This is a genomic window from Actinoplanes sp. NPDC051513 (assembly GCF_044454685.1).
Lineage (GTDB): Bacteria > Actinomycetota > Actinomycetes > Mycobacteriales > Micromonosporaceae > Actinoplanes.
This window is the reverse complement of record NZ_JBITDW010000002.1, coordinates 208,111-263,472: the sequence shown is the minus strand read 5'-3', so window position 1 is coordinate 263,472 and position 55,362 is coordinate 208,111. Positions and strand designations below refer to the sequence as shown.

Annotated in this window: 52 protein-coding genes (2 of these 52 cut by a window edge); 27 read left to right on the top strand and 25 right to left on the bottom strand. The window is 72.2% G+C overall.

What is annotated here, in order from left to right; translation table 11 throughout:
• The 4 genes from ACIA5D_RS06515 to ACIA5D_RS06500 form a co-directional block, all read right to left on the bottom strand.
• Positions 1-837, bottom strand: partial view of a hypothetical protein gene (locus ACIA5D_RS06515; protein WP_396028832.1) — the 5' portion only. Its footprint begins 177 nt before the window's first position; 837 of the gene's 1,014 nt are visible here — the first part of the coding sequence; the start codon lies at positions 835-837; its stop codon lies beyond the left edge, outside the window.
• A 7-nt stretch (positions 838-844) separates the two neighbouring features.
• Positions 845-1,573, bottom strand: a complete 729-nt coding sequence (locus ACIA5D_RS06510; RefSeq protein WP_396028831.1) for a hypothetical protein — start codon at positions 1,571-1,573, stop codon at positions 845-847.
• A 224-nt stretch (positions 1,574-1,797) separates the two neighbouring features.
• A complete protein-coding gene (locus ACIA5D_RS06505) occupies positions 1,798-2,364 on the bottom strand; it encodes an FHA domain-containing protein (protein ID WP_396028830.1) in 567 nt (188 codons plus the stop codon).
• Positions 2,365-3,053: 689 nt separating this feature from the next.
• Positions 3,054-5,732 carry an RICIN domain-containing protein gene (locus tag ACIA5D_RS06500; protein WP_396028829.1) on the bottom strand — a complete coding sequence of 893 codons (2,679 nt, stop codon included), beginning with the start codon at positions 5,730-5,732 and terminating at the stop codon, positions 3,054-3,056.
• 560 nt (positions 5,733-6,292) lie between these two features.
• On the opposite strand from ACIA5D_RS06500, the gene ACIA5D_RS06495 reads away from it, so the two are divergent.
• The 5 genes from ACIA5D_RS06495 to ACIA5D_RS06475 all read left to right on the top strand — a co-directional run bounded on the left by ACIA5D_RS06495 (position 6,293) and on the right by ACIA5D_RS06475 (position 13,014).
• On the top strand, positions 6,293-7,423 hold the full coding sequence (locus tag ACIA5D_RS06495) for a LacI family DNA-binding transcriptional regulator (protein WP_396028828.1): 1,131 nt from the start codon (positions 6,293-6,295) through the stop codon (positions 7,421-7,423).
• Positions 7,424-7,595: 172 nt separating this feature from the next.
• Entirely contained in the window at positions 7,596-8,972 is a 1,377-nt protein-coding gene (locus ACIA5D_RS06490) for an extracellular solute-binding protein (RefSeq protein WP_396028827.1), read from the top strand.
• Between the two features lie 66 nt (positions 8,973-9,038).
• The gene (locus ACIA5D_RS06485) at positions 9,039-9,926 is read left to right on the top strand and encodes a carbohydrate ABC transporter permease (RefSeq protein ID WP_396028826.1); all 888 of its coding nucleotides are present in this window, start codon (positions 9,039-9,041) and stop codon (positions 9,924-9,926) included.
• Positions 9,923-10,852 (top strand): carbohydrate ABC transporter permease, encoded by a 930-nt coding sequence (locus ACIA5D_RS06480; protein WP_396028825.1) that lies wholly within the window; start codon positions 9,923-9,925, stop codon positions 10,850-10,852. Before ACIA5D_RS06485 ends, ACIA5D_RS06480 begins: the two co-directional genes overlap by 4 nt.
• 29 nt (positions 10,853-10,881) lie before the next feature.
• On the top strand, positions 10,882-13,014 hold the full coding sequence (locus ACIA5D_RS06475; RefSeq protein ID WP_396028824.1) for a beta-galactosidase: 2,133 nt from the start codon (positions 10,882-10,884) through the stop codon (positions 13,012-13,014).
• A 64-nt stretch (positions 13,015-13,078) separates the two neighbouring features.
• On the opposite strand, the gene ACIA5D_RS06470 is transcribed toward ACIA5D_RS06475, so the two are convergent.
• Positions 13,079-14,251 (bottom strand): ISAs1 family transposase, encoded by a 1,173-nt coding sequence (locus ACIA5D_RS06470; RefSeq protein ID WP_396028823.1) that lies wholly within the window; start codon positions 14,249-14,251, stop codon positions 13,079-13,081.
• A gap of 294 nt (positions 14,252-14,545) precedes the next feature.
• Here ACIA5D_RS06470 and ACIA5D_RS06465 point away from each other — a divergent pair, with 294 nt between their 5' ends.
• On the top strand, positions 14,546-15,133 hold the full coding sequence (locus ACIA5D_RS06465) for a hypothetical protein (protein ID WP_396028822.1): 588 nt from the start codon (positions 14,546-14,548) through the stop codon (positions 15,131-15,133).
• Here ACIA5D_RS06465 and ACIA5D_RS06460 read toward each other — a convergent pair.
• Positions 15,107-15,586 (bottom strand): hypothetical protein, encoded by a 480-nt coding sequence (locus ACIA5D_RS06460; RefSeq protein WP_396028821.1) that lies wholly within the window; start codon positions 15,584-15,586, stop codon positions 15,107-15,109. The two genes, ACIA5D_RS06465 and ACIA5D_RS06460, sit on opposite strands and share 27 nt — an antisense overlap.
• A gap of 146 nt (positions 15,587-15,732) precedes the next feature.
• Between ACIA5D_RS06460 and ACIA5D_RS06455 the strand changes: the two genes are divergently transcribed.
• Positions 15,733-17,235, top strand: coding sequence for a SpoIIE family protein phosphatase (locus ACIA5D_RS06455; RefSeq protein WP_396028820.1), 1,503 nt, complete (start codon positions 15,733-15,735; stop codon positions 17,233-17,235).
• A 3-nt stretch (positions 17,236-17,238) separates the two neighbouring features.
• Here the strand turns inward: ACIA5D_RS06455 and ACIA5D_RS06450 are convergent, their stop codons facing one another.
• From ACIA5D_RS06450 to ACIA5D_RS06435, 4 genes are read right to left on the bottom strand one after another with little or no spacing between them, the layout of a single operon-like run.
• Positions 17,239-17,595, bottom strand: coding sequence for a response regulator (locus tag ACIA5D_RS06450; protein ID WP_396028819.1), 357 nt, complete (start codon positions 17,593-17,595; stop codon positions 17,239-17,241).
• Entirely contained in the window at positions 17,592-19,478 is a 1,887-nt protein-coding gene (locus tag ACIA5D_RS06445; protein ID WP_396028818.1) for an ATP-binding protein, read from the bottom strand. The genes ACIA5D_RS06450 and ACIA5D_RS06445 overlap by 4 nt, the downstream gene beginning before the upstream one ends.
• A 10-nt stretch (positions 19,479-19,488) precedes the next feature.
• Positions 19,489-19,965 (bottom strand): histidine kinase dimerization/phospho-acceptor domain-containing protein, encoded by a 477-nt coding sequence (locus tag ACIA5D_RS06440; RefSeq protein WP_396028817.1) that lies wholly within the window; start codon positions 19,963-19,965, stop codon positions 19,489-19,491.
• Positions 19,966-20,020: 55 nt separating this feature from the next.
• The gene (locus ACIA5D_RS06435) at positions 20,021-22,684 is read right to left on the bottom strand and encodes a LuxR C-terminal-related transcriptional regulator (RefSeq protein WP_396028816.1); all 2,664 of its coding nucleotides are present in this window, start codon (positions 22,682-22,684) and stop codon (positions 20,021-20,023) included.
• Between the two features lie 99 nt (positions 22,685-22,783).
• Here ACIA5D_RS06435 and ACIA5D_RS06430 point away from each other — a divergent pair, with 99 nt between their 5' ends.
• Complete coding sequence (locus tag ACIA5D_RS06430; protein WP_396028815.1) at positions 22,784-23,137, top strand: VOC family protein; 354 nt, start codon at positions 22,784-22,786, stop codon at positions 23,135-23,137.
• The gene (locus ACIA5D_RS06425) at positions 23,134-23,736 is read left to right on the top strand and encodes a glyoxalase (RefSeq protein ID WP_396028814.1); all 603 of its coding nucleotides are present in this window, start codon (positions 23,134-23,136) and stop codon (positions 23,734-23,736) included. The genes ACIA5D_RS06430 and ACIA5D_RS06425 overlap by 4 nt, the downstream gene beginning before the upstream one ends.
• Here ACIA5D_RS06425 and ACIA5D_RS06420 read toward each other — a convergent pair.
• From ACIA5D_RS06420 to ACIA5D_RS06405, 4 genes are all read right to left on the bottom strand, one after another.
• Positions 23,723-24,169 (bottom strand): DUF6069 family protein, encoded by a 447-nt coding sequence (locus ACIA5D_RS06420; protein ID WP_396028813.1) that lies wholly within the window; start codon positions 24,167-24,169, stop codon positions 23,723-23,725. The genes ACIA5D_RS06425 and ACIA5D_RS06420 overlap by 14 nt on opposite strands.
• Positions 24,166-25,185 (bottom strand): RNA polymerase subunit sigma-70, encoded by a 1,020-nt coding sequence (locus ACIA5D_RS06415; protein WP_396028812.1) that lies wholly within the window; start codon positions 25,183-25,185, stop codon positions 24,166-24,168. Before ACIA5D_RS06415 ends, ACIA5D_RS06420 begins: the two co-directional genes overlap by 4 nt.
• 83 nt (positions 25,186-25,268) lie before the next feature.
• Positions 25,269-25,928 carry a response regulator gene (locus ACIA5D_RS06410; RefSeq protein ID WP_396028811.1) on the bottom strand — a complete coding sequence of 220 codons (660 nt, stop codon included), beginning with the start codon at positions 25,926-25,928 and terminating at the stop codon, positions 25,269-25,271.
• A gap of 40 nt (positions 25,929-25,968) precedes the next feature.
• Entirely contained in the window at positions 25,969-27,405 is a 1,437-nt protein-coding gene (locus ACIA5D_RS06405; protein WP_396028810.1) for a sensor histidine kinase, read from the bottom strand.
• A gap of 128 nt (positions 27,406-27,533) precedes the next feature.
• Here ACIA5D_RS06405 and ACIA5D_RS06400 point away from each other — a divergent pair, with 128 nt between their 5' ends.
• The 4 genes from ACIA5D_RS06400 to ACIA5D_RS06385 are packed head-to-tail and all read left to right on the top strand — an operon-like array spanning position 27,534 to position 31,046.
• The gene (locus ACIA5D_RS06400) at positions 27,534-28,100 is read left to right on the top strand and encodes a hypothetical protein (RefSeq protein ID WP_396028809.1); all 567 of its coding nucleotides are present in this window, start codon (positions 27,534-27,536) and stop codon (positions 28,098-28,100) included.
• Entirely contained in the window at positions 28,097-29,191 is a 1,095-nt protein-coding gene (locus tag ACIA5D_RS06395; RefSeq protein WP_396028808.1) for a peptidoglycan-binding protein, read from the top strand. The genes ACIA5D_RS06400 and ACIA5D_RS06395 overlap by 4 nt, the downstream gene beginning before the upstream one ends.
• Entirely contained in the window at positions 29,188-29,865 is a 678-nt protein-coding gene (locus tag ACIA5D_RS06390) for an ABC transporter ATP-binding protein (protein WP_396028807.1), read from the top strand. Before ACIA5D_RS06395 ends, ACIA5D_RS06390 begins: the two co-directional genes overlap by 4 nt.
• The gene (locus tag ACIA5D_RS06385) at positions 29,862-31,046 is read left to right on the top strand and encodes an ABC transporter permease (protein WP_396028806.1); all 1,185 of its coding nucleotides are present in this window, start codon (positions 29,862-29,864) and stop codon (positions 31,044-31,046) included. Before ACIA5D_RS06390 ends, ACIA5D_RS06385 begins: the two co-directional genes overlap by 4 nt.
• Before the next feature lie 17 nt (positions 31,047-31,063).
• Here the strand turns inward: ACIA5D_RS06385 and ACIA5D_RS06380 are convergent, their stop codons facing one another.
• The 4 genes from ACIA5D_RS06380 to ACIA5D_RS06365 form a co-directional block, all read right to left on the bottom strand.
• Positions 31,064-32,659, bottom strand: a complete 1,596-nt coding sequence (locus ACIA5D_RS06380; RefSeq protein WP_396028805.1) for a GMC oxidoreductase — start codon at positions 32,657-32,659, stop codon at positions 31,064-31,066.
• 1 nt (position 32,660) lies between these two features.
• Positions 32,661-34,415 (bottom strand): 3-oxosteroid 1-dehydrogenase, encoded by a 1,755-nt coding sequence (gene kstD, locus ACIA5D_RS06375; protein ID WP_396028804.1) that lies wholly within the window; start codon positions 34,413-34,415, stop codon positions 32,661-32,663.
• A gap of 64 nt (positions 34,416-34,479) precedes the next feature.
• A complete protein-coding gene (locus ACIA5D_RS06370) occupies positions 34,480-35,523 on the bottom strand; it encodes an LLM class F420-dependent oxidoreductase (protein WP_396028803.1) in 1,044 nt (347 codons plus the stop codon).
• A 1-nt stretch (position 35,524) separates the two neighbouring features.
• A complete protein-coding gene (locus tag ACIA5D_RS06365; RefSeq protein ID WP_396028802.1) occupies positions 35,525-36,616 on the bottom strand; it encodes a Zn-dependent alcohol dehydrogenase in 1,092 nt (363 codons plus the stop codon).
• A gap of 89 nt (positions 36,617-36,705) precedes the next feature.
• On the opposite strand from ACIA5D_RS06365, the gene ACIA5D_RS06360 reads away from it, so the two are divergent.
• From ACIA5D_RS06360 to ACIA5D_RS06345, 4 genes are read left to right on the top strand one after another with little or no spacing between them, the layout of a single operon-like run.
• Positions 36,706-37,311 (top strand): TetR/AcrR family transcriptional regulator, encoded by a 606-nt coding sequence (locus tag ACIA5D_RS06360; protein ID WP_396028801.1) that lies wholly within the window; start codon positions 36,706-36,708, stop codon positions 37,309-37,311.
• A gap of 55 nt (positions 37,312-37,366) precedes the next feature.
• Entirely contained in the window at positions 37,367-38,128 is a 762-nt protein-coding gene (locus ACIA5D_RS06355; protein ID WP_396029487.1) for a glucose 1-dehydrogenase, read from the top strand.
• 1 nt (position 38,129) lies between these two features.
• A complete protein-coding gene (locus ACIA5D_RS06350; protein ID WP_396028800.1) occupies positions 38,130-39,029 on the top strand; it encodes an SDR family NAD(P)-dependent oxidoreductase in 900 nt (299 codons plus the stop codon).
• Positions 39,026-39,505, top strand: coding sequence for a pyridoxamine 5'-phosphate oxidase family protein (locus ACIA5D_RS06345; protein ID WP_396028799.1), 480 nt, complete (start codon positions 39,026-39,028; stop codon positions 39,503-39,505). The genes ACIA5D_RS06350 and ACIA5D_RS06345 overlap by 4 nt, the downstream gene beginning before the upstream one ends.
• On the opposite strand, the gene ACIA5D_RS06340 is transcribed toward ACIA5D_RS06345, so the two are convergent.
• Positions 39,502-40,224, bottom strand: a complete 723-nt coding sequence (locus tag ACIA5D_RS06340) for an SDR family oxidoreductase (RefSeq protein ID WP_396028798.1) — start codon at positions 40,222-40,224, stop codon at positions 39,502-39,504. The two genes, ACIA5D_RS06345 and ACIA5D_RS06340, sit on opposite strands and share 4 nt — an antisense overlap.
• Positions 40,225-40,270: 46 nt before the next feature.
• Here ACIA5D_RS06340 and ACIA5D_RS06335 point away from each other — a divergent pair, with 46 nt between their 5' ends.
• The 4 genes from ACIA5D_RS06335 to ACIA5D_RS06320 are packed head-to-tail and all read left to right on the top strand — an operon-like array spanning position 40,271 to position 43,569.
• A complete protein-coding gene (locus ACIA5D_RS06335) occupies positions 40,271-41,008 on the top strand; it encodes an enoyl-CoA hydratase family protein (RefSeq protein WP_396028797.1) in 738 nt (245 codons plus the stop codon).
• A 1-nt stretch (position 41,009) separates the two neighbouring features.
• Entirely contained in the window at positions 41,010-41,855 is an 846-nt protein-coding gene (locus ACIA5D_RS06330) for a CoA transferase subunit A (RefSeq protein ID WP_396028796.1), read from the top strand.
• Positions 41,852-42,541, top strand: a complete 690-nt coding sequence (locus ACIA5D_RS06325) for a CoA-transferase subunit beta (RefSeq protein ID WP_396028795.1) — start codon at positions 41,852-41,854, stop codon at positions 42,539-42,541. The genes ACIA5D_RS06330 and ACIA5D_RS06325 overlap by 4 nt, the downstream gene beginning before the upstream one ends.
• Before the next feature lie 53 nt (positions 42,542-42,594).
• Complete coding sequence (locus tag ACIA5D_RS06320) at positions 42,595-43,569, top strand: NAD(P)H-dependent flavin oxidoreductase (protein WP_396029486.1); 975 nt, start codon at positions 42,595-42,597, stop codon at positions 43,567-43,569.
• Here ACIA5D_RS06320 and ACIA5D_RS06315 read toward each other — a convergent pair.
• Positions 43,553-44,686 (bottom strand): acetyl-CoA C-acetyltransferase, encoded by a 1,134-nt coding sequence (locus ACIA5D_RS06315; protein ID WP_396028794.1) that lies wholly within the window; start codon positions 44,684-44,686, stop codon positions 43,553-43,555. The two genes, ACIA5D_RS06320 and ACIA5D_RS06315, sit on opposite strands and share 17 nt — an antisense overlap.
• 82 nt (positions 44,687-44,768) lie before the next feature.
• Here ACIA5D_RS06315 and ACIA5D_RS06310 point away from each other — a divergent pair, with 82 nt between their 5' ends.
• The 4 genes from ACIA5D_RS06310 (at position 44,769) to ACIA5D_RS06295 (ending at position 49,208) form a co-directional block, all read left to right on the top strand.
• Positions 44,769-45,929 carry an acyl-CoA dehydrogenase family protein gene (locus ACIA5D_RS06310; protein WP_396028793.1) on the top strand — a complete coding sequence of 387 codons (1,161 nt, stop codon included), beginning with the start codon at positions 44,769-44,771 and terminating at the stop codon, positions 45,927-45,929.
• A 10-nt stretch (positions 45,930-45,939) separates the two neighbouring features.
• Positions 45,940-46,944, top strand: coding sequence for an acyl-CoA dehydrogenase family protein (locus ACIA5D_RS06305; RefSeq protein WP_396028792.1), 1,005 nt, complete (start codon positions 45,940-45,942; stop codon positions 46,942-46,944).
• A complete protein-coding gene (locus tag ACIA5D_RS06300; RefSeq protein WP_396028791.1) occupies positions 46,941-47,819 on the top strand; it encodes a TIGR03619 family F420-dependent LLM class oxidoreductase in 879 nt (292 codons plus the stop codon). Before ACIA5D_RS06305 ends, ACIA5D_RS06300 begins: the two co-directional genes overlap by 4 nt.
• A gap of 102 nt (positions 47,820-47,921) precedes the next feature.
• Positions 47,922-49,208 (top strand): hypothetical protein, encoded by a 1,287-nt coding sequence (locus tag ACIA5D_RS06295; RefSeq protein WP_396028790.1) that lies wholly within the window; start codon positions 47,922-47,924, stop codon positions 49,206-49,208.
• On the opposite strand, the gene ACIA5D_RS06290 is transcribed toward ACIA5D_RS06295, so the two are convergent.
• On the bottom strand, positions 49,205-50,317 hold the full coding sequence (locus ACIA5D_RS06290) for a flavin-containing monooxygenase (RefSeq protein WP_396028789.1): 1,113 nt from the start codon (positions 50,315-50,317) through the stop codon (positions 49,205-49,207). The two genes, ACIA5D_RS06295 and ACIA5D_RS06290, sit on opposite strands and share 4 nt — an antisense overlap.
• Before the next feature lie 63 nt (positions 50,318-50,380).
• Here ACIA5D_RS06290 and ACIA5D_RS06285 point away from each other — a divergent pair, with 63 nt between their 5' ends.
• Positions 50,381-51,235 carry a M15 family metallopeptidase gene (locus tag ACIA5D_RS06285; RefSeq protein WP_396028788.1) on the top strand — a complete coding sequence of 285 codons (855 nt, stop codon included), beginning with the start codon at positions 50,381-50,383 and terminating at the stop codon, positions 51,233-51,235.
• Between the two features lie 10 nt (positions 51,236-51,245).
• Here ACIA5D_RS06285 and ACIA5D_RS06280 read toward each other — a convergent pair whose 3' ends face one another.
• Together ACIA5D_RS06280 and ACIA5D_RS06275 are read right to left on the bottom strand one after the other, a co-directional pair.
• A complete protein-coding gene (locus tag ACIA5D_RS06280) occupies positions 51,246-52,481 on the bottom strand; it encodes an alpha-hydroxy-acid oxidizing protein (protein WP_396028787.1) in 1,236 nt (411 codons plus the stop codon).
• Positions 52,482-52,556: 75 nt separating this feature from the next.
• The gene (locus ACIA5D_RS06275; protein WP_396028786.1) at positions 52,557-53,183 is read right to left on the bottom strand and encodes an LUD domain-containing protein; all 627 of its coding nucleotides are present in this window, start codon (positions 53,181-53,183) and stop codon (positions 52,557-52,559) included.
• Between the two features lie 85 nt (positions 53,184-53,268).
• Here ACIA5D_RS06275 and ACIA5D_RS06270 point away from each other — a divergent pair, with 85 nt between their 5' ends.
• A complete protein-coding gene (locus tag ACIA5D_RS06270; protein WP_396028785.1) occupies positions 53,269-53,883 on the top strand; it encodes a TetR/AcrR family transcriptional regulator in 615 nt (204 codons plus the stop codon).
• A 15-nt stretch (positions 53,884-53,898) separates the two neighbouring features.
• Here ACIA5D_RS06270 and ACIA5D_RS06265 read toward each other — a convergent pair whose 3' ends face one another.
• Positions 53,899-54,441, bottom strand: a complete 543-nt coding sequence (locus tag ACIA5D_RS06265) for a GNAT family N-acetyltransferase (RefSeq protein WP_396028784.1) — start codon at positions 54,439-54,441, stop codon at positions 53,899-53,901.
• A gap of 51 nt (positions 54,442-54,492) precedes the next feature.
• A protein-coding gene (locus tag ACIA5D_RS06260) for an alcohol dehydrogenase catalytic domain-containing protein (RefSeq protein ID WP_396028783.1) crosses the window boundary here: on the bottom strand, positions 54,493-55,362 show its 3' portion. Its footprint extends 156 nt past the window's final position; the window shows 870 of its 1,026 coding nt (coding positions 157-1,026); the start codon falls outside the window, past its right edge; it ends in the stop codon at positions 54,493-54,495.

Sequence of the window (55,362 nt, the reverse complement as noted above, 5' to 3'; positions counted from 1 at the left end):
GGCGCCGGTGTGCAACGCGTACGCGAGGCGGGCCACCCGGCCGGCCTCGCTCACCCGCCCGGTGAGCAGCAGCGCCTCGGCCAGCAGGACGTGCGAGCCGGGCAGCTGGTCGAACACCGCGGTCGTCCGTCCGTCGTCGTCCTCGCTGTCGTCGAGGCCGACCAGGTCTTCGGCGATGTCGCGGGCCCGCGCCGCGGCGGCCGGGGCGTCGCGACCCAGGGCGAGCAGCACCTCGGCCTGGATCCGGCGGCACGCGGTGGCCGACACCTGGTCGGGCGCCGCGGCCGATCGCAGGCGGCGCACCTCGCCGTCGATGAGCGCGGACGCCTCGGCGAGGTCGCGGGCCGCCTCGCCGCCGGCGGCCTCGCGGTGGTAGCCGGCGAACCAGGCCCGGTCGCGGAGCACCCAGGCCAGGTCGGCGCGGGCCTCGCCGAGCCGGCGCGGATCGGGGTCGCCGGCGCACCGCTCGATCTCCTCGCGGCACAGACCGACCAGCACGTCGAGGTCGCCGGGACGGCCGCAGCCGCGCAACTGGCGCAGGTGCCGCGATCGGATCGCGACGGCCGTGACCGAGCCCGGCGGCAGCGACTTCTCGGCCCGTTGACGCAGGCCCGCCCAGACCGGGAGCGAGTCGACGGCGCTGCGACCGGCGTCGCGGCGGGACTCCCACGCATACTCGATCTCGAGGGTGATCTCGTGGTCGGGGCCCAGCTGACGCCGGGCGTCGTCGCGCAGCGCGGCGAAGTCGGCCGCCTTGCGCGCCGCGCCGATCAGGGTCTGCAGCCGGGCGCTGAGCAGGCCGGCGACGTCGCGGTCCCGGTCGTCGCGCGGCTGCATGCTCCGATCACTCCGCGACTGGCTCGAGGACATCGATCGCGTCGCGCATCATGGCCACCGCTTGCCGGCGCTGTTCGTACGGGGCGCGGGAGTTGCGGGTCAGCAGATCGATGGCCTGGGCCAGCCGCCGGTTGCCCGCCGGGGGGACCGGCGCGGGGCGGAGCTCGGGGCGCAGCTGATGCAGCACGCCGTCGGTGCTGCTGCCCGGGGTGAGCCGCAGCCGGATCGCCCGGCGCAGCACCTGATCGGCCGCCTCGGCGCCGAGCCGGCCCTCCCGGATCACCAGGAGGTCCTCGATCGCGCAGACCGGCGCGCTTTGCTCGAGCGCCGACGCGAGCCGCGGCTCCCGGACCGCCCAGTCGAGCAGCACCCGGACGAGACACTCGGCGACCGCCGCGCGGGTGACCTCCCCGGCGCGATACAGCTCGTGCATCCAGCCCACCCGGTGCGGCCAGTAGCTCCACACCTTCGTCTCGTCGATCAGCCGCTGCGGGGCGGTCGCCCGGTCGAGCAGGCAGGCGACGTCTCGGACCGGTCCGGGCTCCGCCAGCCGGTACGCGTGCGGCAGCGGCTTCTTGGCATGCGGCCCGGCGACCTCGTAGAAGCCGGTCCGGGAGCCGCGCGGGCGCACCTCCGCGACCACGTCCGTCCAGGAAAGTGGATCACCATGGCCGTCCGCCAGCAGCGAATCGACGGCCCGGTAATAGCTGACCTTGGTGTTCCAATGCTTTTTCACGGACGGTTCCCGGCCGGCGAGCTCACGACGCCAACGCCCGGCGACAGTTTCACGCAGCTCCTGCAGGACGAACGGCAAGGATCACCTCGACATCAGTGGCATCCGAATACGGCTCTGCGAACAATGCCGTTACCTTGGCACGGTAGAGCATCGTCGATCTCATAAAAATATGGAAAGCGGAGGAGTTTCGCTTGGCCGTTGGTCGGGGATGACGGCCGATCGGCCTATCCCGTCCGCGTGCCCGCCCGGGGCGTGCCGGGAAGGCCGGCCGCGATGGTGACCAGCCGGACGACGCCGCCGACCGAACTGCCGAACCGCAGCCGGTCGCCGCCGTGGAGCGGGCGCTCGTCGCCGGGGACGATGCGCGCGCCGTTGCGGACCGTCCAGTTCGTCGAGTACTCGTCGCGGACGAAGGCGTGCCCCTCAGCGTCCACCCGGAGGGTCGCGTGCCGGCGCGAGACGTCATCGAAACGGCGGAGATACCCGGCATGGGGTGAGATATCGAGCGCCCGTCCCAGCACGACCTGCTCTCCACGGCGCACCTCTATCGTGTACGCCTCCGGCTCGAGCACAACGCGCAGGAGGTCGCCCGCCGAGCTCCCGCCGGACGCTCCCGCCGCGTCGTCGGCGCGGGGCCCGAGCAGGACGGGCGGCAGCGCGACGGTCTCGCCGCCCGAGGCGTCCGGGGCGTCCCGCCCGGCGACGGGTGGCACCAGACCACCGCAGATGCGGCAGGACTCTTCGTCGCCCCGGGGCGTCACGCCGCACTCGACACATGCTCGCGCAGTCATTTCACTCCTTCGTGGCCTCGCACGTCAGCCTAATGTCTGCGGGGACGCAAGTACCGGTTCGGGTGAACCATTCCGCGACATTGCCGAGATTCGCGGAACGCCGTGCTTCGCATTTCCGGGATTCGGCATTCCGGCCGGCGATCACGTTAACTCGGCGACGCAAAGATCAGCGTCTTCCACCCAGGGCCCCGGCAAAGTCGTGATGCTGTCTGGCTTGAGTGGTTCGGAGTAGAAGTGCCGGTATTGGTGGCAGCAAGACGGGCATGACCGGTTCAGAAGATCATCAAGGTTCTCTACGCCACGGTGATCTATCCGAAGTGAGCCATGCCCGCCCGCCATCATCGCTGATCTCCTCGTTGTCTTGTGCACCGGCTCGACCGTGCCTGAGACCGCTGGTGGGCTGCCCGCAGCACTCGCCGATCTGCCTGATCCACGGGCCCGGCGAGGTGTCCGGCATCGACTGCCGGTCGTGGCGCTGACAAGCGCCTACCGCTCGCGAGCGAGGCGGTTCGATGCGTTCACTGCGGTGGCCTGCCGGCCCGTACCGATGGGAGCGGAGACAAGGTGCTCGGTGGTGGTCGCTTGCCGACGTTCGGAGTTGACATCTCGCCGCTGCCCCTGGCCGCAGGGTCGAGCGGCCAGGGGCAGCGGTCGACGCGGCGGCGGCAGGCGAGAACCGGGTCGTCCGGTCAGGCGGGTACGAACTGCCACTGCTGGTTGGTCCCGCCGTTGGCGGTCCACTGCACGACCTGCGCCCCGTCGCTGGTCGACGCGCCGTAGACGTCGGCTGCGAGTCCGCTTTCGTGGCTGACGATGGTGTAGTAGCCGTCACCGGTGGGCCGCAGGTACCACATCTGGTTGGTGCCGCCATTGGCCGACCACTGCTGCAGTTGCAGGCCCGCCGTGCTGCTGCCGCCATTGACGTCGAGCATCTTTCCGGAGGCCGTGTAGCGCACGGTGTAGGCGTCCTGGGCGGTGCTGATCGTCCACGTGGGGGTGCCGCTCTGCTGGATTGTCTTTGCCCCGTCGGCGGTGGAGTTGCCGGAGATGGCCAAGGGCTTGCCGCTGTTGCGGTTGACGATGCGGTAGGTGCCCGGGGCGGGTCCGGTACCGCCGCCTCCGCCGCCGCTGAGGGTGATGTATTCGACCGCGTCGGTGAAGACGGTGCTGCCGGACTTCGCGGTCGACAGTTGCAGGTACACGCGGCTGCCGGTGGCGGGGGTGGTGAAGGTCACCGGCTGGGTGACCCGGGAGCCGAGCGGGATGGTCAGGGTGGTGTTTCCGGACGCGACGACCGTGCCGGTCGGGTTGTCGAGCCGGGCGGTCCAGGTGAGGCCGACCGAGGTGTCGGCGAGGTCGTCGTTGAAGACGGTGATGTTGCGGGTGACCGTGGCGTTGTGGGCGTAGCTGGGTACGGCCTGCGGCAGTGGGAAGGTGCCGTTGGAGTCTGAGGCGCCGGAGGCCGACCAGTATGGCAGGTCGACCGCGGCCACCGGGTTGAACGCCGCCTGCACGCGCTGGATCTGCGGGTTGCTCCAAGGGTCGGGCAGGTTGTCCGCGCCGTAGATGGGGTGACCGCCCTCCTCCGGGGTGAAGTCGGTGGTCCGCACTCCGGGCACGACGCTGGTCCAGGCGGACAGCAGCGTGTACGGGCGCAGGTCGGTGGCGTTCTTGCCGCGCTTGGCAAGGGTTGCCGTGGCGAACCACTCGAAGCCCTGCTTGTTGTTGCAGGCCGGCCAGATGAACTCGCCCTCGCCGTCGGGCCGCCCATTCGCGGTGACCACGCCCTCCCCGTACCTGCCGAAGCCGTCGATGTAATGCGAGATCACCGCGAAGTTGGCGTACGTCATCCCGGGATAACTGTTGACATTCGCGCCGACGCCCAGCTCGGCGATGATCGGCCGGGTGCCGTCGGCGCCGTTCATCGCCGCGTACAGGTCCTTCTCGAACTGTTCGGAATCCTGGCCGCTCTGGTTCGGCTCGTTGTTTTGACTCCAGCGGATGACTGCGGGGTGGTTGCGGTCGCGCAGGACCAGCGCACGGGCGTGGTTGACCATGTTGTCGTGCCCGGCGATCCAATCCTGCCCGGACTGGGAGCCGCGAATCGCGACCTCGTCGATGATCATCAGGCCCATCTCGTCGGCGACATCCAACATGTACGGGCTCGCGGGCTCCTGGTGGACGCGCACCGCGTTGTAGTTGAGGCGCTGGTAGTTGTCCACCGCCTGCGGCCAGCCGCCGTTGCCCGCCGACGGCGGCAGGAACCCGGGCAGCGTGTCGTACGCGTCGCCCTTGCCGCCGCTGTTGATCTGGTCGTAGTCGGCACCCTGGAGGTTGTCGCCGCGGAAGTTCACGCGCACGCCGTTGAGGAAGTAGTAGTCGCCGTTCTGGGTGGCCTCCCGGAACCCGAACCGGTACGTGGCGTCGCTGGTGTGCCCGTCATCGGTGACGGCATGCACCGTCAGCCCGTGCAGCTGCGCCCGGTACCCCGACCGGTACGGCACGTTGGGCCACCAGTACGAGGTGCTGTCGAGGTTCCACGCGGCCGGCCCGACGGTCACGGTCGCGGTCGAGTGGGCCGCCACGGTGACCGTACGGCTGGGCAGTTCCGGGTAGCTGAAAGCCGTTCCGTTGGTGGACGACAGCGACCCGGTCAACGTCACCGACCGGGAACTGCCCGACGTGTTCCGCACCGACACGTCGTAGCTCAACGTCTTGTTCGCCACCGACGTACGCACGAATGTGTCGCTGACGTACACCGCCGGGTACACCCGCAGGAACGCCGAACGGAAGATCCCCTGGGGGACCGCCGCGGACCACTCGGCGGCGTCGGGCACCAGGTAACGGCCGTTGGATGCCTTCAACGCACCACGGCCCTTCACGTCGACGCTGATCGTGTGGGTGCTACCGGGGGCCGCGTATGCGCTGATGTCGAAGTTCGACGGGGTGAAGGCCGTCGTCTGGGTGGCGACCACGCGGCCGTCGACCGAGAGTGTCGCCTGGTGATTGACCGCCCCGAACTCGATCCACGTCGACTGCGGCTGACCCGAGTCCGGCACGGTGATGCTGCGCGAGTACACCGCCTCGTTCACGTCGGTGAAGCCCTGCTTGTACCAGCCACCCCCGGGTACCGCGATCGAGGTCGCCCCGCGGCCCGCGGGTGTGAAGCTCCACGTGCCGCTGAGGTCGACCGAGGTGATCGCGGCGTTACCGGCCGCACCGGCGGCCGCTACGGTTTTGGTGGCGACCGGCGCGGCCAGGGCCGGCCCGTGGATCGCCAGCGTCAGGCCGCCGAGGACCACGGCTGCGGCCAGCCCTCCAGCCGCTGTCGGCAACCACCCGCGCCGGCGGACCTTCGAACGATGCATGCCAACCTCCCGTGACTCATCCGCCAGCTCCGCAACACCGGTTCAGGGCACAGCATCCAGGCCGATATTCGAACCGATTCGACATATCTGCCGGCGTCGCCGACCACCCGGAAGGGTGGCTACGGCCCGGATACATAGATATGAATTAATGGACGTATCGAGCGTGAAGTCAAGGTTTCAAGACGGTTACTTCCGGGTCCTGACGCTTCGCAGGCTTCGAGTGGCCGCCGATGAGTACGACCCGTCCGGCGTGCCAGGCATCGCGCTCGGGCATTCCGTGTCGCCGGCCCACCGACGTGGCGCCGATCGAGCAGCGAACCGATTCACCTCTGCGGCGCCCGGCCGCGTGACACGTCGAAGGCGTGGACAGCACTGCGATCTTCGACGAAGTCGGCGGGCGGCCCGGCCCGACCTGTTCGGTTCGAAACTGGGGTTGGGAGTTGGTGAGGAACGTGCTTCGCCAGCGTTACGGCGGGTTACGTGCTCTTGACAGCGAGCGTCTGATTGCGTAGACATGACAGCGCAGTCATACAGTACGGTGGCCGGCGATGGGAGGTGCCGTGACGCGACTGGCGAGGCCGGGTGGAAGCCCTCCGACGCCGCGCAGTGTGGACGTCGCGCGGCTGGCCGGCGTCTCCCAGAAGACGGTGTCCAGAGTCCTCAACGACGAGCCGTATGTCTCGGCCGACGTGCGCCGGCGGGTCCTGGACGCCGCCGAGGAGCTCGGCTACCGGCGCAACCAGGCGGCCCGGGCGCTGGCCTCCGGGCGGACCCGGTCGATCGGCGTGGTGACGCTCGGCAGCGCCTTGTACGGGCCGGCGTCGCTGCTCATGGCCATCGAGCGGGCGGTCCGGGAGGTGGGCTACACGCTGCGGGTGGCCGACACGATCGAGGGCGACCCGGGCGGCATCGCGGGCGCCCTGGCGTCGCTGCTGGACCAGGGCGTGGACGGCGTCGTCATCTCCGAGCCGATCGACGAGGGTGTCGGCCTCATCAGCGTCGACGTGCCGGTCCTGGTCCTCGGCGCGCCGCCCACCTTCGCCGCGCCGCAGGTGGTGACCGCCAGGGTCGGCGCGGGCCTGCTCGCGCGGGCCGCGACCGAGCACCTGCTGGAGTTGGGGCACGCGACCGTCCATCACCTGGCCGGCCCGCAGCGGTGGTATTCGGCACGGGACCGTGTCGCCGGCTGGCGCGAGGCGCTGCGAGCCCACGGCGCGGACGAGCCGCCGGTCATCGAGGGCGACTGGTCGGCCGCGTCCGGCTACGCGGCGGGCCGGGAACTGGCCGGCGACGGCACCGTGACCGCGGTGTTCGCCGCGAACGACGACATGGCGATCGGTTTCATCCGCGCGCAGCTCGAGGCCGGGCGCCGGGTGCCCGAGGACATCAGCGTCGTCGGGTTCGACGACATCCCGGTCGCCGCCTACGGCACTCCCCCGCTCACCACCGTGCGGCAGCCGTTCGACGAGGTCGCGCGGCAGGGCCTCGCGCGGCTGGTACACGTCATCGAGAAGCCGGACGTCGAGCTTCCACCGGCGGCCGATCAACCGGTCGAGCTCGTCGTCCGCGCCTCGACGGCGCCGCCACCGCCCCGGCCGATCCCGGGACGTGGCCGCCGAGCGATCCCCCATGCCCACGGTGGCCCGCACGGTCAGCCCGCCGGCAGCGAAGTCTCATCCACCCAGCCCTGATCAGCGTCGATCTGTCCACCTACGGCGGCACGTCACCCGAGGCCCGCACCGGCCGTCGCTGACGAGCGGCGATGGCACTGGCGCGGACGCGCACCTCTCTCGATACCCCCTGTCCTCAGCACGCCGTTGCCCGGCGCGCCGGTACCCCCTGCCCTTTTGATGGGAGTTCACCATGGCCACATCGTCCCCACAGTTCCCGATAAGCCGCCGAACCTTGCTCGCCTCGGCCGGAGCGGTGTCGTTAAGTGCCGCGCTGGCCGCGTGCGGCGACGACGGCAAGGGCGGCGGTACCTCCGCCGCCGCGGCGGTGAGCCAGGCCGACATCGACAAGGCGATGTCGACCGCGACCGAGCTGACGTTCTGGACCTGGGTTCCGGACATCGCGCAAGAGGTGGCGCTGTTCGAGAAGAAGTACCCGGCCGTCAAGGTCAAGGTGGTCAACGCCGGTCAGGGCGGCCCGGAGTACACCAAGCTGCGCACGGTGTTGCAGGCCGGCACCGGTGCTCCCGACGTGGCGCAGATCGAGTTCCAGTACATCCCGACCTTCACCATCACCGACAGCCTGCTGGACCTGCGCCCGTACGGCGCGGCGGCGCTGAAGGACAAGTTCGTCGACTGGACGTGGACGCAGGTCAGCGGGCCCAACGGCGAGGTCTGGGCGATCCCGCAGGACACCGGTCCGATGGGCATGCTGTACCGCAAGGACATCTTCGACCAGTACGGCATCCAGGTCCCGAAGACCTGGGACGAGTTCGCTGCCGCGGCCCGCAAGCTCCATGCCGCCAACCCGGAGGTCTACCTGACCAACTTCTCGTCGAGTCAGCCCGCCGCGTGGCACGGGCTGCTGTGGCAGGCGGGCGGCAAGCCCTACGTGCTGTCCGGCAAGAGCAACATTGCCATCCACGTCAACGACGCGCCGTCCAAGAAGCTCGCCGCGTACTGGGGCGGGCTGGCCAAGGAGGGCGTCGTCGGGATCGAGCCGGACTTCACCGATCCGTGGTTTGCCGCGCTCAACAGCGGCAAGTACGCCACCTGGCTCACCGCGGCCTGGGGACCGGTCTTCCTCTCCGGCTCGGCGAAGTCCACCTCGGGCAAGTGGCGCGCTGCCCCGCTGCCGCAGTGGGACGCGTCCAAGCCGCAGTCGGGCAACTGGGGCGGTTCGACGAGCGCGGTCATCAAGTCGACCAAGAACGCGATCGCGGCGGCGGTGTTCGCCCAGTTCCTCAATACCGACCCGGACAGCGCCAAGCTGTTCGCCACCAAGCAGTTCTTCTTCCCGGCGACGAAGGCGGTGCTCGCCGACCCCGCCTACGTCGGTGACACCCCCGCCTTCTACGGCGGCCAGAAGGTCAACGAGCTCTTCGCCGGGATCAGCAGCACCGTCAACACCACGTTCCAGTGGCCGCCGTTCCTCGACCGGGTGGAGGCGGACTTCAACGAGACCGTCGGCAAGTCCCTCACCGACAAGACCGACGCCGTCACCGCGCTCGACCAGTGGCAGACCCGGATCACCACCTTCGCCAAGGGCCAGGGCTTCACCGTCCAGTAGCAGCCGGCGGGTTCCGCGGCCGGCGCCGGCCGCGGGACCCGGCACCCTCGACCGAAAGGCCCGACGATGAGTGTCATCACCGCACGGTCTTCCCGGCGCACGGCCGGGCCGCTGTTCGTCGCCCCGTTCCTGCTGCTGTTCGTGCTGCTCTTCCTCGCCCCGCTCGGCTACGCCGCCTACCTGAGCCTCTTCGAGCACAAGCTCATCGGGGGCACGACGTTCGTCGGGCTGGACAACTACGTCACCGCCGTCAAGGACCCGCTGCTGATCCACAGCGTGCTGCGGGTCGCGACCTTCTTCCTGATCCAGGTGCCGGTGATGCTGGTCCTGGCGCTGCTCTTCGCGCTCGCGCTGGACAGCGGCCTAGTGCGGCTGGCGCGCGTGGTCCGGCTGGGCATCTTCGTGCCCTACGCCGTACCGAGTGTGGTCGCCTCGCTCATGTGGGGCTACCTCTACGGGCCGGACTACGGCCCGTTCGCCCAGCTGAGCAAGGCGTTGCACGTGCCGGTCCCGCACTTCCTCAGCAGCGGCTGGATGCTCGGCAGCCTGGCGAACATCGTGACGTGGGAGTTCGTCGGGTACAACATGATCATTCTCTACGCCGCACTGCGCGCCATACCGCACGAGCTCTACGAGGCGGCGGCGGTCGACGGCGCCGGCGCGTGGCGGATCGCCTGGTCCATCAAGCTTCCCGCGCTGCGGCCGGCGCTCATGCTCACCCTGGTGTTCTCGGTCATCGGCAGCTTCCAGCTGTTCAACGAGCCGAACCTGCTGCAGCGCCTCGCCCCCGCGGTCATCGACAGTGCCTACACCGCCAACCTCTACGCCTACTCCCTCGCCTTCATCAGCCAGCAGATCAACTATGCGGCCGCGGTGTCCTTCCTCCTCGGGCTGGTCATCGTGATCGTCTCCTACGCCGTCCTGCTCACCGCGAACCGCAGGAGGGCCTCATGACCACCACCGCTCCGGCCGCTCCGACCGCCGCGGCGACCGGCCGGGCACGCACCGCCACGCGGCGCCGGTCGCCGGCCAGGCGGCGCAGCACCCCGCTGACCATCGCCATGCTCGCCGCCCTGGCGTACTTCCTGCTGCCGCTGTTCTGGTTGGCGGTGGCCTCGACGAAGAGCACGCAGGACCTGTTCGGCACGTTCGGTCTGTGGTTCTCCCGGTCACCGCAACTGCTGTCGAACATCCGGGCGACGCTGACCCACGACCACGGGGTCTTCCTGCACTGGATGCTCAACACCGTGCTGTACGCGGTCGTCAGCGCGGTCGGGGCGGCGCTGCTGGCGGCCGCCGCCGGGTACGGGTTCGCCAAGTTCCGGTTCCGCGGCGACCGCGCCGGATTCAACCTGGTGCTCGGCGCCATCATGGTGCCGACCACCGCCCTGGCGATACCGACGTACCTGCTGTTCGCGAAGGTCGGCCTGGTCAACACGCCCTGGGCCGTGATCCTGCCCTCGCTGGTCAGCCCCTTCGGCCTGTACCTCATGCGCGTCTATGCGCAGGACGCCGTCCCGGACAGTCTCATCGAGGCCGCCCGCATCGACGGTGCCGGCGAGGCCCAGATCTTCTTCCGGATCGCCCTGCGGCTGCTGGCTCCCGGGCTGGTGACCGTGGTGCTCTTCACCCTCGTCACGACCTGGAACAACTACTTCCTCCCGCTCATCATGCTCAGCGACCCCAGGCTGTACCCGATCACCGTCGGCCTCTCCTCCTGGGCCTCCCAGACCGCAGGGGGCGGATCCGGCGCGAACAGCGAGACGGTCGTGCTCGTGGTGACCGGGTCCATGCTCTCGATCGTCCCGCTCGTCGTGGCCTTCCTGCTGCTGCAGCGGTACTGGCAGAGCGGGCTGGCCACCGGCAGCGTCAAGCAATGACCGACCGCTCCACCTCGGAGGTTCCCCCCATGGCGGTGCTCCCCGCCCGCGTCCTTTTCGGCGCCGCGTACTACGTCGAGTACCAGCCCTACGAACGGCTCAAGGCCGACCTCGACCTGATGGTCGACGCCCGCTTCACCGTCATCCGGGTCGGCGAGTCGGTCTGGTCGACCTGGGAACCGGAGAACGGACGGTTCAACCTCGAGTGGCTCCAGCCGGTGCTCGACGGCGCACACGAACGCGGCATCTCCGTCATCCTCGGCACGCCCACCTACGCCGTGCCGCCGTGGCTCGCCCGGCAGTACCCGGAGATCGCCGGTGAGCGGGCCACCGGGCAGCGCATCGGATGGGGCGCGCGGCAGGAGGTCGACTTCACCCACCCGGGCTTCCGGTTCCACGCCGAGCGGGTCATCCGGCAGATCGTCGGCCGGTACGCCGGCCACCCCGCGGTCATCGGGTTCCAGGTGGACAACGAGCCCGGCAACGAACTGCTGCACAACCACGGCGTCTTCCAGCGATTCATGGACCACCTGCGCACCACCTACGGCGACGTCGAGACCCTCAACCGCGAATGGGGCCTGGTCTACTGGTCGCACCGCCTCTCCACTTGGGCGGACCTGTGGACCCCGGACGGCAACGCCCAGCCCCAGTACGACGTCGCCTGGCGGGCGTTCCAGGCCCGCCAGACGACCGAGTTCATCGGCTGGCAGGCCGGCATCGTCCGGGAGTACGCGCGCGGCGACCAGTTCGTCACCACGTGCATCTCCTACGGCCGGCCCGCGGTGCACGACGACGAGCTGACCGAACGCCTCGACGTCGCCGCCGGCAACCCGTACTACGTCATGCAGGATGCCCTGGCGCTGCCGGACCGCGACCACGACGACGAACAGCACTGGAAGACCGCCGGGGTGTGGGCGCTGTACCAGACCGCGGACCGGATGTTCTCGTCGCGCCAGGCGCCGTTCCTGGTCACCGAGACCAACGCCATGTCCATCGGCACGCCGTGGGACAACCGGCCGGCGTACGACGGCCAGTGGCGGCAGGCGGCCTGGGCGCTCGTCGCGCGCGGGGCGCAGATGATCGAGTACTGGCACTGGCACACGCTGCACTTCGGCACGGAGACCTACTGGGGCGGGATCCTTCCGCACAGCGGCCGGCCGGGCCGCACGTACGCGGAGCTGTCCCGCCTCGGCGCGGAACTGGACGCCGCCGGCCCGCTCGTCGCCGCCCTCGAACCCGACGCCGACATCACGATGGTCTACTCGATGCCGAGCAAGTGGCTCATGCAGAAGTACCCGCCGCTGTCGGCCGCGGACGGTGGACCGGACGCCGCGGCGTACCACGGCATCTTCGATCCCTTCTATCGCGGCGCATTCGACGCCGGCCTGCAGGTGCGCATCGTCCACGCCGGGCAGTTGCACGACCCGAGCGGTGAGCGGGCCGCCCCAGCGCCGGAGTCGGCCGCGCGACGGCATCCGGTCCTGGTCGTCGCGGCGCTGTACGTCGCCGACGACGCGACGCTCGACTGGCTCGCCGCCTACGCGGCCGCCGGCGGCCACCTCGTGCTCGGCCCGCGGACCGGCTACGCCGACCACGAGGCCCGCGCGCGACACGAGCCGGCGCCCGGACGGCTCGTCGAGGCCGCCGGAGTCCGCTACGAGGAGTTCAGCAACCTGGTGCGCGACGTCCCGGTCCGTGCCGCCCCGGGCGGGCCGCTCGACCTGCCGGAGCGGGCGACGGCGACGCGCTGGGCCGACGGCCTCACCGTCGTGGACACCGATGTGCTCGTCGAATACCACCATCCGCACTTCGGCCGCTGGCCGGCGATCACCACCCGCCGCCACGGCGCGGGCCGGGTCACCTGCGTCGGCACGGTACCCGGACGCGACCTCGCCCAAGCCCTCGCCGCATGGCTCGCGCCGGTGCCGACCGGCGGATGGCGCCGCCTCCCGACCTCCGTCACGGCCACCACCGCCACCTCCCCGGACGGGCGCCGGGTCCACGTCGTGCACAACTGGAGCTGGGAACCCGTCGCGGTCGAGGCGCCGGTGCCGCTGACCGACGCCCTGACCGGTGCCGCGGTCGCGCCGGGCACGGCGGTGTACCTCGGCGCGTGGGACGTACGCGTCTTCGCATCGGCCGGAACCGAAGCCTCCGGCTGACCCGCCGCGGGTGAATCGCGGATCAACCGCGATCGCCCGCCGGCCCAGGGCCCCAGCAAAGTCGTCAGATGATGCCGAGTAGTGCCAACGGGCGCGTGCTGTCGCGGGCGTGATGCCGGTTGGCTGCGGCGATGTTGGTGATGCCCGCGGTGCGGAGTGCTCCGATGGCGGCGTTGCGGAGGGTGGCCATGACTTGTGGTCCGGTGCCGGTGCGGATTTGGGATCGGTCTTCGTCGTAGGTGACGTCACGGACCCAGTGGATGGCGTTCTCGATCGACCAGTGGCCACGGATCCAGGCGGCCAACTGTGCGGGTTTGGCCTGGTGAACGCGCAGGTCGGTGATGGCGTAGACGGTTTCGGTGGTGAAGCGTTTAGGCTCGTCGAGTCGGCGTCTGCGCCGGCGGATCTGCAGGGCCTGGGCCGCGTGCGGGAACGCGATGCCGGTGGAGACGGTCAGGATCTTCAGGGTGCGGATTTCGCGGCGGCCGTGACCGCGGTCGTCGTGGCGGGTGGCTTGCGGAACGCGGCGCCAGGGCAGAGCGGCAAGCTGTTTATGCAGGTTGGGCTGGTTGCCTTTGACGGTCAGGATCCAGTGCGCGCCGCGTTCGGCGAGGTAGGTGACGTGGTCGCGCTGGCAGTGCAACGCGTCGACGGTGATCACCGTGTCGCGCAGGTCGCCGATCTGGTCGAGCAACGGTTCGAAGCGGGTGATCTCATTGGTCTTGCCGTTGACGTCGGTGCTGGCCAGCACGACGCCGGTGTCCTGATCGCAGGCGGCCAGGACGTGCCGGGCCGTGGTGTCGGTGGTGCGCGATCCACGCAGGGATTTGCCGTCGACAGCGATCGCCCGCCGGTTCGCCGATGTGCCGGCGGTGGGAGTTCGGCCGGCGAGCCAGACGCCGATCGCTGCGCTGAGCAGGTCCGGATCGAGGGCTTGCAGCAGGCGGCGGATCATCGCTTCGGAAGGCCGCCGATCAGGTGCGATGCCCACGGCCAGGACAGTCGAGTCCGGAACGTCGGCGACCCACTCGGCGATCGCGGTGTAGGAGCGGTAGCCGGCTACGACGGCGCAGACCGCTGCGGTCACGACGACCGTCAGCGGATGCCGCACGCCTCGCCGGGCTCGCGGATCGGGCAGAGCGGCGAGTGCCGCGGGCAGCCCACCGGCGGTTTCCGGCACGGTCAGAGCCGGTGCGCAGGACAAGGACGAGATCAGCGATGATGGCAGTGCGGGCATGACTCACTTCGGATAGATCACCGTGGCGTAGGAACCTTGATGATCTTCTGAAACGGTCATGCCCGTCTTGCTGCCACCAGCTGCGGCGCTTCTACCCCGAGCCACACAAGTCGGACACCATCACGACTTTGCCGGAGCCCTGGTCTTCCACCCGGTCCTGCGGGGTCGAGAACCTCTCCCGCATCTCAGCCCAGCAGCGACTGCTGAGAGTCTCGACCCCGTCGATTCCCCGGCGTCGCACCGGCTGGGCATGAGAACGTCGGATGACAGGCGCGGAAGCCGGGGGAGGATCCGATGATCGTGGTGCCGGCCGGCAGCACCCTCACGCTGCGGTCTCCCGGCGAGCCCGACCTGGCCCTGATCGTGCTGGCCGAGGTGCGGGCCGACTTCGTGGCCGGGCTTCCCCCGATCCCGGTGCTCGGCCTCGGCGAGTCCGTCACCCGGCGGACCGGCATCGTCGAGCTGGCCACCAGCGCCGGGGTGACCTGGATCGAGGCCGAGCTGCGCGGGGGCCGGCTCACCATCGCCGGCGACCTGACCACCGACGTGGTTCAGCGGCGTGAGGCAGCACGCCGGCCCGGCACGTACGCGGCGACCGGCACCGCCCAGGTCGACTCCGAGCCGGGCCGTCGCCTGGTGCCGGTGAGCGGGCGCGTCGAGGATGTCTCCACGGGCGGCCTGCTCCTGCGCGCCACCGCCACCGGCAGCCCGCACCTCCCCGCCGGCATCGTGCGCACGCTCTTGCACGTCAGCATGCCCTGGGGCGACATGACCGCGGCCGTCGCGACCGTCGACCAGATCGCCGACCAGCTGCGCGGCGCCTACGAGTGGATCGACCCGGTCGACTCGGACGCGCTACGGGAGTTCTGCGCGTCCCGCTGAGTCCGGTGGCCGCACGAGAATGCCGCGCTCCAGCTCGACCGACAGGGCGCGACGCATCGCGGTGAGCACGTCGTCGGCCGGGAACCGGCAGCGGGCGGTGAGCTCGGCGTCGGCCAGCGCCGCGGCCCGGGACTCGGCCGGCGCCGCCCGTATCGCGGCGCCGAACCACGCCGCCAGATCGGCCAGGTCGTCCGGCGCCGGCGGCGGATGCTCCGCCGGGCCGGGGGGCGGCTCGTGATTGCTGGCGTACAGGCAGGGCGGAAGCCGGACCCGCGACGGATGGACGCACTCGGGGAGGCCGGTCGTCACGTTGGTGCGGTACCCGGCGGTGGGGTCGTAGCGGGACGCCGGCCCGGGGCGATCCAGGACGTCGAACTCCCCGACCTCCAGAGTCTTCGCAGGACATGCCGGGCAGGTGTCGAGCCGCCACCGGTCACCGTGGCCCAGATCCATGGCGGCATGGTATGCACGCGCGAACGTGACGGAGTCCTTTTTCATCCTCTCGTGCGACGTCTTTCATCCTCTCGTGCGACGTCGCACGACCCGCGCCGCACACGGTGTGCGAGGGCCGACGCCGGAGCGCACCTACCGTCCGAGCGATGGCGACCGTGCTTGTTGTCGATGACGACGCTCCCAGCAGAGAGTTCATGCGAACCCTGCTGCGCTACCGCGGGCACGAGGTCGAGCAGGCGTCCGACGGGGACAGTGCCCTGGCGATGGCGGCGCTGCGCCCACCGGACGTGGTGATCACCGACGTCCTGATGCCGGGCCTGGACGGCTATGCGCTGGCCCGCGCGCTGCGCGGCGAGCCCGCGACCCGGCACATCCCCATCGTCTTCAGCACCGCGCACTACGGCGCGCAGGAGATCGAGCCGCTGGCACACGCCTGCGGGGTGCACGACGTGATTCTCAAGCCGGCGCAGCCGTCGACGGTGCTGGCGACGATCGACTCCCTGCTCGTCGTGGAACAGGTGTCCGTCTCCCCGCTCGAGCAGATGGCCGAGACCCAGCGGCTGACCGGCGCCGGCACGTGGGAGCTCGACCCGGCGACCGACACGATCCTCGTCTCGCCCGGGCTGCGCGACGCCCTCGGGTTGCCGTCGGCGCGGCTGCCCGTGCGGCAGTTGCTGCGGCGTGTGCATCCGGAGGACGCCACCCGCATCGCGAGCATGGCCGAGCGAACTTGGCTGGCCGGCTCACCGGCCGCGGCGGAGCTGCGGGTCGTGGACGCGAACGGCGCGATCCACGAGTTGGTCGTGTCGTGCCGGGCCGCGAGCGGGTCCGGGTTGTGGGGTGTGGCGCAGGACGTCACGCGGATCCGTACGCAGGCGCGGACCGCCGCACAGACGCAGGTGGACTGGCTGGCGGTCCGCCGGACCATCGACGCGTTCCACAGCGCGGTGCTGACAGCGGCCCTGCCGTCGGTCGCGGGCGTGGGGCTGGCGGCGGTCTACCTGCCCGCGCCGGAGCGGCTGGACATCGGTTCCGCCTGGTACGACGCGCAGGCGGTCGGCGGCGATCGGTTGCTGTTGTCGGTCGGCAAGGTCGCCGGCCACGACCGGCACCCGGCCGCGGTCATGGGGCAGGCGCTCGCCGTGCTGCGGGCCTACGCCCACGACGACCCCGATCCGGTCGCCGTGTTGACCCGGCTCAACCGATTCCTGACCGGCACCGGCCGCGACGACACGTTCGTCACCGCGGTCGTGGCGCTGTACGACCCGCGGGCGGGCCATCTGCGGTTCGCCAACGGCGGGCATCCGGCGCCGGTGGTGGTCACGCAGGACGGCGACAGCGTGGCGGCGATCCTGGTGAAGGCCTCGGGCCCGGCGCTGGGCGTGCTCCCGGACGCCGTGTTCGCCCAGCGTGACCTCGACCTGCCGCCGGGCTCGGCGTTCTGCGCCTACACCGACGGCCTGACCGATCGGCACGACGACCCGTCCTCGGCCGACGGGCGGCGTCTGCTGCGGGTCGCCGCGCAGGCGTTCGGCCGGACCGACCCGGACCAGCCGCCGGCGGATTTCCTGGCCGAGAACATCGTCCGGGACATGCTCGCCGGCGCGGCCCCGGACGACGACGTGTGCGTGGCCGTCCTGCACACCTGAGAGCTACTGCAGGGAAGCGTCGACGGCCCCCAGCAGGTCGGCTATCTCGTACGGCTTGACCAGGAAGAACCTTGCGCCGTTCGCGAGGGTGCGCCGCTGGACGGCGGGGTCGACGTCGCCGCTGATGACGATCACCGGGATGTCCCGGGCCCGGAGCTCGGCGAGGACCCGCTCCCCGCCGATGTCGGGCAGGTCGAGGTCGAGCAGCACGAGGTCGGGAAGCTGCCGCTCGGCCCGGTCCAGGCCGGTACGCCCGTCCGGGGCGGACGCGAACGCCACGCCGGGCCGCGCCCGCAGGACCCGTTCCACGAGCATCGTGTTTGTCGGGTTGTCCTCGATGTAGAGCACGGTCGCGGTCATCCGCGGGACCCCACGGCGGCCCGGCTGTCCAGCACGGATCGAACCTTCTCGGTGAGCGCCGCCGCCGTGAACGGCTTGTCGAGGAAAGCCGCCGAAAGGTCGTCGGTCAGCACGCCGCGGGTGTACGCCGACGTGAAGATCACCGGCAACCCCGGCCGGAGCGCGGTGAGCCGATCGGCCAGCTCCTGCCCGTTCATGCCCGGCATGATCACGTCGGTGAGCAGCAGGTCGATGCCGGCGTGGGCACGGGCCACCTCCAGGGCGTTCTCCCCGTCGACGCCGACCAGCACCTGGTAGCCCGCGGTGGTCAGGATCCGCTCGCTGAGCCGGCGGACGGCGGGATCGTCCTCGACGAGCAGGATCGTCCCGGTGCCGGCGGTGAGCCTTTGCGGCGCGGCGGGCTCGCCGACCGCCTCGGCGGGCACCTCGGCGGCGGGCAGGAAGACCTCGAAGGTGGCGCCCTCCCCCGGCCGCGAGGCGAGCCGCACCTGCCCGCCGGCCCGGGTCACGATGCCGTACACCGTCGACAGCCCCAGGCCGGTGCCCCCGCCCGGGCCCTTCGTCGTGAAGAACGGCTCGAACACCCGGTCGGCGACCTCGGCCGTCATGCCGCAACCCGTGTCGGTGACGGTGATCAGCACCTGGTCACCGGTCTCGCCATCGACCCGGTCGGTGGCGATGGCCAGGGTCCCGCCGTCCGGCATCGCGTCCCGGGCGTTGATCGCCAGGTTCACCAGCACCTGCTCGAGCTGGCCGGGGTCGACGCGCACCGGGGTCGGTCCGGCGGCGGAGGTGACGATCAGGTCGACGTCCTCCCGGATCAGCCGCCGCAGCAGGACCTCGACGCCGGCGACGAGCTCGGCGACGTCGACCACCTGCGGCCGGGCGGTCTGGGCCCGGGAGAACGTCAGCAGCTGACGGGTGAGCGCGCTCGCCCGCGACGACGCGTCGCGGATCATGACCAGGTCGGAGACGGTCGCCTCGTCGGCCTCGGCGATCAGCAGCGCGGCGTACCCGTCGATGACGGTGAGCAGGTTGTTGAAGTCGTGCGCGAGCCCGCCCGCGAGCTGGCCCACCGCCTCGAGCTTCTGCGCCTGGTGCAGCTGCGCCTCGATGCTCTTCTGCTCGGTCACGTCGGCGACCATCGCCAGCGCGCCGACCGGATCGCCGGCGTCGCCGACCCGCGCGGTCAGCGCGATCCGCGCCCACACCGCCCGGCCGCTCTGTGCCTGCATCCCGACCTCGATGCGGGTCGCCCCGCTGGCGCCCACCTCGCTCAGCGCCTGCACGGCGGCGGGCCGGTCGGCGGCGACGACGAGCTCCAGCACCGGCGTCCCCGGCAGATCGGGCGCCGGGCGGCCCACCATCCCGGCGAACCGCTCGTTGGCGTACCCGATCCGCCCGTCGCCGTCGAGGACCACGACGCCCTCGCTGGTGGTCTCCACGATCTCGCGGAAGCGCTCCTCGCTGGCGCGCAGGGTCGCCTCCGCCGCCTGCCGCAGCCTCAGATCCTCGAACACCGCCGCGCCGCGTACGAGCGCCGGGAACCGCCCGCGCAACGTCCAGTACCAGACCGCCAGCAACGCCGTCACGGTGTCCCATCCGGCGGCCTGGAAGTCCATGCCGAAAGCCATCCGCATGGCCATTCCGGCGTGCATGTCGCCGCCGAAGTACGGCATCAGAAGGTGCACCGTGTGCGAGCCGTGGTGCACCGCACAGCTGAAGAAGATCGACGCGGTCGCCAGGCCGAGCGGGTTGTTCCGCCATTGGCGCGAACGCCACAGCCCCCGCCCGATCGCGAACGAGATCGCCAGGTACGCGGCCAGGATCACCGCGTTCGCCAGCGCCGTCAGCTGCCACCAGGTGTCTGTCCAACCGTCCACGGGCCCGCCTTCACGGCAATAGGTTGATGCGTGCGAGGAGTTGTTCCGCGCTGGTCCGCACGAGCCGCAGCTGGTGCTCCTGCTCGTCGTTCAGGGGGCCGGGCAGGCGCATCAGCAGGGTCTCGGTGAATCCGAGGACGGCATTCAGCGGCGTACGCAGGTCGTGCGCGAGACGGTCGGCCTGCGCCACCCACGATGTCGTGGCAACGCCGACCTTGGCGCCCGCGGCGTCGACGATCGGGGCGGCCCGGAAGCAGACCCGGACCCGCGTGCCGTCGCGGCGGATCCGCTCGCCGGCGCCGGCCTCGCCGGCGGGGCACCCGGGCGGGTAGAGCCGATCGGCCCGCTGCCCGATCATCTCCGCGGCGGGGTAGCCGTACAGCTGCTCGGCCGCCCGGTTCCAGAGCACGACCGTGCCGTCGAGCGTCTCCCCCACGATCGCCTCACCCACGGACTGCACGATCATGCCGGGCAGGTCAACGGACACGTTTCCGGACTCTAGCCACCAGCGACGGGCGTGTATGTCGCCGAAAGAGTGACGCTCAGGTCTTGGTGGCGGTCGCCAGGACGAGAGTCCGAGCCCGCTGAAAGGGGCAGCCGGCGGCCTCGAACGCGGGGGCGGTCGCGAGGAGGCGTTCCTGGTCGCCGTCGAGCAGCGCGGCGGCCCGGTCGACGATCGCCTCGGCGACGGGGTTTCCGGCGACGATCGGCCGGGCGGCGGCGAGATGACCGGCAGCGTCGGGGTGGCCGGCCAGGACGGCGGCCTCGGCCCGCAGGGCGACGTGCCAATGCTGCAGGATCCCGGGGAGCCACGCGCCGTCGAGCACCTTCAGGGCGAGCTCGGCCTGTCCCCGGTGAAGCAGGCCGATGCCCTCGAAGGCGGGGGCGTACCCGGCCCGTTCCTGCGGCCCGGCGCCCAGCTGGTCGAGGACGCCCAGCCACTCGGCGCGGGCCGCGTCGTCGCCGCGCAGGTCGTGGATCATCGCGACCGCGGCGGCCGCCGGGCCGAAGCTGCGGGCCGGCGGGCGGCCCTCCCGGGTCCAGGCGTCGAGGAACCGGCCGCTGACATCGATCACGTCGGTGGCGTGCCCGGCGAGGGCGTCGGCCATGAGCAGCTGCGCCGTGGCGACATGCCCGGCCTCGGCCAGCGGCGGCAGGTCGTGCAACCGCCGGCCCCATCGCCGGGCCGCCCGCAGGTCGCCGGCGCCGATGCCGGTCGCGGTGGCGATCTGGAGCGCGTCGATCAGCTCGTCGGCGGTGCCCGGAGACAGCGGCACGGAGTCGAACAGCTCGACGCGGCGGCGCGCGGTGGCTGCGGCGGCGAAGGTGTCGCCCGCCCGGCGCTGGGCCCCGGTCAGCGCGAAGAGGGCGGCGGCCTCCGCCACGGGGTCGCCGAGCCGGCGGGCCAGCTCCACCGCCCGCTCCGCGAGCGCGCTCAGATCGGGCGGCGGTGAGGTCTGCTCGACGAAGATCGCGTAGCCCGCGGCGGCGCAGTCGGCGAGCGCCACCGCCGCCAGGGCGCCGGCGTCGTCTCCGGCGAGCTCGCGCGCCCGGGCGAGCAACGCGATCGGCTCCTCGCGCGGCGGCAGGTGGGTGAAGGTGCCGGCCTTGCGGAAGTACGTGGCGCTCGCCATCGCCAGGTCACGGGCCGGATGCGCGGCAGCGTCCGCGGCGGCCCGCCAGAGGCGGTAGGCGTCGTCGCCGCGCATCCGGCAGGCGGCCACGTTCGCGGCCGACCGCAGCGCGGAAGCGGCCGCCGCCGGCGCGTCGGCGAGAGCGGCGAGGGTGGCGGCCTGCTCGTAGCGCTGCTGCGATTCGCCGATCAGGTTGCGGGCGAAGGCCAGGCCGGCCAGCGTCAGGGCAAGGCCGTGGTCGGGAGTCGAGCTCAGGGCGGCCCGGAAGTCGTCGGCCACCGCGTCGAACCGGGCCCGCCAGTCGCCGCCGCCGGGCGACGGGTCCCCGGCCAGCACAGCGGCGGTCTCCCGGCTCCAGCCCAGGTGCCGGGCGCGGGTGGCCGCCAACTCGCCGGCCGCGGCGAGCTGTTCGGTCCCGTACTGGCGGATGGTCTCCAGCGCCCGGTATCGGGTGCCGCCGGCCGTCGCGGCCACGCTCAGCAGGCTCTGGCCGGCGAGCCGGGCCAGCCCGTCGGCGACCCGGTCCGGTTCGAGGGGGTCGAACCCGGCCACCTGCGCGGCGGCGCCGGCGGTGAAGGGCGAGACGAAGACCGAGACCCTTCGCAGCAGGCACAGGTCGGGGCCGGCGAGCAGGGCCTGACTCCAGTCCAGCATCGCCCGCACCGAGCGGTGCCGGTCGTCGGCCCGGTATCCGCCGACCAGCAGCCGCAGGTGGTCGGAGAGGCCCGCGACCAGCCCGTCGAGCCCGAGCGTGGGCAGCCGCGCCGCCGCGAGCTCGATCGCCAGCGCCACCCCGTCGAGCTTGCGGCACACGTCGGCGACCTGGTCGAGCTGCTCGTCCTCGACGGTCCAGCCCACCGCCCTGGCCCGATCCACGAACAGCCCGACGGCGTCGTGCTCGAGGGACAGCGGCGGAACCGGGTAGACCCACTCGAAGGGCACCATGAGCCGGGCCCGGCTGGTGATCAGCACGCTCACCTGCGGGCAGCGCGCCAGCAGCCGCTCGACGAACGGCGCCACCCCGTCGGCCACGTGCTCGCAGTTGTCGAGCACCAGCAACGCGCGCCGGTCGGCCACGGCGGTCAGCACCGAGTCGTCGAGGTCGCGGCCCGGCTGCTCGCCGAGGCCGAGCTCGGCCGCGACCGCGGACCCGGCCATCGCCGGGTCGGTGACCGGCACGAGGTCGACGAACCACACGCCGTCGGCGAAGTCGCCGGCCAGGTCGGCCGCCACGGCCAGCGCCAGCCGGGTCTTGCCCACACCGCCCGGTCCGACGGCGGTGACCGCCCGGTTCGCGGTGACGGCGTCGCGCAGCGCCTCGCGTTCCCGGGCGCGGCCGATGAACGGGTTGACGGGCGACGGGAGCCGGGCCGGCGCCGCGGCGGCCGGGGCGAGCTCGGCCAGCGCCCGGCGATCCACCGCGCCGAGCTTGCGCAGCAGGGACGAGACGTGGCTCTCGACGGTGCGCACCGAGATGAACAGCCGCGCGCCGATCTCGGCGTTGCTGAGGTGCTCCCCCACCAGCGCCAGGATCTCGGCCTCACGAGCCGAGATCTCCGCCTGCTTCGTCACCTGCCCATCCTGCCGTACGGCTCCGTGGCCGGGATCGGTGGTGCGCTCCGTGCTCACCACGGATGCGGCCGGGGGCCCGCCGACGGGAGACTCATCGCCATGAACGACGGCATCAAGACCATCATCGTCCCGGTACGGGACCTGGATGCCGCCCGGGCGCTCTACGAGACGGTTCTGGGCGTCGCGCCGTACGCCGACGAGCCCTACTATGTCGGCTTCCGGGTCGGCGACCAGGAGATCGGCCTGGACCCGAACGGCCACAACCACGGGATGACCGGTCCGGTCGGCTACTGCCACGTCGGCGACGTGGCCGCGAGCCTGAGCCGGGCCGTCGACGCGGGCTGGCGAACCCGCCAGGGCGTCAAGGACGTGGGCGCGGGGCAGCTGGCGGCCGTCGTGGAAGACCCCAACGGCAACATTCTCGGATTCCTCGAACGTAAGGACCTGTCATGACCTCCATCGACCACATCACCCTCGAGGTGGCCGACCCCTCGGCCGCCGAGCGCTTCTACATCGAGGCCCTCGGCCTGGACGCCCACGTCCGCCTGCGGGCCTCGGAGGCGCCGACGACCGGCTTCCGCGGATTCACGCTCTCGCTCGTCGTGTCCCAGCCGTCGGCCGTCAACGCCCTCATGGACGCCGCCCTCGCGGCCGGCGGCACGACGCTGAAGCCCGCCGCGAAGTCGCTGTGGGGCTACGGCGGCGGCGTCCAGGGCCCGGACGGGACGGTCGTGACGTTCGCGTCCTCGTCGAAGAAGGACACCGGCCCGGCCACCCGGCAGATCGACGATGTCGTGCTGCAGCTGGGCGTCGCGGACGTGGCGGCGAGCAAGCGCTTCTACGTCGAGCGCGGCCTCCCGGTCGGCAAGAGCTTCGGGAGCAAGTACGTCGAGTTCGCCCTTCCCGCCCGTACGGTGAAGCTTGCTCTTCTGAAGCGCCGCGCGCTCGCCAAGGCCGCCGGCGTCGCGCCGGACGGCGAGGGATCGCACCGGCTCGCCATCGGCGGTGACGCCGGGCCGGTCACCGACCCCGACGGGTTCACGTGGGAGTGAGGGTCCGGTTACGGAGGCTCCGCGCAAGGGTGGGGATCATCACCGCCGCCGCGACGAGATGGAGCCCGATGAGGGCGGTGGCGGTGGCGGTGTTCGCCCCGGAGAGGAAGGGCGGGACCAACGAGATCGCGGTCAGCGCCACCGCCGTCCACACGAATCGGACGGCGGGGCGGGCGCTCCAGCGAAGAAGAGCGACCGCGATGACGATGCCCACGACCGAGAAGAAGCCCGTCACCACGGCGAACCCGGGCAACGGGATCGTCTCGCCACCATCGGGGATCTCGAAGTCGACGCCGACGGCATGGGCGAGCGCAGCGGCGAGGGTGGTGGCCACCATCGCTGCGAGCGCGGCAACCAGGCCGATGCCGGCAAGCCCACGGAGCCGGTGGGTGCGGCTGGTCCGGTCCGACGCCGGGCCTGCGACGACGTTCATTTCGTTCCTCCGCTGTTCGGCACTGTGCCGTCGGCCGGCAGGCGCTCCGGCAGCCCGAGCCGCGGGAACCGGTCGGCGTGGAACGTGACGATCTCGGTGACCGCCCCGCCGGTGATGCGCAGGACGTCGATCGTCAGCGGCAGGTACGCGCCCTCCCGCTCCCGCCAGTGGTAGAAGGCGATGGCGGGCTGCCGGTTCACGGCGGTGGGGACGGCGCGCAGGCCCGTCATGCCCTCGAAGCCCTCCTCGACCCAGTTGTTCACCACCGTGTCGCGGCCGACGTACAGGCCCGGCGTGGGCGGCATCGAGCAGCGGACGTCGTCCCGCAGCATCGCGGCGAGCGCCGGGACGTCCGTGGCCACGCTGGCGTCGGTGAAGCGGCGCACCAGCTCGCGCGTCCCGGCGTCCTCCTCGCCGCCGGTCCAGTCCTGCCGCTCGGCGGGCAGGTGCTCCCGCATGCCGGCGCGGGCCCGCTGCAGCGCGCTGTTCACGGAGTTGACGGAGTCCCCGAGGAGCTCCGCGACGTCCTTCGCCGGCCAGCCCAGCACGTCCCGCAGGATCAGCACGGCCCGCGGGCGCGGCGCGAGGTGCTGGACGGCGACCAGGTACGCCAGCTCGATCGTCTCCCGCGCGACGGCGACGGTCTCCGGCTCGTCCGACGTGAACGCGGGCAGCTCGTCGAGCAGCCGGTCCGGATAGGGCTGCAGCCACAGCACCTCGCCGCCGGTCGCGGGCTCCGGGCGGCTTTTGGCGAGCAGATCCAGGCAGGCGTTGGTGGCGATCCGGTACAGCCAGGCCCGGAACGTCGATCGCCCCTCGAAGGTCTCCCGCCGCCGCCAGGCACGCAGGAACGTCTCCTGCACGGTGTCCTCGGCGTCCTCGAACGACCCGAGCATCCGGTAGCAGTGCACGTGCAGCTCCCGCCGGTGCCGCTCCGCCAGCCCGGCGAACGCCGGCTCGTCGACCTCGCCCAGACCGCTCACGCCCAGTTCCTCCAGCCGTGTGTCCGCACTCATTGCGTCATCCTTCCGTCTCTTCGTGTTCCGACGTAGGTATGACGGGCGCGGGCGCGACAACTCATCACCCGGGGGCTCCCGGGCTACCGACCGGGGCCGGCCAGGCCGCACTCGTAGCCCAGGATCACCGCCTGGACCCGGTCACGCAGGTCGAGCTTGGCCAGGATGCGGCCGAGGTGGGTCTTCACCGTGCTCTCGGCGAGGGAGAGGGCCGCGGCGATCTCGGCGTTGGACAGGCCCCGGGTGATCAGCGTCAGGATCTCGCGCTCGCGGCCGGTGAGGGCGGCGAGCCGCTCGTCGGCGGACGGCGGGGCGGGCGTCCGGCCCAGGTAGTGCGCGAAGAGCCGGCGGGTCACGCTGGGCGCCGCGACCGCCTCGCCGGCGACGACGACACGTACGGCCGAGATCAGGTCGGCGGCGAGGGCGTCCTTGAGCAGGAAGCCGCTGGCCCCGGCGCGCAGGCCGGCGAGAACGTACTCGTCGAGGTCGAACGTGGTCAGGATGATGACCTTGGCGGGGTGGGGGCTCGAGCGGATGCGGCGGGTGGCCTCGATGCCGTCCAGGCCGGGCATGCGTACGTCCATCAGCACCACATCGGGCCGGGTGCGGGCCACCACGTCGAGGGCCTGGGATCCGTCGGCGGCCTCGCCCACCACCTCGATGTCGCCGGTCTCGTCGAGCACCAGGCGGAAGCCGGTGCGGACGAGGGTCTGGTCGTCGACGAGCACGACCCGCACCGTCACGGCCGCACCGTCACAGCCGCACCCGTCACGGCCACACCCGTCACGGCCCCACCAGGAGCGCCGACAGCGGCAGGGTCGCGGCCAGGCGGAACCCCGCGCCGCCCGCACCCGGGCCGGTCTCCAGGTCGCCGCCCAGCATGGCGACCCGTTCCGCGATGCCGCGCAGGCCGTTGCCGTGCCCGTCCTCGCCGCCGGCTGGTCCGCGGCCGTCGTCGGAGACCTCCAGGCGCACGCGGTCGGGGTGGAACTCCAGCAGGACACGCGCGCCGGCGCCCGGGCCGGCGTGCTTGAGCGTGTTGGTGAGGGCTTCCTGCACGATCCGGTACGCGGACAAGTCGACCGCCGCCGGCAACGCGTCGGGCACGCCCTCGATGGCCAGCTCGATCGGCATGCCGGTCGAGCGAAGCTGATCGACCAGGGCGGGCACATCACCCATGCCGGGCAGCGGGCGGAGCCTGGCCGCGCCGGCCGGATCGGTGCCGGGCGCATCGGTGCCGGCCGGGTCGGTGCCGGCCGAATCGGTGCGGGTCGGGTCGGTGCCGGCCGGGTCGGTGCCGGCCGGACCGGTGCGCCCGGCGGCGAGCAGCCGGCGCATCTCGGCCAGCGACGACCGGCCGGTATCGACCACGTGCCGCAGCGCGTCGGCGGCGCGGTCGGGGTGCCGCTCGAGCGCGGCGGCCGCGCCCTGGGCCTGCACCACCATCACCGACATGCCGTGCGCCACCACGTCGTGCAGTTCCCGGGTGATGCGGGCCCGTTCGGCGGCGACGGCGAGGGCGGCCCGCTGCCGTTCCTCCCGAGCCAGGTCGGCATTGCGCTGCTCGACCGCGGCCAGGTGCGCGCGGCGGCTGCGCATGCCGTCGCCGACCGCGAACGCCGCGACCGACAGCAGCCAGATCTCCAGGACCGATTGACTGGTGTCGACCAGGACGTCGACCGGCACGGTCTTCGCCGACGACGCGATCTTGGTGCGAGGCACGTCTGGCGCGGCCCGCTCGCTCTGCAGCTGGGCTTGCGCCTCTTTCTTGGCCAGCGCCGCCTTCTGCTCGTCCTGGATGCCGATGCGGCCGGCGAGCATCGCCAGGTACGTCAGGATCATGGTCAGCGCGAGCATGGCGAGGGCGCGGCGCCGGTTGCGGGCGGCCGACGCCACCGTGTACAGCACGAGCGGAAGCGCCAGATCGAGCAGCTGGAACTTCGTCTGCAGCACCAGGTGCCCGAACGTCCCGGTCGCGATGAGCAGCAGCGCCGGGACCGGCCTGTGTTGCCTGATCAGCAGGCCGGCGACGACGAGCCCGGAGAACAGCCACCAGCCGGAGGTCACCGGGATGCCGGTCTTGCTCAGATAATCGGCCGACTCGCCCGCCTTCTCGGGCGTGATCGCACCCGTCACCAGGCCCGGCGTGAGAGTCAGGGCCAGCAGGGCCAGCGCCAGGGCGGCGTCGGTCAGCAGGCGGCGCGGCTCGAACCGGGGCATGTGCCCATCGTAGGAAGCGCGGAGCCCGGAAGCGTCAGACTCAGGTACTACATCAGCAGGACCAACGCCGCCCGAAGTCCCGACCGTGGTGTGACGAGTACGGCCGGCGCGAACGCCACGGTGAGGGCATGACCAAGACAGCGTCCACATTGCTGCTCACCGCCCTTCTCGCGGCCGGGCTCGCCGGGTGCAGCGCCGCCGGCTCGTCCGCCTCGCCGAATCCGTCCGCCTCCGCCTCCGCAAACCGCCAGCAGCTGCTGAGCCTCGGCCAGGAATGGGTCCAGTGCCTGCGCGACCATGGGCTGACCCGGATGCCGGACGCGCAGCTCAGCCAGGACGGCTACCTCCAGTTCGTGCCCCAGCGCGACTACAACTGGAAGGAAGACCTCGGCAAACATCGGTCGATCATCGACGCGTGTCAGCCGATCGAGGACAGGTACCCGCCGAACGCGTTCCGCCCCAAGCAGCAGTACACCGCCGACGACCTGCGCAAACTCGCCGAATACGCCAAGTGCGTCCGGGCCAACGGCCTGCCCGCCTTCCCCGATCCGAACAAGGAGGGCGAGTTCGACCTCAGCGGCACCGCGCTGGCCAACGGCGTACCCGGCCAGCTGCGTGACCAGGCCGACCAGGCATGCAAGAGCATCTGGAGCGGCGACGTCAAGATCACCGGCATGACCGGGGGCAAGAAGTGAGCCGGCGGCGCCGCGCCGCCACCGCCATCGCGATCGCGGTGACCGCGCCCCTCGCCGCCGGGGTCGCCTACGCCGCCCGCTCCGAGCCGGAAGCCGCCGGCACGCCCACCGCCGAGGTCTCCACCGGAACGGCAACCGTGAATCGCGGCACCCTCACCCAGACCACCCAGCTCGGCGGCACCCTCCAGTACACCGGCTCGTACACGGCCGACTACCAGGGCGAACCGGGGGTACTCACCGCCGCGCCGGCGCTGGGCGCCACGATCGGCCGCGGCGGCATCCTCTACCGCGTCGCCGACGTGCCGGTCCGCCTCCTGCTGGGCGCCATTCCGGTCTATCGCGACTTCGGGTACGGCATGAGCAACGGCCCCGACGTGCGCCAGCTCGAAAGCAACCTGGTCGCCCTGGGCTTCGATCCGAACCACCGGATCACCGTGGACCGGCACTTCAGCGCCGCCACCGCCGCGGCCATCCGCCGCTGGGAGGCCTCCTGGGGACGCCCGGTCGCCCAGCGCACCGGCCGGCTGAGCCAGGGCCAGATCATCTTCCTGCCCGCGCCGCTCCGGGTCACCACGCTGCAGGCCCGGGTCGGAACCGCGGTGGCGCCCGGAACGACCGTGCTCGCCGGAACGTCGGCGAACCGCGCGGTCGTGGCCCAGGTGGACACCGCACAGGCCGGCAGCCTGCACGTGGGTGACCAGGTCGAGGTCTCGTTGCCGGACACCGAGCCGGTCCCCGGGCGGATCGCCGCGATCGGCCGGGTGGCGACCCCGCCGTCCGAAGGATCGCCGGATCAGCCCGCGGATCCGAACGCGGCGACGGTGCCGGTCACCATCTCGATCCGGTTGCCCCGCGGCTTCACGCTGGACCAGGCCCCGGCGACGATCGACGTCACCACCGGCACCCGCCCCGGTGTCCTGCTCGCCCCGATCGCCGCGCTGCTCGCGCGGCCGGGCGGCGGGTACCAGGTACGGCTGGCCGGCGGCGGCCTCGCCCAGGTCGAGCTCGGCCGCTTCGACGAGAGCACCGGCCAGGTCGAGATCGTCAGCGGGCTCACCGAGGGTCAGTCCGTGGAGGTGCCGGCCGAATGAGCAACGTCCTGGAGCTGATCGACGTGCGCAAGGTCTACCCCGGCACCCCGCCGGTGGAGTCCCTGCGCGGCATCAATGTCACCGTCCGCGGAGGCGAGCTCGTCGCCGTCGTCGGACCGTCCGGATCCGGCAAGACCACGCTGCTCAACCTCGCGGCCGGCCTGGACCGCCCCTCCTCGGGTTCGGTGCGGATCACCGGCCACGCCGTCGAGAAGCTGCGGGACCGGCAGCTCTCCGGCGTCCGCGCACACCGGCTCGGCGTGGTCTTCCAGCAGTTCATGCTGCTCGACCGGCTGAGCGCCACCGAGAACGTGGCGGCCGGCCTGCTCTACCGCGGCGTGCCGGCCCGCGAGCGCCGCGAGGCCGCCCAGGCCGCCCTCGAGCGGGTGGGACTCGCCCACCGGGCCGGGTTCCCCGCCGCGCACCTGTCCGGCGGGGAGCGGCAGCGGGTGGCGATCGCCCGCGCCCTGGTCGGCCGCCCCGCCGTGGTGCTGGCGGACGAGCCCACCGGGAACCTGGACTCGGTCGCCGGGCAGGGCGTCGTCGCGCTGCTGCACGAGCTCAACGCGGACGGCGTGACCATCGTCGTGATCACCCACGACGAGCGGATCGCGGCGGCCATGCATCGCCGCATCGAGCTCCGCGACGGCCTGGTCGTCGGGGAGGCGCGATGAGATCCCACCTGCGCATCGCCGATCTGCTGCCGGTCAGCACGGTCGGCCTGCGATCGCGGCCGGGCCGGGCGGCGTTGTCCGTCCTCGGTGTCGCGATCGGGATCGCGGCGATGGTCGCCGTGCTCGGCGTGACCCGGTCCAGCCAGGCCGACGTGCTCGCCCAGATCGACCGCGTCGGCACCAACCTGCTGACCGTGGCCAACGGCAAGACCCTCCGGGGAGGAGAGGCCGAGCTGCCGGAGACCGCGGGGCCGGCCGTCGCGCGTACGCAGGGGGTGATGTCCGCCGCCGCGACCGCGACCCTGCCGATCCAGGTCTATCGCAGCGACCGGATCCCGAGCGGGCGCACCGGTGGCCTGTCGGTCCGCGTCACCGACCCGCAGCTGCTCGCCACGCTCGACGGCGCCATGGTGCACGGCCGCTTCCTGGACGCTGCGCTCATCCGCTACCCGGCGGTCGTGCTCGGCCACTACGCCGCCACGATCCTGGGCATCGGCGACGTCGCCGGCAGCCCCCGGGTCCGCATCGGCGATCGCTGGTACAGCGTCGTCGGCGTGATGGCGCCGGTTGACCTGGCGCCCGAACTGGACACCGCAGCCTTCATCGGCGCGCCCATCGCCGCCCAGGACTTCGGCTATCAGGGCAACCCGACCAGGATCTTCGTACGCGCCCAGACCGACCGCACGACCGAGGTGGCTGCCATGCTGGCCCGCGCGGCCGCGCCCGGACACCCGGAGGAGGTCGCCGTGAGCCGCCCGTCCGAGGCGCTCACCGCCCGGCTGGCGGTCACCGGCGGCGCCACCGTCCTGCTGCTCGGCCTTGGCGCCGTGGCGCTGCTGGTCGGCGGGATCGGCATCGCGAACGTGCTGGTCATCTCGGTGCTGGAGCGGCGCGGCGAGATCGGCCTGCGCCGGGCCCTGGGCGCCACCCGCGGCCACGTCGGCGCCCAGTTCCTCGTCGAATCCGTTCTGCTGGGCGCCGGCGGCGGGGTGACGGGGGTGGTCCTGGGCACCGCGGTCACGTACGCGATGGCGACCGCGCACGGCTGGCAGACCCTCGTGCCCGCGTACGCGGTGGCCGCGGGCCTGGCCGCCGCGGCCCTGATCGGCGGCTGCGCAGGGCTCTACCCGGCCCTGCGCGCCGCCCGGCTGTCCCCCACCGAAGCGCTGCGCACGCTATGACCGCCCGGACAACCCCGTCAGGACAGGTCGGTGGTGATGATCTGTTCGATGTTGCGCTCGGCCAGGGCGGTGATCGTGACGAACGGGTTGACCCCGGTGCTGCCGGGGATCAGCGAGCCGTCCATCACGTACAGCCCCGGGTATCCGGGCAGCCGGCCGTAGTTGTCGGTGGCCTGGTTGAGGATGCAGCCGCCGAGCGGGTGGTACGTGAGGTCGTCGCCCCAGACCTTGTTCACGCCGAACAGGTCGCTGCGGTAGACGGTGACCTGGGCCTTGTTGATCTTGTCGAAGACCCGCTTGGCCGCGTTGATGGCGGGCTGGTTCTGCGCGGTCTGCCAACTCAGGTCGACCCCGCCGGTCGAGGTGTTGAACGTGAACCGCGCCCGGTTGGGGTTCTTGGTGATGGCCAGGTACAGGCTGATCCACAGCTCGGTGCCGGCCGGGAACGGCGCGATCTCGGCGAAGACCGGCCCGGCGGCGTCGGACCAGTTGTCGATGCCCATGGCCGGCATGCCCGACTCGAGCGCGCCGGTGGTGTTCCAGATGTGGTTGGCCCGGGCCACCATCACGTTGCCGTTGTTGCCCCAGCCCTGCCCGACCGCGTCCGGCAGGTTGGGCAGCTTGCCCTGGGCACGCATCGCGACGAGCAGCTTGCTGGTGCCGACGCTGCCGGCCGCGAGGAAAACCCGGTCGGCGCGCACCGTCTTGGTGGCCACCGTGGCGCCACCGGTGTCGATCTGGTTCATCGTCACCGAGTAGCCGCCCGCGGCGGCCGGGGCCACGGCGGTGACGACGTGCTGGGCGGTGACCGACAGCCGCCCGGTGGCGGCCGCGGCGGCGAGGTAGGTCTTGTCCAGCGACCGCTTGCCGTAGTTGTTGCCGTAGATGACCTCGCTGGCCAGCGCCGACCGCGGCGCCGTGCCGGCCTGTTCCTGCTTCATGTAGGCGAAGTCGTACACGTTGTTGAGGAACGTCGTCGTGTAGCCGGACGCCCGGGCCTGGTCGCGGCTGACCCGCGCGTAGCGGTAGCAATCCGCGCTCTCGAACCATGCCGTGTCGATACTGTTGACGCCCAGCCCCGCGCTGGCGCGCGGGAAGTAGGTGGAGTACATCGCGTTGGCGTCGACCGACGGCAGGATCTGGGTGAAGTAGTCGCGCTTGGGCACCACGGCCATGCCGCCGTTGACGAGCGAACCGCCGCCGACGCCGCGGCCCTGGTAGACGCGGATGCCGGCGAACTTCTCGGAGTCGAGAACCCCGGTGTACCGGGTGATCGACCGGTTGGCGCTGATGCCCAGGAAGTAGCCGACCGGCTGATCGGTGGTGGTGCGCAGCCAGTACGAGCGCTGGTCGGGGCCCAGCATGCTGCAGAAGACCTTGCCGTCCGAGCCGGGGGTGTTCCACGCCATGCCCATCTCGACGAGGGCGGTGGCGATGCCGGCCTGGGTGAGGCGCAGCGCGGCGACCGCGCCGCCGTAGCCGCTGCCGACGACGAGCGCCGGCACGTGGTCGCCGTTGGCGATGGCCGCCCCGGCCGCGGTGGCCTTGGCGAGCAGGGCGGCGGCCGGCGCGCCGAGCACGGCGGCCCGCAGGAGAGTGCGACGCTTTGCCATCTCAGGCCCCCTCGGCGAGGTCGTTGGCCGCGATGTAGCCGAATGTCATCGCGGGGCCGATCGTCGAGCCGGCGCCCGCATAGCTGTGTCCCATCACCGCGGCGCTGGAGTTGCCGGCCGCGTAGAGGCCGGGAATCACCGTGCCGTCCGTGCGGAGCACCCGGGCGCGGGCGTCGGTGCGCAACCCGCCCTTGGTGCCGAGGTCACCCGGCACGATCTTGCAGGCGTAGAACGGCGGCAGCCACAGCGGCGCCAGGCACGAGTTCGGGATGACCGCCGGATCGGTGTAGTAGTGGTCGTACGCGCTGTCGCCGCGGTGGAAGTCGGTGTCCTTGCCGGTGAAGGCGAAGCCGTTGAACCGGCTGAGGGTGGCCGCCAGCGCGCCGGCCGAGACGCCGATCTTGCGGGCCAGGCCCGCGATGGTCAGGTCCTTGACCACCGCCCCGCTGGAGTACCACTCGTCGGGGAACGGCAGGGCCGGCGCGGTGTCGCGGAACAGGTACCGGTTGCGGTAGTTCTGGTCGAAGATCAGCCAGGCCGGGATGTCCGGGGTGATGCCGTTCTTGTCGTACATGACGTGCACGACGTCGCTGTACGGCGCGGCCTCGTTGACGAACCGCTTCCCGGCGCTGTTGACCATCAGGCTGCCCGGCAGGGTCCGCTCGGCCAGGCAGAAGTACGGCTCCCCGGGCAACGGGATCGCCGGGCCCCACCACGAGTCGTCGAGGAAGTCGGTGGCCGCGCCCGCGCGCAGCCCGGCCCGGATGCCGTCGCCGGTGTTCTCCTTGGCGCCCACGGTCCAGTCGACGCCGATCGGCTGCCGCTGGTAGGCCAGCCGCATCGCCAGGTTGTGCTCGAACCCGCCGGCCGCCACGAGGACGCCGCGGTTGGCGGTGATGCCGGTCGAGGCGCCGTTGCGGGTCACGACCACCCCGGTGACCCGCCCGCTCGCGTCGAACTGGAGTTCTTCGAACGGCGAGTTCAACCACACGGGTACGCCCGCGCCGGCCAGTCCGGCCCGCAACGCCCCCGCGAGGGCCTGTCCCATGGTGAGTGGCGTCTTCCCGGCCAGCACGGCCGCGGTGTACCGCGCGACACACTCGGCGGCGACGGCGGTGCCCTTCACGTTGACCAGCGCGAGATTGAGCCACTTGTAATCGGCGCTGAACACCGTCAACCCGTCGGGCGTCGGCAGGTATGCGGGATTCAAATGCGCCAGCTCGGCCCCGAGCAGCTTGCCGTCGAACATGTCGGGCTCGATCGAGCGGCCCCGCGCGATGCCGCCGGGCAGCTCGGGGTAGTAGTCGGAGTAGCCGTCCATGTAGCGGAAGCGCAGCGGGCTGTTCGCCATGACGAACGAGATCATCGCCGGGCCGTTGCCGAGGAAGGCCTGCTGTTTGACGGTCGGCACGTCGGCGCCCACGACCGCGGCGAGGTAGGTGGCGGCCTTCGCAGGCGTGTCCGGCACGCCGGCCGCGAGAATGACCTGGTTGTTGGGGATCCAGATGCCGGCGCCCGAGCGGGCGGCCGAGCCGCCGAAGGTGGGCGCCTTCTCGACGACGAGGACGCTGAGCCCGCGTTTGGCGGCGCGCAACGCCGCGGTCATCCCGGCCGCCCCGCAGCCGATGACCACGACATCGTACGAGGGCTGGGCGGCCCGCGCCGGACGACCGAGCGCGGACGAACCGGCGACCAGGCCGGTTCCGAGGGCGGCGGCGCCGGCGAGGACCTGGCGCCGATTCAGATGAGCGGTCATCGCGAAGCTCCTCAGAGGTTGGAGCTATAACGCGTTCTACTATCAGCCCGCTCGAACCCTGATGTCAAAGGACTCCGTCTATGAGAACTTGTTTCAATTCGGCCATGTCCTTGACCCGCTCCGCCCGGGTCGCGGCCAGCGGGGAGACCAGCAGGGTGGTCACTCCGGCGGCGGCGAGCTCGGCCACTCGGTCGCGCAGTTCTCCGCGCGGGCCGACGAGCGCGGTCGCCCGGACCAGCCGCTCGGGCACCGCGGCCGCCGCCTCGGCCCGGCGGCCGCTCAGGAACAGCTCCTGGATCGTCGCGGCCTCGCCGGGGTAGCCGTAGCGGCGTACCAGGTCGTTGGAGAAGTTCCGGCCGCGGGCGCCCATCCCTCCGATGTAGAGGGCGAGCTGCGCCCGGTGTCGCGCCAGCAACTGCTCGGTCGGCTCGGCCACGGCGAACGGCAGCGGCACCATGATGTCGAGCGGCCCGAGCGCCGGATCCCGCAGTTTTCTTCCTTCGGCGAGCGCGGGCCCGAACACCCGGTCGAGGGCCGCCGGGTCGAGGAAGAGCGCCTGCCAGCCCTCGGCAATCTCGGCCGCGAGCGCCACATTGCGGGGACCCATGGCGGCCAGCAGGATCGGGATGCGGTCGCGGACCGGCCGGTTGATGAGCTTCAGGGGCTTGCCGAGGCCATCAGGCAGCGGCATCCGGTAGTGCTTCCCGTCATGGACCAGGACCTCCCGGCGCCACACCCGCCGGCAGATCTCCACCACCTCGCGGGTGCGCGCGAGCGGCGCGTCGTACTTGACGCCGTGGAACCCTTCGATGACCTGCGGCCCCGACGCGCCGAGGCCCAGCGAGAAGCGGCCGCCCGAGACGTAGTCGATCCCGGCCGCGGTCATCGCGGTCAGCGTCGGCGTGCGCGTGTAGAGCTGCATGACACCCGACGCGAGCTGCATCCGGTTGGTGCGGGCGGCCAGGTAGCCGAGTTGACTGACGGCGTCGAAGCTGTACGCCTCGGGCACCACCACCAGATCGGCGCCGGCGGCCTCGAACTCGGCGACCTCCTCGACCGCGTGCGCGAACCCCTCCCCGCTGTAGCCGAGCTGAATGCCAAGCCGCATGTCAGACGCCGTCGTCGTGCACGATCACCTGGCGGATCACGTCGCCCCGGCCGAGCGCGGCGATCGCGTCGTCGACCTCCTCGAGCCTCAGCCGGTGCGACACCATGCCCTCGAGGTCGAGCCGGCCGGCCCGCCACAGCGCGATCAGCTTGGGGAAGTCGCGCGGCGGGTAGGCCGAGCCGTACAGCGAGGGGATGATGCGCTTGCCCTCGAAGAGCAGCTCGAACGGGCTGAACTCGACGTGGTGCTCGGCCCGGCCGGCGCCGACCACGACGACGGTGCCGCCGCGCCGGGCCGCGATCCACGCCGTACGCAAGGTTTGCGGCACCGCGACCACGTCGAAGGCGTAGTCGAAGCCCTCGCCGCCGGTGATCTCGGTGGAGAGGTCGCTGAGCTGGTCGGGGGTGACCGCGTGGGTGGCGCCGAAGCGGCGGGCCACGTCGAGCTTGGCCGGCACGGTGTCGACGGCCGCGATGACGGACGCGCCGGAGAGCCGGGCGCCCTGGATCGCGGCGATGCCCACCCCGCCGCAGCCGATGACGACGACGCTGTCCCCCGGGCGTACCTGCGCGGTGTTGACGACCGCGCCGACCCCCGTCATCACGCCGCAGCCGACCAGCGCCGCCACCTCGTAGGGCACGTCGGGCTCGATCTGGACGGCGCCGATGCGGGGCACCACCATCTCCTCGGCGAAAGCGCCGCAGCCGGCCATCCCGAAGACGGGCAGGTCGCCGGCCATGAAGCGGGGCATCGCGTACCCCATCATCACGTGGGTCATGCACAGGAACGGCTCGCCGCGCAGGCACTCGGAGCACGTGCCGCAGGAGGGCAGCCAGTTGACGATGACGCGATCGCCGGGGGCGAGGTCGTCGACCCCCTCGCCGACCTCGATCACGTCGCCGGCCGCCTCGTGGCCGAGGACCGCGGGCACCGGCTGGGGCAGCCCGCCGTCCTTGGCGGACTGGTCGGAGTGGCAGACGCCGGCCGCCCGGACCCGCAGCCGGATCTCGCCCGGGCCCGGCCCGAGCACCGTCACGTCGTCGCGAATGTCGAACTTGTCGTCGCCGATCGCATGGAGAACAGCGGCCCGCACCTCGCCACCCCCTTCAAGAATTAGAACGCGTTCTACGCTAACGGCCGCCATCGAACCGAGCAAGCACTTGGGCAAGTAGCATCGACCTGGTGACGACCACGAAGAAGGCCGCGCCGCCGTCCGAGCGCCGCGCCCATCTGATCCGGCTGGCCGCCGACCTGTTCGCCGAGAAGGGTTTCCGGGCCACCACGGTCCGCGAGATCGCGGACGCCGCCGGCATCCTCTCGGGCAGCCTCTACCACCACTTCGACTCCAAGGAGTCGATCGGCGACGAGATCCTCCGCGAGTTCCTCGACGACGTGCTCGGCGGCTATCGCGAGGCCGCCTCCGGGGCGGACGAGCCGCGGGTCGCGATCGAGCGGATGGTGCGCTCCAGCACGGCGGCGCTCAGCCGGCACCGGGCCGCCCTGACGATGCTGCAGAACGACTGGGCCTACTTCAGCGCCCAGAAGCGCTTCGCGTACCTGCGCACCGCGATGAAAGAGATCGAGCAGACCTGGATCGACCAGCTCGAGCGGGGCAAGCAGACCGGCCAGTTCCGCGCCGACCTCGACGCGCGGCTCATCTACCGGCTGTTGCGCGACATCCTGTGGATCCCCACCTCGTGGAAGCAGAGCCGGGGAAAGTCCTGGAACACCGACGAGATCGTGGACGGCCTTCTCCGGCTGCTTTTCGACGGCATCACCGCGCATTGACGGTGCTACCCTCCTCCCAAGCAAGCGCTTGGTTTTCAAGGACCGGGAGGGCGCGATGGGCCGGCTGGACGGCAAGGTGGCACTCATCACCGGCGGCGCGCGCGGCATGGGCAAGTCGCACGCCCGGCATTTCGCCGCCGAGGGCGCCCAGGTGGTCATCGGCGACGTGCTCGACGACCGCGGCCGGGCGGTGGCCAACGGCCTGGGCCCCGACTGCTGCCGCTACGTGCATCACGACGTGACGAGCGAGGACGACTGGGCCGCCGCCGTGGCCGCGACGGTCTCGGCGTTCGGCAAGCTCGACGTGCTCGTCAACAACGCCGGCATCCTCAAGCACGGGCCGATCGCCGAGATGGACCCGGCCGAGTTCCGCCGGGTCATCGACGTCAACCTCGTGGGCTGCTGGCTCGGCGTGCACACCGTCGTCCCGCCGATGATCGCGGCCGGCGGCGGCTCGATCGTGAACGTGTCGTCGATCGAAGGGCTCGCGGGCGCGGCCGGCCTCTCCGCCTACAGCGCCAGCAAGTTCGGCATCCGCGGGATCACCCGCTCGGCCGCGCAGGAGCTCGGGCCGCTCGGCATCCGGGTCAACTCGGTGCACCCCGGCGGCGTGCTGACCTCGATGGCGCTCACCGCCGCCGAGGTGATGACCGGGGTCGACCCCAGCGCGTTCCTCAAGTCGCTGCCGATCGCCCGGTTCGCCGAGCCCGTCGAGATCTCCCGGCTGGTCGCCTTCCTCGCCTCCGACGAGTCGTCGTACTCCACGGGCGCCGAGTTCGTTGCCGACGGGGGTCTGCTCAGCGGGCCGGGGTACTGAGATGGCCCCTCTCGAGGGAAGGGTCGCGGTGGTCACCGGCGCCGGGCAGGGTCTCGGCGCGGCCGAGGCGATCGCGCTGGCCGGGGCGGGCGCCCGGGTGGTCCTCAACGATCTGCCCGGCCCCGGGCTCGACGCGGTGGCCGACCTGATCCGGGCGACCGGCGGCGAGTCCGTGGTCTGCCCCGGCGACGTCGCCGAGTGGTCCACCGGCGAGGCGCTGCTGGGCGCGTACGGCGGCATCGACATCCTGGTCAACAACGCCGGCGTGCTCCGCGACCGGATGGTGTTCTCGATGTCCGAGCAGGAGTGGGACACCGTGATCCGGGTGCACCTGCGCGGCCACTTCGTCACCACCCGGCTGGCCACCGCGTACTGGCGCTCGCTCGCCAAGGCGAACGGCCGGCCGGCGTACGCCCGGATCGTCAACACCGCCTCCGAGGCGTTCCTGCTCGGCTCGGCCGGGCAGCCCAATTACGCCGCCGCCAAAGGCGGCATCGTCGCACTCACCCTGGCCACGGCGCGCGGTTGTCATCGGTACGGGGTACGCGCCAACGCCATCTGCCCGCGGGCCCGCACCGCGATGACCGGCGAACTGATGGGCCCACCGCCCGAGGGCCCCGACCCGCTGGCCCCCGAGCGCGTCACCCCCCTGGTGACCTACCTGGCCGGCCCGGCCGGGGAACGGATCACCGGCGAGGTCTTCGTGGCGCACGGCGACGTGGTGGCCGTGCTCGGGCCGCCCACGGTGCGCGCCGCCTTCCACGCCTCGGGCCCGCAGTGGACGGCCGACGAGCTGGACGCCACGCTGGGCAAGATGTTCGCCGCCGACCCGCCGCGTCCCGGCTTCGTCTGCGAGGACACCCTGCCCCTGGCCTCCGACACGTTCGGCGAGGACACATGAAACAGCGCGACACCGTCACGATGCCGGCCGAGGACGTCGAGAAGCTCCTGGAGACCGGCCGCAAGCTCCAGCTCGCCACCATCAACCGGGACGGCACGCCCCACCTGGTCAGTATGTTCTACGCGATGCGCGACGGGCAGATCGCGTTCTGGACCTACCGCGCCTCGCAGAAGGCGCGCAACCTGGCCCGCGATCCCCGGGTGACCTGCCTGGTCGAGGAGGGCGACGACTACTTCGAGCTGCGCGGCGTCCAGGTCACCGGCGAGGTGCGGCGGATCGACGACCTCGCCGGGGTGACCGAGATCGGCCGGCTCGTCGCCGCGCGGATGCCCAGCCCGGTGGTCGGCGACCTGCCGCCCGAGCAGATCGCCGAGGCGCTCGACGGGTACGTCGCGCACGCGGCCACCAAGCGGGCGGCGTACCTCGTCGAGCCCCGGAAGGTGGTCAGCTGGGACCACCGCAGGCTGGTGAGCTAGTCACCGCGCAGGTCGGCGAGATAGCCCGGCCACTCGCCGCCGCCGTGCACCGCCACCGCCGCGCCGCTCACGTAGGACGCCAGCGGCGAGGCCAGCAGCAGGCAGACGCCGGCGATCTCGTCCACCGTGGCGGGCCGGCCGAGCGGCACCGTGCGCGCGACGGCGCCGGGATCCAGTCCGCCATCGCCCACCGGCCCGGGAACCACGCTGTTGACCCGCACCGCCGGAGCCCATTCGGCGGCCAGGCTGGTCGCCAGGTGGTGCAGGCCGGCCTTGGCCGCGCCGTACGCGGCGGTGCCGGGCGACGGACGCGTGCCGCTGGTGCTGCCCACCATGAGGATGAGCCCGCCCTCGGGCTGGGCCTGCATGACCACGTTGGCCGCCTGCGAGACATGCAGCGGGGCCAGGAGATTGAGTTCGATGATCTTCGCGTGCAGCCGCGGCGAGGCGGTGGCGGCCGGAGTCTGCGGCGCCCCGCCCGCGTTGTTCACCAGCACGTCGAGGCGCCCGAGCCGATCCACCGCCGTTTCGATGAGCGCGATGGCCTGATCGGGAACACGAACGTCGGCCTGGACGAAGCCGTCCTCCGGCGAGGCATGGCGGCCGCAGACCACCACGCCGGCGCCGGCCGCGCGGAAGGCGGACGCGATCGCCGCGCCGATCCCCCGCGTTCCGCCGGTGACAACCACACCGCGGCCCGTGAAGTCGAGGGGATTCATCAGCCGATGCTAGCCGACCAAGCAAGCGCTAGGTTAGCCTGAGCGCGTGGGCGTACACCTGGACCGCGGCGCCGTCGCCGAGGTGGTGATCGACTTTCCGCCGGTCAACGCGGTGCCGGCGGCCGGTTGGCTGTCCATCGCCGATCTGGTCACCGCGGCCGGCGCCGACCCCGGCACCCGCGTGGTCGTGCTCTCCGCCGAGGGCCGCGGCTTCTGCGCCGGCGTCGACATCAAAGAGATGCAGCGCTCCCCCGGCCACGAGGCGCTGCTGGCCGCCAACCGGGGCTGCGCCGCCGCGTTCGCGGCCGTCTACGACTGCCCGGTCCCGGTGATCGCCGCGGTGCACGGCTTCTGCCTGGGCGGCGGCATCGGCCTGGTGGGCAACGCCGATCTGATCGTGGCCACCGACGACGCGACGTTCGGGCTGCCCGAGGTCGACCGGGGCGCCCTCGGCGCGGCCACCCACCTGGCCCGCCTGGTGCCGCCCCAGTTGATGCGCACGATGGTCTACACCTGCCGCACGGTCACCGCCGCCGACCTCCATCGCTTCGGCACCGTCCTCGAGGTCGTCCCCCCGACCCGGCTGCGGTCCACCGCGCGGGCCGTGGCCGGCGAGATCGCGGCCAAGGACCCGATGGTGATCCGGCGGGCCAAGGAGGCGCTCAACGGCATCGACCCGATCGACGTGAAGAAGTCGTACCGGTTCGAGCAGGGCTTCACCTTCGAGCTCAACCTCAACGGCGCCGGCGACCGCGCCCGGCAGAAGTTCGTGGAGGGGACGTGACATGGACCGCGTCATGACGGTCGACGACGTGGTCGGCGAGCTGCACGACGGCATGACGATCGGCATCGGCGGCTGGGGCTCGCGCCGCAAACCGATGGCCCTGGTGCGGGCGATCTGCCGGGCCGGCCGGAAAGACCTGACCGTCGTCTCCTACGGCGGGCCCGATGTGGGGTTGCTCATCGCGGCCGGCTGCGTCCGCCGGGTGGTCACCGGTTTCGTGTCCCTCGACAGCATCCCGCTCGAGCCACATTTCGGCCGGGCCCGCCGGCAGGGCGAGATCGAGCTGACCGAGTACGACGAGGGCATGCTCTACTGGGGGCTGCTGGCGGCCGCGAACCGGTTGCCCTTCCTGCCGATCCGAGCCGGCCTCGGCTCCGACGTGATGCGCGTCAATCCTGGTCTGCTGACGGTGCGGTCGCCGTACGCGGATGGCAGTGAGCTTGTCGCCATGCCCGCACTCGAGCTGGACGCCGCGCTGGTCCATCTCAATCGCGCCGACCGGCGCGGCAACGGCCGCTACCTGGGCTCCGACCCGTACTTCGACGACCTGTTCTGCCTCGCCGCCCGGCGCCGATACCTCTCCTGCGAACGCATCGTCTCCGCCGCCGAGTTGCGCGATGCCGGGCCGCCGCAGGGTCTGCTGCTCAACCGCATGATGGTCGACGGCGTGGTGGAGACCCCGCGCGGCGCGCATTTCACCAGCTGCGTCCCCGACTACGACCGCGACGAGGCGTTCCAGCGGGAGTACGCGACGGCCGCCGCGAGCCCGGCCGATTGGGCCCGGTTCCGCGCCACCTACCTGGACGGCGACGAGGAGCACTACCAGAAGGCGGTGGCCGCGCGATGAGCCGGGCCGACGTCTGCGTGGTGGCGTGCGCCGAGGCATGGCGCGGCGACGGCGCGGTGCTGGCCTCCCCGACCGGCCTGATCCCGCGGCTGGGCGCCCGGCTGGCGCAGCTCACTTTCGCCCCCGATCTGTTGCTGACCGACGGCGAAGCCACCCTGCTGCACGACGACGAGGCGGAGGGCTGGCTGCCGTACCGCGCGGTGTTCGGCGTGGTGGCGGCCGGCACCCGGCACGTGATGATGGGCGCGAGCCAGCTCGACCGGTTCGGCAACCAGAACATCTCCTGCATCGGCGACTGGGCGCGGCCCGCCCGGCAGCTGCTGGGCGTGCGCGGCGCGCCCGGCAACACGGTCAACCACGCCACCAGCTACTGGGTGCCCCGGCACGCGCCGCGCGTGTTCGTTCCGCGGGTCGACATGGTCAGCGGCGTCGGCTTCGACCGCGGCGCCGTCGAGATCCGCGTGGTGGTGACCAACCTCGCGGTGCTCGATTTCGCCACGACCGATCGCTCGATGCGGCTGCGCTCGGTGCACCCCGGCGTGTCCGTCGCCGACGTGCTGGCGGCCACCGGATTCCCGCTCCAGGTCCCCGCCGACGTGCCGGCGACCCGGGCGCCCTCGGCCGCCGAGCTGGCCCTGCTCGGCCGGCTCGACCCCGACGGCCTGCGGGAGAAGGAGATCCGGTGAAGACCCGGCTCACCGAGCTGCTCGGCTGCCGGCACCCGATCGTGCAGACCGGCATGGGGTACGTCGCGGGGGCCGGGCTGGTCGCGGCGACGTCGGCGGCCGGTGGCTTCGGCATCGTGGCCTCCGCGACGATGAGCCTCCCCCAGCTCCGCGAGACGCTGCGCGAGATCCGGCGGCGCACCGGCGCGCCCTTCGGGGTCAACGTGCGGGCCGACCTGCCCGACGCCGCCGAGCGGATCGACCTCCTGGTCGCGGAGGGGGTCCGGCTGGCCTCGTTCGCCCTGGCCCCGAGCCGCGACCTGATCCGGCGCTGCGCGGACGGCGGCGTGCTCACCATGCCGTCGGTGGGCGCGCGCCGGCACGCCGAGAAGGTGGCCGGGTGGGGCGTGGACGCGGTGCTGGTGCAGGGCGGCGAGGGCGGCGGGCACACCGGCCCGGTGCCGACGACGCTGCTGCTGCCGCAGGTGGTCGACGCCGTCGGCATCCCGGTGGTGGCGGCCGGCGGGTTCTTCGACGGACGCGGCCTGGTGGCGGCGCTCGCGTACGGCGCGGCCGGCGTCGCCATGGGCACCCGCTTCCTGCTCACCTCGGACAGCCCGGTCGGTCCCGAGGTGAAGCGGCACTATCTGGCCGCCACGGTGACCGGCACGGTGGTCACGACGCGGGTCGACGGCGTGCCGCACCGGGTGCTGCGGACCCCGTTCGTCGACTCCCTGGAACGTTCCGACCGGATCGCCGCACTGGCCCGCTCGGCGCGCCACGCGGTCGCCTTTCACCGCGAGTCCGGGCTGTCCTGGCGTTCGTTGCTGCGGGCCGGTCGGGGCCTTTCGTGGGCGCAGAGGCTGATGGCGGCCAACACTCCGGCGCTGCTGCGCACGTCCATGGTGGAGGGCCGGCCCGAGTCCGGGGTGATGTCCTCCGGCCAGGTGGCCGGCCTCATCGACGACCTGCCGTCCTGCGCCGAGCTGATCGACCGCATCATGAAGGAGGCCGACGACCGCCTGGCCGCGCTCACAGCCTTTCGATGACGGTCACGTTGGCCTGGCCGCCGCCCTCGCACATGGTCAGCAGGCCGTAGCGGCCGCCGCAGCGCTCCAGCTCGTGCAACAGGCTGGTGAGCAGCCGCGCGCCGGTCGCGCCGAGCGGGTGGCCGAGCGCGATCGCGCCGCCGTTGACGTTGACCTTCTGGGGGTCGGCGCCGGTCTCGTGCAGCCAGGCGAGCACCACGCTCGCGAACGCTTCGTTGATCTCGAACCGGTCGATGTCGGCCGTCTTCAATCCGGCGCGTCGCAACGCGTGCGCCGTCGCCTCGATCGGCGCGGTCAGCATGAGCACGGGGTCGCCTCCGCGCGCGGACAGGTGCCGGATCACCGCCCGGGGGCGCAGCCCGTGCGCGCGGACAGCATGGCCGGAGGCGACGAGCAGGGCCGCCGCGCCGTCCGCGATCTGGCTGGACGTCGCCGCCGTGGTGACCCCGGCGGGGCGCAGGGCCGGCAACGCCGCCATCCGCTCGGCGCTGGTGTCGCGGCGCGGGCCCTCGTCGGTGCCGCAGCCGCCGACCGGCACCGTCTCGGCGCGGAACCGGCCCTCGTCGATCGCGTGGATCGCCCGGAGGTGGCTCGAAAGCGCCCACTGTTCGAGCTCGGCACGGGGCAGCCCCCACTTGGCGGCGATGTCGTCGGCGCTGCGGAACTGCGAGACCTCCTGGTCGCCGTAGCGTGCCGCCCAGCCCTTGCTCTTCAGATACGGCCCGTCCGGCGCCATCGCGCTGCCGATCGGCACCTGGCTCATGCTCTGCACACCGCCGGCCACCACCAGATCGGCCGTGCCGCTCATGACCGCCTGCGCGGCGAAATGCACGGCCTGCTGGCCCGAACCGCACTGCCGGTCGACGGTGACGCCGGGCACGTGCTCGGGCAGGCCGGCCGCGAGCCAGCTCGTACGCGCGATGTCGCCGGACTGCGGCCCGATCGTGTCGACGCAGCCCAGGATCACGTCGTCGACGGCGGCCGGGTCGACACCCGCGCGGTCGAGCAGCTCGGCGATGGCGTGGCCGGCCAGGTCGGCCGGGTGCACACCGGCGAGGCCGCCGCCACGCCGGCCGACCGGGGTGCGGACCGCGCCCGCCAGATACGCCGTCTCCACGGTTGACGCCCCTCCGCCGATGGACTCTACTAGAACTTGTTCTACTTCGAGTGGTTCCACCCTAGGGCATCGGGCGGGTCACATGCACGTGGGATACACACCCGAGCAGGAGCAGCTCCGCAAGGAGCTGCGGGCATACTTCGCCGGCTTGATGACGCCGTCGCTGCGCGAGGCGCTCACCGACGACGAGGGCGAGTACGGCGAAGGCTCGGCGTATCGCGAAGTGGTGCGGCAGCTCGGCCGGGACGGCTGGCTCGCGCTCGGCTGGCCGGTCGAGCACGGCGGCGGCGGGCGGTCCCGGATGGATCAGCTCATCTTCGCCGACGAGGCGGCCATGGCCGGCGTGCCGGTTCCCTTCCTGACCATCTACACGGTCGGGCCGACCATCGCCCGGCACGGCTCGGCTGCCCAGCGGGCCGAGCTGCTGCCCCGGATCGCGGCCGGCGAGGTGCATTTCTCCATCGGCTATTCGGAGCCCGAGGCGGGCACCGACCTCGCGGCGCTGCGCACCCGCGCGGTCCGCGACGGCGACGAGTACGTCATCAACGGCCAGAAGATGTGGACCAGCCTGATCCGGTACGCCGACTACGTCTGGCTGGCCTGCCGCACCGATCCCGACGCGCCCCGCCACAAGGGCCTGTCGATGCTCGTGGTGCCGACCGACGCGCCGGGCTTCTCGTGGACGCCGGTGCGCACCGTGGCCGGGCCGACCACCAGCGCGACATACTACAGCGACGTGCGGGTGCCGGTCTCGGCCCGGGTCGGCGCCGAGAACGAGGGCTGGCGCCTGATCACCGACCAGCTCAACCACGAGCGGGTGGCGCTCACCCCGGCCGCCCCGCTGCGCCGCGCACTCGACGAGGTCACCGCGTGGGCTGTTGCGTCCGGCCGCTTCGAGCACGAGTGGGTGCGGCTGCACCTCGCCCGGGTGCACGCCAAGGCCGAGGTGCTCAAGCTGCTCAACTGGCGGGTAGCGGCCGGCTCGGAGGGCGCGCCGGCGGCCGTGCGGGCGTCGGCGGGCAAGGTGTACGGCACCGAGCTCGCGGTCGAGGCGTACCGGCTGCTCATGGAGGTGCTCGGCCCGGCCGCCACGGTGCGGGCGGGCTCGCCGGGCGCGCTGTTGCAGGGCCGGATCGAGCGGATGCACCGCGCGTCGCTGATTCTCACCTTCGGCGGCGGCACCAACGAGGTTCAGCGCGACATCATCGCGGCCGGCGCGCTCGGCCTGCCGGTCAAGCGCTAAGGAGACTTCCATGGACTTCTCGTCGAGCGGCGAGGCGCGCGACCTGGCCGCGCTGACCCGGGATCTGGCGGCCTCCGGCCGTCCGCTGTGGCCGGCGCTGGCCGAGGCCGGCGTGCTGGCCGCGGCGCTGCCCAAGCGGGCCGGCGGCGAAGGGTACGGGTTGCTGGAGCAGTGCGCGATCCTGGTCGAACTGGGCCGCGCCGCCGCCACCGTGCCGTACCTTCCCTCGATCGTCGCGGCGGCGTCGGCGTTGTGCCGCTTCGGCACCGACGCGCAGGTGGCCGAGTGGGCCGCCCCGGCCGCCGGCGGTGCGCTCGTGCTCGCCGCCGCACCGGACGGCTCCGTCGACGCCCGGCCCGACGGCGCCGGCTGGCTTCTCGACGGCGAGGTCGCCGCCGTCCCGGCCGCCGATCGGGCCGCCCTGATCCTGGTTCCCGCCGGGCCCGATGTGTTCCTGGTGCGGCCCGGCGACCCGGGCGTCGAGGTCGAGCCGCAGCGCGTCGAGGGCGGCCCCGGCGCCGGCCTGCTCCGGCTGGACAGCGCGCCGGGCCATCCCCTCGAAGGGGCCGCCGCCTGGCTCGCCGCACACGCCGCCGTCGGCGCCTGCGCAGCCCAGCTCGGCGTCGTCGAGCGGGCACTGGAGATGACCGCCGAGTACGCCCGCACCCGCGTCCAGTTCGGCAAGCCGATCGGCTCGTTCCAAGCCGTGTCGCAGCGGCTCGCCGACGCGTACATCGACGTGGAGGCGCTGCGGCTGACGATGTGGCAGGCGGCCTGGCTGCTGTCGGAGGACCGGCCGGCCGGCGCCGAGGTGGCGACGGCCGGATTCTGGGCCGCCGAGGCCGGGCACCGGGTGCTGCACACCGCGGTCCACGTGCACGGCGGTGTCGGCATCGACGTCGACTACCCGCTGCACGGCTACTTCCTGGCCGCCAAGTACCACGAGTTCCTGCTGGGCGGCGCCACCGGCCAGCTGCTCACGCTCGCCTCGACCCTCCCGGGAGAACAAGGATGAGGTTCAGTCTCGGCATCGCGCTCAGCCCCCTCGACCAACTCATCGACCTGGCTCGTACCGCCGAGGAGTGCGGCTTCTCGTCGATCGCGTTGCCCGACTCGCTCTTCTACTCCGAAGAGGTCAGCGCCAAATACCCGTACACGTCGGATGGAAGCCGTTTCTGGACGGCCGAGACACCGTGGTCCGATCCCCTGGTGACCGCCGCGGCTCTCGGCGCCGCCACCACGACCATCCGGTTCTACACCCAGGTCCTCAAGCTCGGGCCGCGCAGTCCCGTGCTGCTGGCCCGCCAGGTCGGCTCGGTGGCCCACCTGACCGGCAACCGGTTCGGCCTCGGCGTCGGCCTCGGCTGGTCGCCGGAGGAGTCGCTGTGGTGCGGCGCCCCCTTCGCCGACCGGGGCGCCCGCGGCGACGAGGCGATCGAGGTGCTGCGGCTCATCCTCGGCGGCGGCATGGTCGAGTACCACGGCAAGCACTTCGAGTTCGGCCGTCTGCAGATGAGCCCCGCGCCCACCGAGCCGGTACCCATCTACATCGGCGGCCACGCCGGTGTGGCGCTGCGCCGCGCCGCCCGCGTCGGCGACGGCTGGTCCTCCGCCATGATGCGCTTCGACGACCTGCGCACGGTCATCGAGAAGCTCGCCGCGCTACGCGCCGAGTACGGCCGCGCCGACCAGCCCTTCGAGATCCAGGCGGTCTGCGTCGACCGCTTCGGGCTGGACGGCTTCCGCCAGCTGGCCGGCATCGGCGTGACCGACGCGATCGTCGTCCCCTGGCGTTTCTACGGCACGAAGTTCGACGGCGAGCTGGGGGCCAAGAAGGATGGCATCCGCCGCTTCGCCGACGAGGTGATCAGCCAGATCCCGCAGCAATGACGGCAGCGCGGCTCAAACTCCGCGTTCAACGCCTACGCGGAGCAGGACATGATGGTCACGCGCGACGCGCAGGCCGCGCGCAGGGCTTGTTACCGTTCGGGCATGACCAACGGAAAGCGCGCCGGTGGGCTCGCGTTCGCCGCGCTCACGGGGGCGCTGGCCGGCGCCGCGATCGCGAGTCGCCGGGGCGCCCGGGCGGCCACGCTCGGCGGCGTTGCCGGCGCAGCGGCGCTCGCCGCTACCGAAGCGGTGGCCCGGGCGCGGCAGCGGCCCGGCGAGATTCCCGCCTGGTGGTCGCGGGTCGTGATGAGCGGCGCGCTGGCAGCGCCGGCCGGCTGGCTCGGCGGCCGGCTCACCAAGGCCGGCCCCGTCACCGTGGGCCTGGCCGCCGGCTCGGCCGCCGGCGCGCTCGGGCTGCGCCCGCAGAAGGTGGCCCTCGGCCCCGTCGTCGGTGCGGCCGTGGGAGCGGCCTGGCGCCTGGCCGCCGGCCCCGAGGCGCCACCGGCCGCCGTCGCGGCGAGCGCCGTGGTCGGGTTCCGGGCCCTGTCCGCGGTGCTGTTCCGCGACCCGCAGGTGGGCCTGCTGGCCGAGGGGGTGGCGGCCGAGGAACTGCCCTTCGTCGTGCCGCTCGAGGCACGCACCGGTTACGTCGGCACCGAATACGTACGCGAGCTGGCCGAGGTGCTGGGCGGCACCTATCAGGCCGACGCCCCCGACGTCGGGATCGTCGCCTCGCTCGACGACCTGACCGGCCCGCAGTTCGACCCGGCCGGTGTCGATCCGCTGGTGCGCGAGTTCTACGAGCACACCACCCGCTTCCGGCTCGACATCGTCCCCGAGTGGCGGCTCTGGGTGCGCCCGGGCTACCTGCTCTACCGCACGCTGGTGGCCCGCCGGCTCGGCCAGGCCAACGTGCCGATGAACCAGCGCGAGACCCTGCGCGGCGTCCGCAGCCGCATCGACACCATCACCCCCGAAGGCACCGACCTGATCGGCGTACGCGGCTGGATCCGCTCGTTCGCCGACACCGACGAGCCCATCTACGTCGGCGTCTACACCACGTACCGGCATGACGGCCGGGGCTATGTGAGCGTCGGCTTCCCGGTGCCGCAGGGCAACTTCACGGCCACCCTGCTCCCCACGCCCCGCCCGGACGGCGGTCTTGTGCTCAGCAGCCGCAGCGAGCTCCCGCACCCCGGCCACTACCTGACCTATATCGATCCCGAGACCCGCGAGCTGACCACGCTGTCCGTGCACGGCTTCGCCGAGCAGCTGGACGTCTACGTCGACGGCAGCGGCGAGCTACGGGCCGAGCACGCGTTCTCGCTGTACGGCTTCCCGTTCCTGGTGCTGCACTACACGATCCACCGCAAGCCGGCCGACGCCTAGCCCGGGATGGCTCGGGCCACGCGGCGCGACTCCAGCGCCACCTGGCGAAGCATCCCGCCCAGAGTGACGTCGTAGCCCACGAAGAACAGGCCGGGCCGGGCGGGCGCACCCCCGTGGACCAGGGGCACGCCGGTCTCGTCGAACAGCGACGTGTCCTCGAACAGGTCGCGCAGGCCGGTGCCGTACCCGGTGGCCGCGATGACCACGTCCGGCTGCACGCTCGTGCCGTCCGCCAGCTCCACCGACGTCGCGGTGAAGCCCCGCACGGCCGCGACCGGGCGCACCCGCCCGGCCACGACGTCCCGGACGATGCCGACGTCCTGCACCGGCACGTAGCGGTGGGTGCGCAGGCGGGTCTTCAACCCTTCCGCCGGGCGGTCGATGCCGTAGCGCCTCAGATCCGGCATCTCCACCCGGGCCATGGCGGCGGCCATCGGGTTGAAGAGCCGTTCCGGGAGACGGCCCAGCAGCAGGCCGTTCATCTGGGCCGGCCAGCCCGCCGTCTCGCGGCGCACGATGTGCGGCGGGGTGCGGATCGCGAGGCGCACCGAGGCGGCGCCGCCCTCGGCCAGGTCGGTGGCGATCTCGGCGCCGCTGTTGCCCGGGCCGACCACGAGGACGTCCCGGCCGCGGAACGGCTCGGCGTTGCGGTACTCCGCCGAGTGGATCAGCGTGCCCGGCCACGACTGGAGGCCGGGCCACTGCGGCACCACCGGCGTGTGGAGATAGCCGGTCGCGACGACCAGGGTGCGCGCCGACCGCTCGGAGCCGTCGTCGAGCCGCAGCGACCAGCCGTCGGCGCCGGGCTTGACGCCCGCCACGGTCGTCCCGGTCCGTACGTCGATGCCGAAGCGCTCGGCGTACGCCTCCAGATAGCGCACCAGGTCGTCCCGTCTGACCCACCGGCCGTACTCCCGGGGGATGGGGAAGCCGGGTAGGCCCGACAGGCTGCGGATGGTGTGCAGGCGCAACCGGTCGTACCGGCCGCGCCAGCTGGTGGCCACTCCCGGGCCGCGCTCGAGGACGACGCAGTCCATGCCACGCGCCTTCAGCCGAGCCGCCACGGCGAGACCCGCAGCCCCGGCGCCGAGAACAGTCACATCTGCCATGGGGAGAAGTGTGCTCGACGGTCGATCCGCTCGGCGCGGAGGGTCCCCTGGCAGACTGGCTCCGTGCGACATCGAACGGCGGCACGGCTGCCGATCGCCCTACTGGCCTGCGTGGTCGTCGCGGCCTGTTCCGGCACGTCCACCGGTCCCGCGCCGGCCGGATCGAGCAGACCGGCGACGCCGCCGAGCTCTCCGGTCCCGCGCATCGGCGACGCCACCGCCGCCCCGGCCTGGCTCGGCACGCGGGTGCTGCCGGTCGGGTCCGACGGCTTCGCCGCCGCCCGGGCCACCCCGCCCGAGCTCCGCAACCGGTCGATCATCACGACCGACGACCTGCCGCCGCCCGCCGACGGCGGCTTCCACGCCACGATCCGGGCCGTGCCGGCCGGCGTGCTCGCCCGCTCCACCTGGAGCAGCGCCTGCCCGGTGAAGGCCACGGATCTGCGGTACATGACGGTCGGCTTCCGCGGCTTCGACGGCCGGGCGCACACCGGTGAGCTGCTGGTCAACGCGCGTGCGGCGGCCGGCCTGGTCAAGGTGTTCGGCACGTTGTTCGCCGAGGGGTACCCGATCGAGCGGATGCGGGTGACCACCGCCGCCGAGCTCAACGCGCCGCCGACCGGCGACGGCAACACCACAGCGGTGTTCGCCTGCCGGCCGGTACGGGGCCAGAAGGCCTGGTCGCAGCACGCCTACGGACTCGCCGTCGACGTCGACCCGTTCCAGAACCCGTACCACAAGGGCAAGGTCGTCCTGCCCGAGCTGGCCACCTCCTACCTCGACCGCGGCCACGCCCGCCCCGGCATGATCCTTCCGCGCGGGCCGGTCGTGAAGGCGTTCGCCGCCATCGGCTGGAAATGGGGCGGCGACTACCGCTCACTGAAGGACTTCATGCACTTCTCCGCCAACGGCGGCTGAGCCGTACGCGTCAGAGCCGGCGAGGCGCGAGCCGGGCCAGCTGGGTGACATGAGCCGGAGTGAGCTCCTCGAGGCTGTGGGCGCCCAGGAGCTTCATCGTGCGCACGATCTGCTCGGTGAGGATCTGGATGGCGCGGTCGACCCCCGGGCGTCCGCCGGCCATCAGGCCGTACAGGTAGGCACGGCCGATGAGGGTGAACCGGGCGCCGAGCGCGATGCAGGCGACGATGTCGGCGCCGTGCATGATCCCGGTGTCGACCGTGACCTCGACGTCGCCGCCGACCTCACGGACCACCGAGGGCAGCAGGTGGAACGGGATCGGGGCGCGGTCGAGCTGGCGGCCGCCGTGGTTGGACAGCACGATCCCGTCGACGCCGAGACCGGCGAGCTTCTTGGCGTCCTCGACGGTCTGCACGCCCTTGACGGCGAGCTTGCCGGACCACATCTCGCGGATGATGCGCAGGTCCTCGTAGCTGATGGTGGGGTCCATCGCCGCGTCGAGCAGCTCGCCGACGGTGCCGCCGGTGGACGACAGCGAGGCGAACTCGAGCTTGGGCGTGGTGAGGAAGTCGTACCACCACCAGGGGCGCGGGATGGCGTTGCCGATGGTGCGCAGGCTCAGCTGCGGCGGGATCGAGAAGCCGTTGCGCTTGTCGCGCAGCCGGGCGCCGGCCACGGGGGTGTCGACGGTGAAGAACAGGGTGTCGAAGCCGGCCTTGGCGGCGCGTTCCACCAACGCGTACGAGATCTCGCGCTGCCGCATCACGTACAGCTGGAACCAGTTGCGGCCGTTCGGGTTGGCCTCCCGGACCGTCTCGATGCTGGTGGTGCCGAGGGTGGACAGGCAGAACGGGATCCCGGCGGCGCCGGCCGCGCCCGCCCCGGCGGTCTCGCCCTCGGTCTGCATGAGCCGGGTGAACCCCGTCGGCGCGATGCCGAACGGCAGCGCCGAGGGCCCGCCGAAGACGGTGGTGGAGGTGTCGACGTTCGCCACGTCGCGCAGGACGCTCGGGTGGAACTCGACGTCCTGGAACGCCTGGCGGGCGCGGGCGAGCGACTGCTCACCCTCGGCGGCGCCGTCGGTGTAGTCGAACGCGGCCCGAGGGGTGCGGCGCTTGGCGATCGCACGCAGGTCTTCGATGGTCAGCGCCGACTCGAGACGGCGCGTGCGCCCGTTGAGCTGCGGTTTCTTGAACCGCATGAGCTCGAAGATCTCGGACGGCTTGGGGAGCTGGCGTTGGACCACCGGGTGCCTCCTCGGTGCGGCGGGGGGATGCCTGGCATCATCCTCCCGCTTCGCACGTCGCATTCACATCGGGCGTCAGAATCCGATGTTCTGGCGGATCAGCACGAGGTGGATGCGGCCGGGCATCTCCTGGCGGATCTCGAGCACCTTGCCGATGTAGCTGCGCTGCCCGTACGCGGCCTGCGCGCGGCCGTCCTCGAGCAGGAGGCTGTGCTGAGTGAGTCGCTCGTGCGCCACTTCGAGGTTCGGCACCAGCTTCTGCGCGCCGGCCACGAAGATCACATTCGGAGCAGACCACGCGTACGCGGCGAGCTGGCTGCCGGACGCCGAGGCGATCACCAGCGCGCCGTCCGCGGTGATCGCGTGGACGCTGCCAAGGGCGTACTCGGCGCCGCCGGCGATGTTCTTCATCTCCTGCATCTGGGTCTGGAAGTCCAGCGCCATCATGCGGTTGCGCAACGACTCGTACGGGCCGTCCGCTTCGTTGATCGCGTCCTGAACGCCGGTCTCCTGCAGCGTGACCGAGGTATTGGTCATGACCGCCGCGCCGCGCGGGATGCGGGCGAGCACGCTCTTGCGCGCCGCTTCGATGTCGTCGACCACCTCCACGCTGAAGCCGTGCTCCTCGAGCGCGGTCACGGTGGCCGCGAGCGCCTGCTCGTCGGGCAGCTGGGTGAAGCGTTCCTGGATGTTCGCCGTCATCAAGATCTCCCTCGGTTCGTTACCTGCGCGACCCAGCATAAGCGGACTTTACCCCGCTTAGCGTGGACGTGGTTAGGATCACTACATGACGGGGGTACCGCTGAGCTGGGGAAAACCGAAGCCCGAGCGGGCCGATGCCGCGCGCAACCGGCAACAATTGCTGGCCACGGCGCGCGAGATGCTGGCCGAGTCGGGCCCCGATCAGCTGACGATGGATGCCCTGGCCGAGCGTTCCGGCCTGGGCAAGGGCACGGTCTTCCGCCGCTTCGGCACGCGCGCCGGCATCTTCCAGGCGCTGCTCGACGACGGCGAGCGCGGCCTGCAGGAGCAGGTGCTGTCGGGCCCGCCCCCGCTGGGTCCGGGCGCGCCGCCGATCGAGCGATTGATCGCGTACGGGCGAGCGCGCATAGCCTGGCTGTTCGAGAACCAGGAGGTGGCCCGTTTCACGCTCGACGGCCGCCAGCCGCTCCCCGGCGCCGCGCAGCTGCCGGCGTCGCAGGTGCACATCCGGACGATGCTGCGCCAGCTCCCCCCGCGCGGCGTCAACGTCGACCTGCTCGCCGTCCAGCTGACCGCCGCCCTGGACGGCCCGCTGCTGCTCTACATCTCCAGGGGCCCCGTGACCGCCGCCACCGACGGGATCGAGCGCGAGCTGGGCGCCGCCTGGCAGTACCTGATCGAGCGAACCTGCCGCGACTAGATTGTCGAGGCTGGATCAGCCCTCGTCGCGCAGGCCGACGCAGTCGTGCTGCCAGAAGGTTTCCGAGTAGACGAACGTCCCGGTCATCCAGGGTTCGTAGGCGGACAGCTTCACGACCTGAAAAGCCGCGTCGGGGATTCGCAGGGACGGCTTGCGGAAGCCGGTGTCCCCCGCCGGGCGGAAGCCCGCGCGCGAGTAGTAGCGAGGATCTCCCTCGAGGAACACGAGGGGGACGCCCTGCTCGTCGAGCCGCTGCAGGCCGGCCCGGATGAGCGCCGTGCCGATGCCGCGACGCTGCCACGGCGGGGCGACCGCGAGCGGGCTCAGCGACTGGACCGCCACGAGCCGTCGAGGGGCGTCGAGCAGCGCCCGGCTGAACATGATGTGCCCGACGATCTGCCCCTCCTCCTCCGCCACGAGCGAGAGCGCGCCGGGATCATCACGTCGCAAGGCGTCCACGAGTTGGGCCACGGTGCCGCCGTGCTCACCGCCGAACGCCGTTCGGTGGAGGGAGCCGACGGCTTCGCCGTCACGCGGCTGTTCGTTACGAAGGGGCATAGCTGGCAAGCTATTGACCCGAACCATCGGCGCCAAGCGATTATCCGGCCGTCAGAAAAGGATGACCGCGCGGCCGGCCAGGGTGCCGGCGGCCAGTCTCTCGTAGGCCTCCTCGACCTTCTCGAACGGGAACTCCTCGACCTGGTTGCGGATCAGCCCGGCGGCGGCCAGGGCGATGACCTCCTGGGCGTCCGCGATCGACGAGCCCTGGAAGGTGTAGACCTCGCCGTCGCGGGGCAGCATGCCGAACCAGGGCCGGTCGAGGCGGCCGCCGGCCGAGCCGATCAGGCCGTAGGCGCCGCCGGGGCGGACCGCGGCGATGCCGGCCGCGATGGTCTCGCCGGTGCCGACGAAGTCGAGTACGGCGTCGGCGCCGAACCGCCGCAGCAACCGGGCGCTCTCGTCGTCCACGCCCGGCAGCACCTCGTGGGCGCCCACCGATTCGGCGTAGGCGAGCCGGGCCGGATCGGGGTCCACGGCCACGACCCGGGCGGCGGTCAGGACGCGCAGGAACTGCACGGCGAAGGCGCCGAGGCCGCCGGCGCCCAGCACGACCGCGGTGCCGCCGGGAACGATGCGGGGCAAGGCCCGCCGCACCGCGTGGTAGGCCGTGGCCCCGGCGTCGGTCAGGGGGCCGGCGTGGCGCGGGTCGAGGCCCTGCAGCGGCAGCACGCCGCGGGTTCCGGAGGCGAGGACGTACTCGGCGAGGCCGCCGTCGCGGCCGTAACCGCGGCCTGTCCGGCCGTGCGGGCAGCCGTTGTCGAGGCCCCGGAGGCAGAACCAGCACCTGCCGCAGGAGGCGGAGGCGGTCAGCGCGACCGGCGCACCCTCGGCGAGGCCGGTGACGCCGGGGCCGGTCGCGGCGATCCAGCCGGCGATCTCGTGGCCGAGGGTGAACGGCATCTGCCAGCCGAGCCGCTC

What these genes read in the sequence shown, in the direction of transcription:
- ACIA5D_RS06385 (WP_396028806.1), top strand. Translation starts at nt 29,862, where the DNA reads ATGAGATCCCACCTGCGCATCGCCGATCTGCTGCCGGTCAGCACGGTC.
- ACIA5D_RS06450 (WP_396028819.1), bottom strand. Translation starts at nt 17,595, where the DNA reads ATGACCGCGACCGTGCTCTACATCGAGGACAACCCGACAAACACGATG.
- ACIA5D_RS06420 (WP_396028813.1), bottom strand. Translation starts at nt 24,169, where the DNA reads ATGAACGTCGTCGCAGGCCCGGCGTCGGACCGGACCAGCCGCACCCAC.
- ACIA5D_RS06430 (WP_396028815.1), top strand. Translation starts at nt 22,784, where the DNA reads ATGAACGACGGCATCAAGACCATCATCGTCCCGGTACGGGACCTGGAT.
- ACIA5D_RS06370 (WP_396028803.1), bottom strand. Translation starts at nt 35,523, where the DNA reads ATGCGGCTTGGCATTCAGCTCGGCTACAGCGGGGAGGGGTTCGCGCAC.
- ACIA5D_RS06330 (WP_396028796.1), top strand. Translation starts at nt 41,010, where the DNA reads ATGGACCGCGTCATGACGGTCGACGACGTGGTCGGCGAGCTGCACGAC.
- ACIA5D_RS06500 (WP_396028829.1), bottom strand. Translation starts at nt 5,732, where the DNA reads ATGCATCGTTCGAAGGTCCGCCGGCGCGGGTGGTTGCCGACAGCGGCT.
- ACIA5D_RS06465 (WP_396028822.1), top strand. Translation starts at nt 14,546, where the DNA reads ATGATCGTGGTGCCGGCCGGCAGCACCCTCACGCTGCGGTCTCCCGGC.
- kstD (WP_396028804.1), bottom strand. Translation starts at nt 34,415, where the DNA reads ATGACCGCTCATCTGAATCGGCGCCAGGTCCTCGCCGGCGCCGCCGCC.
- ACIA5D_RS06475 (WP_396028824.1), top strand. Translation starts at nt 10,882, where the DNA reads ATGGCGGTGCTCCCCGCCCGCGTCCTTTTCGGCGCCGCGTACTACGTC.
- ACIA5D_RS06380 (WP_396028805.1), bottom strand. Translation starts at nt 32,659, where the DNA reads ATGGCAAAGCGTCGCACTCTCCTGCGGGCCGCCGTGCTCGGCGCGCCG.
- ACIA5D_RS06345 (WP_396028799.1), top strand. Translation starts at nt 39,026, where the DNA reads ATGAAACAGCGCGACACCGTCACGATGCCGGCCGAGGACGTCGAGAAG.
- ACIA5D_RS06295 (WP_396028790.1), top strand. Translation starts at nt 47,922, where the DNA reads ATGACCAACGGAAAGCGCGCCGGTGGGCTCGCGTTCGCCGCGCTCACG.
- ACIA5D_RS06505 (WP_396028830.1), bottom strand. Translation starts at nt 2,364, where the DNA reads ATGACTGCGCGAGCATGTGTCGAGTGCGGCGTGACGCCCCGGGGCGAC.
- ACIA5D_RS06470 (WP_396028823.1), bottom strand. Translation starts at nt 14,251, where the DNA reads ATGCCCGCACTGCCATCATCGCTGATCTCGTCCTTGTCCTGCGCACCG.
- ACIA5D_RS06310 (WP_396028793.1), top strand. Translation starts at nt 44,769, where the DNA reads ATGCACGTGGGATACACACCCGAGCAGGAGCAGCTCCGCAAGGAGCTG.
- ACIA5D_RS06270 (WP_396028785.1), top strand. Translation starts at nt 53,269, where the DNA reads ATGACGGGGGTACCGCTGAGCTGGGGAAAACCGAAGCCCGAGCGGGCC.
- ACIA5D_RS06425 (WP_396028814.1), top strand. Translation starts at nt 23,134, where the DNA reads ATGACCTCCATCGACCACATCACCCTCGAGGTGGCCGACCCCTCGGCC.
- ACIA5D_RS06490 (WP_396028827.1), top strand. Translation starts at nt 7,596, where the DNA reads ATGGCCACATCGTCCCCACAGTTCCCGATAAGCCGCCGAACCTTGCTC.
- ACIA5D_RS06390 (WP_396028807.1), top strand. Translation starts at nt 29,188, where the DNA reads ATGAGCAACGTCCTGGAGCTGATCGACGTGCGCAAGGTCTACCCCGGC.
- ACIA5D_RS06405 (WP_396028810.1), bottom strand. Translation starts at nt 27,405, where the DNA reads ATGCCCCGGTTCGAGCCGCGCCGCCTGCTGACCGACGCCGCCCTGGCG.
- ACIA5D_RS06355 (WP_396029487.1), top strand. Translation starts at nt 37,367, where the DNA reads ATGGGCCGGCTGGACGGCAAGGTGGCACTCATCACCGGCGGCGCGCGC.
- ACIA5D_RS06305 (WP_396028792.1), top strand. Translation starts at nt 45,940, where the DNA reads ATGGACTTCTCGTCGAGCGGCGAGGCGCGCGACCTGGCCGCGCTGACC.
- ACIA5D_RS06320 (WP_396029486.1), top strand. Translation starts at nt 42,595, where the DNA reads ATGGGGTACGTCGCGGGGGCCGGGCTGGTCGCGGCGACGTCGGCGGCC.
- ACIA5D_RS06300 (WP_396028791.1), top strand. Translation starts at nt 46,941, where the DNA reads ATGAGGTTCAGTCTCGGCATCGCGCTCAGCCCCCTCGACCAACTCATC.
- ACIA5D_RS06340 (WP_396028798.1), bottom strand. Translation starts at nt 40,224, where the DNA reads ATGAATCCCCTCGACTTCACGGGCCGCGGTGTGGTTGTCACCGGCGGA.
- ACIA5D_RS06485 (WP_396028826.1), top strand. Translation starts at nt 9,039, where the DNA reads ATGAGTGTCATCACCGCACGGTCTTCCCGGCGCACGGCCGGGCCGCTG.
- ACIA5D_RS06290 (WP_396028789.1), bottom strand. Translation starts at nt 50,317, where the DNA reads ATGGCAGATGTGACTGTTCTCGGCGCCGGGGCTGCGGGTCTCGCCGTG.
- ACIA5D_RS06460 (WP_396028821.1), bottom strand. Translation starts at nt 15,586, where the DNA reads ATGGATCTGGGCCACGGTGACCGGTGGCGGCTCGACACCTGCCCGGCA.
- ACIA5D_RS06400 (WP_396028809.1), top strand. Translation starts at nt 27,534, where the DNA reads ATGACCAAGACAGCGTCCACATTGCTGCTCACCGCCCTTCTCGCGGCC.
- ACIA5D_RS06455 (WP_396028820.1), top strand. Translation starts at nt 15,733, where the DNA reads ATGGCGACCGTGCTTGTTGTCGATGACGACGCTCCCAGCAGAGAGTTC.
- ACIA5D_RS06275 (WP_396028786.1), bottom strand. Translation starts at nt 53,183, where the DNA reads ATGACGGCGAACATCCAGGAACGCTTCACCCAGCTGCCCGACGAGCAG.
- ACIA5D_RS06480 (WP_396028825.1), top strand. Translation starts at nt 9,923, where the DNA reads ATGACCACCACCGCTCCGGCCGCTCCGACCGCCGCGGCGACCGGCCGG.
- ACIA5D_RS06325 (WP_396028795.1), top strand. Translation starts at nt 41,852, where the DNA reads ATGAGCCGGGCCGACGTCTGCGTGGTGGCGTGCGCCGAGGCATGGCGC.
- ACIA5D_RS06415 (WP_396028812.1), bottom strand. Translation starts at nt 25,185, where the DNA reads ATGAGTGCGGACACACGGCTGGAGGAACTGGGCGTGAGCGGTCTGGGC.
- ACIA5D_RS06350 (WP_396028800.1), top strand. Translation starts at nt 38,130, where the DNA reads ATGGCCCCTCTCGAGGGAAGGGTCGCGGTGGTCACCGGCGCCGGGCAG.
- ACIA5D_RS06265 (WP_396028784.1), bottom strand. Translation starts at nt 54,441, where the DNA reads ATGCCCCTTCGTAACGAACAGCCGCGTGACGGCGAAGCCGTCGGCTCC.